Raw genomic sequence first — 56,426 nt, forward strand, 5'->3', positions numbered from 1 at the left:
TCAGCACCGCGTCGAAATTGTTGCGGATCGCCAGGTTGGCGGTCTCGCCGGACAGCAACATCAGCCGGCGCATGAACGGCCCGGCCACCGATACCACGTCGCGATCGTTCATGTAAGCGGAACCGACGGTGAACGACTGAATGCCGATATGCCACCAGCCCAGCTGTGGATCCTGAAAGACGAATTCCGATTTCTCCAGCACTTTCAACAATCTGAAGGTGGTGGACAGCGGCAACTCCAGCTTTTCGGACAGCACGGAAACCGACGAACTCCCCCCGGCGTTGGCCAGGTACTGGAGGATCTCCAGCCCACGATCCAACGCCTGCGCCCCTTTGGTGGCACCGGCTTCGGTGGCGGGTCGTCCTTTCCTGCGTAATTCGGTCATTCAAGCTTCCTTTATCAGTAACGGCATGGGTGACGCTATGATAAACGCCCTGCGCGGCGTGCGGCCAGCGCTATGCCAAAACTATGCGATACGGCTCCGGCAAGCGGCTGACCACGCAGTTGTCGGCACCCGCGCGATCGATAGTGAAAAAGTCGGTGACCTTCGCATAGGCAAACAGCGGGTGATGCCAGACGTTGCGATGATAGTTGATCCCCTGCTTGCCGTTGGTGATAAAGGCGCGCAGCGTGCCGACGGGGATGGTTTCGCCCGGTTCGGCGACGATCACCACGAAGCGTTCGCCGTTCATCGGCACAAAGGCCTGCGACGAGAGCGGATGCTTTTCCAACAGGGAAAAGGTCATCGGCAGCTCGCTGGGTTCCGCCCGGTTGATGCTGGCGAGCACCCGGTTGCCGTCGGACACCTCTATCTTGGCGAGATCGTGATAACGCTCGGTTTTCCCGTCATTGATATGAAAGAAACGCGAGCCCTCTATCTGCAATACATCGCCGTAAGGCGCAAAGGCCGCCGGCGTTAATTCTTCGATGACTAAATCCATGTGATTCTCCAAAACGCATGACCCAGACGACGATTGAACGGCAATATTTCACCCAACGACTTCACTCTAGACAGCGCGTGGTGAATTTGACAGCATTTTTTTGGAAAATTTTTCCACAATAAGATCACCCGCACACTTTACGATCGAATAACAATATTAGTTGCGTTAAATCAATGAATTAAAAAATCACCTGATTCATCATCGGGCAAAATGGGGCGGCGCATATTCATCGCTATCGGATGATTCTGTGACCGGGATCGTGGGGTTGGGCTTTGCCGCTGCCTATCGCGCCGCAACATCAGTAGATTCTTCTCACCGATAACCGAAAAGGCGGTGTCAGCCAAGGACCCCACATGCTGGATCACGAAACCATTCGTTCGTTTATCAAAGTTGCCGAGTGCCAAAGCTTCTCGCGCGCGGCAGAATTGCTGCATAAAACCACCGCCACCATCAGCTACCGCATCAAAACGCTGGAAGAGAGCATCGGCACGCAGCTGTTTATCCGCACCACCCGCACCGTCAACCTGACGCCGGCCGGAGAATATTTACTGGAGCGCTGCCGCCAGTGGCACACCTGGTTGGACGCCATGCCGGGCGAACTGCGGCAAATCAACGACGGCGTAGAGCATCAGGTGAATATCGTGATCAACAACCTGCTGTACGACGCCGCCGCCGTGGCCGGGCTGTTGGCCCACCTGCACGACAAATACCCGTTCACCCAATTCCACATTTCTCGCCAGGTGTACATGGGCGTGTGGGACGCGCTGCTGAATGAGGATTGCCATCTGGCGATCGGCGCGGCGGGCAACGAATCGCTGGAAAACAGCATCAAGGTACTGCCGCTGGGCAAGATCGATTGGGTGTTCGCCATCTCGCCGACGCACCCGCTGGCCGCCGCCGCCGATCCGCTGAACGAAACGCAGCTGCGCCCTTACGCCGCGATCAACGTCGAAGATACCGCACGCCATTTGGCCAAGCGCACCGCCTGGCTGCTGTCGGGCCAACAGGAGATCAAGGTGCCGGACCTGCGCACCAAGCTGGAGTGCCATCTGCGCGGCCTCGGGATCGGTTTCCTTCCGCGCCAGCTGTGCCAAACTTACCTTGATAGCGGCGAGTTGGTGGCTAAGCAGCTCAAATATCCGCGCCAACCCTCTCCCCTGTCGCTGGCCTGGTCCGACGCTCGCGGCGGTGAAGCGGTGCGCACCCTTATCAACCTGTTCCAGACGCGGGATCCGCTGATCGCGGGTTTGGTCGGCGCCCTGGATTAAGTCGCGGTAACGGTAGGCATTTTTCCGGCGCTGACGTAATATCTGTTTACATATGTCTGACAGGAGGTTTGCATGCTTACTTTTATTCCCATCGTGATCGTCGTCGCGCTGATTGTGGTGTTCGCCGGCGTCAAAATTGTGCCGCAGGGGTTCCAATGGACGGTAGAACGCTTCGGCCGCTACACCAAAACGCTGATGCCGGGCCTGAACCTGGTGGTGCCGTTCATGGATCGCATCGGCCGCAAAATCAACATGATGGAGCAGGTGCTGGACATCCCCTCGCAGGAGGTCATTTCCCGCGATAACGCCAACGTCGCCATCGACGCGGTGTGCTTTATCCAGGTGGTCGATCCGGCGCGCGCCGCCTACGAGGTCAGCAACCTCGAACAGGCGATCGTCAACCTGACCATGACCAACTTCCGTACCGTGCTCGGCTCAATGGAGCTGGACGAAATGCTGTCGCAACGCGACAGCATCAACAGCCGCCTGCTGCACATCGTCGATGAAGCGACCAATCCGTGGGGGGTGAAAATCACCCGTATCGAGATCCGCGACGTGCGGCCACCGGCGGAACTGATCGCCTCGATGAACGCCCAGATGAAAGCCGAACGTACCAAACGCGCCGACATCCTCGAGGCGGAAGGGGTGCGTCAGGCGGCCATTCTGCGTGCCGAAGGGGAGAAACAATCGCAGATCCTGAAGGCCGAGGGCGAACGCCAGTCGGCGTTCCTGCAGGCGGAAGCGCGTGAACGCGCCGCCGAGGCCGAGGCGCGCGCCACCCAGCTGGTGTCGGACGCCATCGCCAGCGGTAACATTCAGGCGGTGAACTACTTCGTGGCGCAGAAATACACCGACGCGCTGCAGAAGATCGGTTCCTCCAACAACAGCAAAGTGGTGATGATGCCGCTGGACGCCAGCAGCCTGCTCGGCTCGATCGGCGGCATTACCGAACTGCTGAAAGAAAGCAAAGGCAAATAATCATGCTCGAACTGATCGCGGCGAATCCGCTGTGGTTTTGGCTCTCCCTCGGGGGCGTATTGCTGGCGGCGGAAATGCTCGGCGCCGGCGGCTATCTGCTGTGGAGCGGCGTGGCGGCGCTGTTGGTCGGCGCTCTGATCTGGCTGCTGCCGCCGCTTTCCTGGGCGTGGCAGGGCATGATCTTCGCCGTCCTGACCGTCGTCGTCGCCTACCTGTGGTGGTACTGGCTGCGCCGGCGCCCGGCGGCCGCATCCGGCGGGTCGCCGGTGCTCAACCAGCGCAACCGCCAGCTGATCGGCACCCGCGCTACGCTGACGGAGCCGATGCACAACGGCATGGGGCGCATCAATATCGGCGACAGCAGTTGGCGCGCGCAAGCGGCAGAAGATCTGCCCGCCGGCACCGAAGTGGAAGTGGTGGCGGTGGAAGGCGTCACGCTGGTGATCCGCGCCATCAGCCGTTAATTCGAACGACAGCACCCCGCCAGGTTATTGATGATGGGGCACTCCGCCCCCTCGTCGCCCGGGCATTGGTCAGCCAGCGCCAGCAGGCGTTGGCGCATTTCGCCCAGTTCGCTGATGTGCCTTTCAATCTCCGCCACCTTCTGCAACGTGCGCGCCTTCACGTCGGCGCTGTGGCGGGCCGGATCGTTGAACAACGCCACCAGCTCGCGGCACTCGTCCAGGTTGAAGCCTACCTGCCGCGCCTGGCGCAGCAGCGTCAGCTCTTCGACGTGCCTGGCGGAATAGTGGCGATAACCGTTATCGCTGCGGATCGGGGCGGTAATCAGCGCTTTCTCTTCGTAAAAACGAATCGTCTTGCTGGTTAACCCGGTTTTTTTCGCGACGTCGCTAATATTCATTTTCCCTCCTTGACCTTACCCTTGCTGGAAGGTTTAAGCTCCATTCTTAGTGAAAACAGGTCAGGCGGTCAACCTTTAAACACCGCCTTCTACGCAAGGAGTCCAATCATGTCACACACCACTATGCTGGCGTTGCAGGGGCTGTCCTGCATGAACTGCGCGCAGCGGGTGAAAAAAGCCCTGGAAAGCCGCAGCGATGTCGAACAGGCGGACGTTAACGTACATTACGCCAAAGTGACCGGCGACGCGCCGGACAGCGCGCTGATCGACAGCGTGATTGCCGCCGGTTATCAGGCCGAGGTCGCGCCGCACGCCGATACCGAACTGCAACTGAGCGGCCTGAGCTGCATGCACTGCGTCGGCACCACCCGCAAAGCGCTGGAAGCGGTGCCGGGCGTGTTCGCCGCCGAGGTCGAGATCGACAGCGCGAAAGTGTACGGCGATGCCGATCCACAGGCGCTGATCGCCGCGGTGGAAGATGCCGGTTATCACGCCAGCGTAGCGGGCGCCGTCGCCCCAAAAACTGAGCCGTTGACTGACGCAACACCTTCGTTGCCGGACGTTCAGCCAGCGGCGCAATCTCCCCTTCCGGCAACCGACGGCGCGGACGACAGCGTACAGCTGCTGCTCAGCGGCATGACCTGCGCCAGCTGCGTCAATAAAGTGCAGCAGGCGCTGCAAAGCGTTCCCGGCGTAGAGCACGCGCGCGTCAACCTGGCGGAACGCAGCGCGCTGGTGACCGGCGCCGCCGATGCGCAGGCGCTGGTGGCGGCGGTGGAAAAAGCCGGCTACGGTGCCGAAATGATTCAGGACGAGACCGAACGCCGCGAGCGTCAGCAGCAGACCGCACGCACCAACATGAAGCGCTTTAGCTGGCAGGCGGCGCTGGGTCTGGCGTTGGGTATCCCGCTGATGGCCTGGGGGCTGTTCGGCGGCAGCATGACACTGACGCCGGAAACCCAGCGGCCCTGGCTGCTGGTCGGCGTTATCACCCTGGCGGTGATGGTGTTCGCCGGTGGGCACTTCTACCGCAACGCCTGGCGCGCGCTGATGAACGGCAGCGCCACCATGGATACCCTGGTGGCGCTCGGCACCGGCGCCGCCTGGCTCTATTCGATCGCCGTCAACATTTGGCCCGATTTCTTCCCGATGGCAGCGCGTCACCTCTATTACGAGGCCAGCGCGATGATCATCGGTTTGATCAACCTCGGCCATGCGCTGGAGCAACGCGCTCGTCAGCGTTCTTCGCAGGCGCTGGAGCGGTTGCTGGATCTGACGCCGCCTACCGCGCGCCTGGTAACCGACGACGGCGAGCGCGATATCCCGCTGGCGGAGGTGCAGCTCGGCATGACGCTGCGGCTGACCACCGGCGATCGCGTGCCGGTCGACGGTGACATCGTGCAGGGCGAAGTCTGGCTCGATGAAGCGATGCTGACCGGCGAAGCGGTGCCGCAGCAAAAAGGCCCCGGCGATACAGTGCATGCCGGGACGGTGGTCGACGACGGCAGCGTGCTGTTCCGCGCCGCCGCCATCGGCAGCCAAACCACGCTGGCGCGCATCATCAAACTGGTGCGTCAGGCGCAGAGCAGTAAACCGGCGATCGGCCAACTGGCCGACCGCGTCTCGGCGGTGTTCGTGCCGGCGGTGGTAGCGATCGCCCTGTTCAGCGCGGCGATGTGGTACTTCTTCGGCCCGCAGCCGCAGCTGGTCTACACGCTGGTGATCGCCACCACGGTGCTGATCATCGCCTGCCCGTGCGCCTTGGGCCTGGCGACACCGATGTCGATCATCTCCGGCGTCGGCCGCGCGGCGGAGTTCGGCGTGCTGGTACGCGACGCCGACGCCCTGCAGCAGGCCAGCCAGTTGGACACCCTGGTGTTCGACAAAACCGGCACCCTGACCGAAGGGAAACCGCAAGTGGTGGACATCCTCACTTTCAATCAGGTCAGCGAGCAGCAGGCGATCGGCTGGGCCGCCGCGCTGGAGCAAGGTTCCAACCACCCGCTGGCGCGCGCCATCATGGAACGCGCCAGCGGGCAAACCCTGCCGCAGGTCGCGCAGTTCCGCACCCTGCGCGGCGCCGGCGTCAGCGGGGAGATCGACGGCGTGCAGCTGCTGCTGGGCAACGCCGCGCTGCTGGAACAGCATCAGGTTGCGACCGCCGAACTGGAAGCGCCGATGCGCGCCCAGGCCGAACGCGGCGTGACGCCGGTGCTGCTGGCCGTTGACGGTAAACCGGCCGCGCTGTTCGCCATTCGCGATCCGCTGCGCGAGGACAGCGTCGCGGCGCTGCAGCGCCTGCACCAGCAGGGATATCAGTTGGTAATGCTGACCGGCGACAACCCGGTGACCGCCAACGCCATCGCCAAAGAGGCCGGTATCGATCGGGTGATTGCCGGAGTGCTGCCGGACGGCAAAGCGGCGGCGATCAAGCAGCTGCAGGCGCAGGGCCAGCGCGTGGCGATGGTCGGCGACGGCATCAACGACGCCCCGGCGCTGGCGCAGGCCGACGTGGGCATCGCGATGGGCGGCGGCAGCGACATCGCCATCGAGACCGCCGCCATCACCCTGATGCGCCACAGCCTGCACGGCGTGGCGGATGCGGTGGAACTGTCGAAGGCCACGCTGCGCAACATGAAGCAGAACCTGTTCGGCGCCTTTATCTACAATACGCTGGGCATCCCGATCGCCGCCGGCGTGCTTTACCCGCTGACCGGCACGCTGCTCAGCCCGGTGGTGGCGGGCGCGGCGATGGCGCTGTCGTCGATTACCGTCGTCAGCAATGCCAACCGGCTGCTGCGTTTTAAACCCAGGAAGTGATCGCCGGGGCGCCGTCATGGCGCCCCGCCGTTTTCCGGGCTTTCCTGCGCGGCGGATAGCGTTTAGCATGAATGATGATTTTCTCTCGCCTTTCATGCTGAAACGCGCACCCGTTATTCAGGAGCCACGCCGTATGGGTCAACTGTTACGCCGCCTCGCCGCCTTTCTCGGCCTGATCTCCCCCAAACGTTATGCTTATCCGGCGCTGGACATCACTCTGTCGGGCGATCGTCGGCTGCATCTGGTGGGCAGCATCCATATGGGCACCGTCGATATGTCGCCGTTGCCGCCCCGGCTGACCGCCCGGCTGCAACAGGCCGACGCGCTGATCGTCGAAGCCGATATCACCGGCGCCGCCTCCCCTTTCGACCACGCAGAACAGCAGCCGGCGCTGGAACAGCGTCTGTCCGCCGAAGAATTTCAACGGCTGCTGACGCTGTGCCACGAGTTGGGCACCGATCCGCACGCCTTCGCCACCCTGCCCGGCTGGCAGGTGGCGCTGATGATGCAGGCGCGCCAGGCTCAGCGTCTGGGGCTGCGGGCAGAGTACGGCGTGGACTATCAGCTGCTGCAGGCCGCCAGGGCGCAGGACAAACCGGTGATCGAACTGGAAGGGGCGCAGCAGCAGTTGGCGATGCTGGAACAGCTGCCGGAAGGCGGCATTGCGCTGCTGCGCGATACGCTGGAACACTGGCACACCAACGCGCGGCTGCTGCAAACCATGGTGAGCTGGTGGCTGGACGCCAAACCGCGCGGCACGCTGGACACCCTGCCCGCCACCTTCAGCGCCGGGCTGTACGACGTGCTGATGCATCAGCGCAATCGCGACTGGCGGCGTCAGCTGGAGGCGCTGCCGGCCGGGGACTATGTGGTGGCGGTTGGCGCATTGCACCTGTACGGCGAGGATAACCTGCCGGCGATGCTGCAGCCGCAGGGCTAAAAAAGAGGCCAATATCGCTATTGGCCAGTCAAAGAGGAATTTCTTGTATTCTAGTTATACGCATAGCAACCGTGTTAACGGTTACAACAAACAGGGTAGCAACCCGGTGAATATCTTGGCAACCCGCTTTATGTAACAGCCGCTCAGGTTGCCGGGCAGGTTGGATTTTTGTATTTTTAAGGCTGGTTATCACCCTTCCCCCGCAGGGGGCATTCTGGACAACACATCATGACGCCCGCAGTCGTTCTGCTTGAGAAACAAAAGGTCGCCTTTACCCTTCATCCGTATCACCACGACAGCGACGAAACTAATTTCGGCGACGAAGCGGTGAGAAAGCTGGGGCTGGATGCCGATCGGGTTTACAAAACCTTGCTGGTGGCGCTGAACGGCGACGCCAAACACCTGGCGGTGGCGGTCACGCCGGTCGCCACCCAGTTGGATCTGAAAAAGGTCGCCCGCGCGCTTGGCGCCAAAAAGGCCGAGATGGCCGATCCGCAGTTGGCGCAGCGCGTCACCGGGTATCTGGTGGGCGGCATCAGCCCGCTGGGGCAGAAAAAACGGCTGCCGACGGTGATCGACAGCCCGGCGCAAGCGTTCGCCACCATCTACGTTTCCGGCGGCAAACGCGGGCTGGACATCGAGCTGGCCGCCGCCGATCTGTGCCGCCTGCTGGCCGGCAGCTTCGCCGACATCGCCAAACGCGACTGACGCCGCGCGCTCAGCGGCACACCACCGTAGCGTCACAGGCCGCCAGCGTCTCGACCAGGCGGTCCTCCAGCGCCTTCACCTCCGCGCCGGGTACCAGATAGTTGTTGCTGATGATGGCGAACGCCAACGGCCGCCCGGCCGCCGAGTCGACATAGCCGCTGAGCGACGATACCCCGGTCATGGAACCGCTCTTGGCGTGGGCGCGGCCCGCCGCCGCGCTTTTTACCATACGGCTCTGCAGCGTGCCGCCCACCAGCAACCCCGGCTGGCCCGCGACGGGCAAGGCGCGATACCAGTCGGCGAACCACGGCTGTTTTCTGGCCGCCAACAGCAGCGTCGTTAGCTGCTGCGGCGTGATTTGGTTCATGCGCGACAGCCCGGAACCGTCCACCTGACGGTACGCGCCGGCCTCGATGCCCTGGCTTTGCACAAACCGGCTAATCGCCTGCAGGCCGGCGGCCCAATCCCCCTTGCCCTGCGTCTTGCGGCCCATCGCTTTGGTCAGTACCTCGCCGTAACCGTTGTTGGACACCTTCAGGAAGGTGACGGCCAGGCGGGAGAGCGGCGGCGAGGTTTTTTCGGCCAGCAGCCGGGCATCGGCAGGGGTCACGCCCTCTTCAGCGTTACCGCGCAGCGTGATGCCATGCGTGCGCAGGGCATTTTGCAATAAGGCGCCAACCACGCGGGCCGGTTGATCGACGGTGATCAATCGCGAGCGGGTCTCCGCCTGCGCGGCGATGGTGCCGCTGACCACGATTCGATTGCTGCCCGGCAGGCGATCGAACGTCAGTGCGGTGTCGCCGCCGGTGCTGGTGCGGTTGGCCAGCGTCACCGCGTCATTGGCGGGATAGAAGCTCACCCGTCCCGGCGCACCGGCGCGGGCACCCGCCTGCACCTCCACCCGCACCACGTTGATATCGCCGCCGGGGGTAAAGGCGTAGTTCAGCGCCGAGATCGGCGCGGCAAAGGCGAAGGGTTCGTCGTCCCAGCTCCAACCGGCGCCGAAGGGCGTTTGATCGAACGCGTTGGCGTCCAGGATCAGCCGCCCATGAATATGGCGAATGCCGCGCTGCGCCAGCGTGGCGGCGAAAGTGTCGAGATCGTCCGGATGCAACGTCGGATCGCCGCTGCCCTGCAGATAGAGATCCCCCCGCAAGGTGTCGCCGCGCTGCTCGCCGGTGGTCAGCAACCGGGTTTCAAACCGGTAATCCGCCCCCAGCACGCCGAATGCCGCCAGAGAAGTGAACATCTTCATGTTGGAAGCCGGCGCCAGGCGCTGCTCCGCGTGCGACTGATACAGCACGGTGCCGCTGTCGGCATCGCGCACCATCACGCCGCTCGACGCGCCAACCAGCGCCTTGTCCTGGCCGAGGGCCGCCAGCGCCTGGCTGAGCGTTTGCTCATGGCGTTGGCCGGATGACGAACACCCCGCCAGCGCCAGGATGGCGGGCAGCAGCCAGCCTGCGGTTTTCAACATGTCATCTCCCTGCTTGCGTTATCAAAACCAAATTGTTGCTCAGGCTATCATTGGAAGGCGGCGGCGGCGACTTTTGCGTGCATTTGAGGCAGGGTTTTCGGCGGGAAAACAGGCGGCCCGCCCATGAGGGGCTGGCCGCTGCGGTGGCGATTAGCGATAAACGATCTCGCCCTTCGGTTCGTAAGCCGCCGCATCCAGCGGCGAGTGTTTCTCGATGTACTGCTTGAGCACCTCGGCATCGATAAAGCCGGTGTTGACGTAGCTCGGCAGCCCGTCCAGCTTCGGATAGCCGTCGCCACCCAGCGCGTTGAAGTTCAGCGTCGCCATACGGTAGGTTTTATCCGCCTGCAACGGCTGGCCGTTGATCTTCACCTCGCTGACGCCCTTGCCGTCCGCCACCAGGCTGACGTTGGCGAACTGGGCGTAGGCGCCTGAATCCGGCTTCATGTTGGCCACCACCGCCAGGTATTGCTCAATCTCGCTGCCTGTCATATCGACATGCACCAGGGTGTTGCCGAACGGCTGTACCTTGAGCACGTTCTTGTAGGTGATATCACCGCTTTCAATCGAATCGCGCACCCCGCCGCCGCTCATCACAGCGAAGTCGGCATCGGCGCGCTCCCTCTGCGCGGCCAGCATCACCCGCGCCAGGTTGGTCTGCACGAAGCGTACCTTGCTGCGATCGCCCTCCAGCTTGCCGTTAACGCTGCCGATCTTCACGCCCAACTGCGCTTTGCCCTTCTCCTGGAACGGCGTCAGCAGCTTCATCATGGTCGAATCTTCCGCAATTTGCTGGGTGTAGTACACCCGCTCGCTGGTGCCGTCCGCCTTCTCCACCTTCTTCTTCAGGTTTACCGGGATCAGCTGATAATGCACCAGCTTCAGCTCGCCGTTGCGGAATTCGAAGTCGGCGCGACCCACGTATTTGCCCCACTCGTGCGCCTGCACGATCCAGGTGCCGTTCTGGCGATCCGGCGAGCACGGCGTGCCCGGCACATAATCCACCTGTTTGCGGTTGTCGCCGGCCATACACACCGGATCCTGCGAATGGCCGCCGACGATCATGTCGAGATATCCGGCCGGCAGGCTGCGCGCCATCTCCACGTCGCCCGGCGCGTTCGAGCCGTGTTCACCGTTGTCGTAGTGCCCCATGTGGGTAGCGGCGATAATCACGTCCGGCTTCTCGTCCTTACGCAGTTGCTCCACCACCTGCTTCGCTTCCTGCGCCGGCACGCGGAACTCCATGTCGGTGAAGTATTCCGGATTGCCAATCTTGGCGGTGTCGTCGGTCGTCAGACCGATAACGGCAATCTTGATGCCCTGCTTGTCGAACAAGGCGTAAGGCTTGAACAGGCGCTGGCCGGTGCTTTTCTGATAGATGTTGGCGGACAGCAGCGGGAAGGTTGCCCATTTTTCCTGCTGACGCAACACGCTCAGCGGGTTGTCGAATTCGTGGTTGCCGATCGCCATCGCGTCATAGCCCACCAGGTTCATGCCGCGGAAGTCCGGCTCGGCGTCCTGCAAGTCCGATTCCGGCACGCCGGTGTTGATATCACCGCCGGACAACAGCAGCAGGCTGCCGCCCTGCGCCGCCACGTCCTGACGAATGCCGTCCACCAGCGTTTTCTGCGCGCCCAGACCGTATTCGCCATGATCGTTCTGCCAGAAGTGACCGTGATGATCGTTGGTGTGCAGAATGGTAATGGCGTAGGTTTTATCCTTTTCCCAGGCACTGGCGCTCCCCGACAGCAACGTCAGGGAAACGGCCAACGCGCATGCGGTGGTTTTCAGCGAAAAACGCATGGCGGATCTCCGTGTATTCAATAGCTTTTATGATGAGGACGGAATTGTAGCGCGAATTAATGACAGCTGATTTCAAATTTTTGCGATGTGAGTCTGATTATTTCAGATATGGTAAAAATTGGGCGCCCTGCCTAAGATGTCATCTCTGTGCTCAACAACTTATCAGGCTAATAATAATATGACCGACAGTAGCCAAAGCGCGATGCCGCCCGCCAAGGGCAGTGCGGTGAAAGGCACCGCCTTCTCCATCCTCGGCGCCATCAGCGTGTCTCACCTGCTCAACGATATGATCCAGTCGCTGATCCTGGCGATTTACCCGATCCTGCAAGCCGATTTCCACCTCAGCTTCGTGCAGATCGGCATGATTACCCTGACCTATCAGCTGACGGCCTCGCTGCTGCAACCGCTGATCGGGTATTACACCGATAAACACCCGCAGCCTTACTCGTTGCCGATCGGCATGGGCTTTACCCTGTCCGGCCTGCTGCTGCTGTCGGTGGCGAGCACCTTCCCGCTGGTGCTGCTGGCGGCGGCGCTGGTGGGCACCGGCTCATCGGTGTTCCACCCGGAATCCTCGCGCGTGGCGCGCATGGCCTCCGGCGGGCGGCACGGCCTGGCGCAGTCGCTGTTCCAGGTCGGCGGCAACTTCGGCAGCTCGCTCGGCCCACTGCTGGCGGCGCTGATCATCGCGCCTTACGGCAAGGGCAACGTCGCCTGGTTCTCGCTGGCGGCGCTGCTGGCGATCGTGGTGTTGCTGCAGGTCAGCAAGTGGTATCAACATCAGCATCGGGCAACCAAAGGGCAGCCAAAAAGCCCGTCGCTGCTGAAACCGCTGCCAAAACGTACCGTAGCCTACTCGATGGGCATCCTGCTGGTGCTGATTTTCTCCAAATACTTCTATCTGGCCAGCATCAGCAGCTATTACACCTTTTATCTGATACATAAGTTTGGCGTTTCGGTGCAGAACGCGCAGATTCACCTGTTCGCCTTTCTGTTCGCGGTAGCGGCAGGCACCATTATCGGCGGGCCTCTCGGCGACAAGATAGGGCGTAAATATGTTATTTGGGGCTCCATTCTCGGTGCAGCGCCGTTTACCCTTGTTTTACCCTATGCATCGCTCTATTGGACCGGCATTTTAACGGTGATCATCGGGGTTATTCTCGCCTCGGCATTCTCCGCCATCCTGGTCTACGCACAGGAGCTGATCCCCGGTAAAGTCGGCATGGTTTCCGGCTTATTCTTCGGTTTTGCTTTCGGTATGGGCGGGTTAGGCGCGGCAGTTCTTGGTTATGTCGCCGATTTGACCAGTATCGAGCTGGTCTACCAAATCTGTGCTTTCCTGCCGCTGATCGGCATTATAACGGTGCTACTGCCCAATATGGAACATAAAGCGCAATAACCCCGCCGAATACCCGGATGAAATTATTTATTCATCCGGGTTATCCCACGGATAAACCAATGTTATTTGGCTTATCTGACACAAAATTGCCTCATTGCCGCACCTTAAGTAAAATCCTCCGCTTTTTTACAAAAAAGGCCAAATTAGCCAAGCAAGCCGCGAACAAATGCAATAAACTAAATGTATCTTTTCGTAACTTTGTTGCGTTTCTCCCGTGCCGCGATGCATAGCCAGAAGGAGTATGGATGCATAATTCAACACCGCTCATTACCACCATCGTCGGAGGGTTAGTACTCGCCTTCCTCCTCGGCATGCTGGCGAACCGCCTGCGCATCTCCCCTCTGGTGGGGTATCTGGCCGCAGGGGTGCTCGCCGGCCCGTTCACCCCCGGTTTCGTCGCGGATACCTCACTGGCGCCGGAACTGGCGGAAATCGGCGTTATCCTGTTGATGTTCGGTGTTGGCCTGCACTTCTCTTTGAAAGACCTCCTCGCAGTAAAATCTATCGCCATTCCCGGCGCCGTGGCGCAAATAGCCGTCGCCACCCTGCTCGGCATGGGGCTGTCCAAGCTGCTCGGCTGGGATCTGATCTCCGGGCTGGTGTTCGGCCTCTGCCTCTCCACCGCCAGCACCGTGGTGTTATTGCGCGCGCTGGAGGAACGGCAGCTGATCGACAGCCAGCGCGGGCAAATCGCCATCGGCTGGCTGATCGTCGAAGATTTGGCGATGGTGCTGACGCTGGTGTTACTGCCGGCCTTCGGCAACATGCTGGGCAACAACAACGCCAGCAGCGGCCAACTGCTGATGGAGCTGGCGCTGACCATCGGTAAGGTCATCGCCTTCATCGCGCTGATGATCGTGGTCGGCCGCCGTCTGGTGCCGTGGATCCTGTCGAAAACCGCCAGCACCGGCTCGCGCGAGCTGTTCACCCTGGCGGTATTGGCGCTGGCGCTCGGCATCGCCTACGGCGCGGTGAAGCTGTTCGACGTCTCCTTCGCGCTGGGCGCCTTCTTCGCCGGCATGGTGCTGAACGAGTCCGAGCTGAGCCACCGCGCGGCGCACGACACCCTGCCGCTGCGCGACGCGTTTGCGGTGCTGTTCTTCGTCTCGGTCGGCATGCTGTTCGATCCGATGATCGTGATTAACGAACCGCTGGCGGTGCTGGCGACGCTGGCGATCATCGTGTTCGGCAAATCCGCCGCCGCGTTCCTGCTGGTGAAAATGTTCGGTCACTCCAAGCGCACCGCGCTGACGATTTCCGCCAGCCTGGCGCAGATCGGCGAGTTCGCCTTTATTCTGGCGGGCCTCGGCATCGCGCTGGGCATGATGTCGGAACACGGGCGCAATCTGGTGCTGGCCGGTGCCATTCTGTCCATCATGCTCAACCCGCTGCTGTTCACCCTGCTGGAGCGCTATCTGGCCAAAACCGAAACCATCGAAGAGCAAATTCTCGAAGAGGCGGTGGAAGAAGAGAAGCAGATCCCGGTGGACATGTGCAACCACGCGCTGGTGGTCGGCTATGGCCGCGTCGGCAGCCTGCTGGGCGGCAAACTGGCCGAGGCGGGCATTCCGCTGGTGGTGATCGAGAACTCCCGCCCACGGGTGGAAGCGCTGCGCGAACAGGGCATCAAGACGGTGCTGGGCAACGCCGCCAATCCGGAAGTGATGGATCTGGCGCGGCTCGACTGCGCGCGCTGGCTGCTGCTGACCATCCCCAACGGCTATGAGGCCGGCGAGATCGTCGCCTCGGCGCGCGCCAAGCGGCCGAACATCGAGATCATCGCCCGCGCCCACTACGACGACGAAGTGGCCTACATCACCGATCGCGGCGCTAATCAGGTGGTGATGGGCGAACGGGAGATCGCCAACAGCATGCTGAACATCCTGCAGCTGGACACCCTGAGCGAAGAAGAAAAAATGGGCGGCTGCCCGATCTGAAGCGCCGCCGGCGCATAAAAAAAGGTCCGGCATGCCGGACCTTTTCTTTTTCAGCGGGTTAACGCTCCCAGTAGGACTCTTCCAGGCTGTCTTCCCGCTCCGGCAGGCCACGGGTGAGGCGCGGCGAATGCTGGTTCAACACCTGGTAGCTGACGCGGTTGGCGTATTTGCACACCTGCGCCAGGGAGGAATAAGTCAGGTAGCTGCGCACGTGCTTGCTGGAATTCGGCACGTTATGGCGGTGATAGCCGTTGGCGGCAATATCGTGCAGCAACGCCGACAGCGCGCCGTCGCCGGCGCCGTTGGTGTTCATGATCCTCTCCGGCCCGCCCATATACGGCGCGATGTGCGAATAAACGCGCAGCGGATTTTCACAGTGTTCACGGCGCATGGCGCGGCTGAATTCGTAGCGGTTGAACTCGGCGATATGCCCCGGCAGCAGCGGGTGCTGGGTCTGGCGCTTGTTGGCCTCTTCGGTGTAGCCCGCCATATACAGGCCGTTCGGCCCGGCGGTGCACAGCACCAGATCCACCCACTCCAGCGCCATGTCCGAGGCGGTCAACGGATCGCTCAGCCCGGTCAGCTCCAGCGCTTCGTCTTCGTTCATCGCCAGAATCGTCACGTTTTCCTTCAGGAAGTCGCGCCACCACTGCGGGTTGTCGGCAATGACGTACTTAGTGCCCAGCGTCAATACCACCGGCACGTCGTGTTTTTTGGCGTATTCGATCGCCTGCAGGGTGGCGGCCTTCATCGGCTCCCCTTCCTTGCAGCGCACCAGATAAGAGCTCAGCACCAGCGCCGACGCGCCGGCGATCACCTCTTCAGGAATGCTTTCCGGGCGCAGCTGGTTCATCTGGCCCGGGTTGATGGCGAAGGTGCGCTCGCCGCTTTCGCCAATCAGCGTGAAACAGCGGCCGATGGCGCCATCAACGCCCTGCAGATAGTTAAGATCGGTACGGCTGGAGGTATTGCACAGGTAACGGTAGGCATAGCTGCCGATTTTCACGTTGCTGCACATCACGCCGAGCAGCACCGAGCGATCGTCCGCCAGCACCGAATAGTTGTGCATGGTATTGCCGATGGTGCCGCCGGCGAACTGATGGGTAACCAGGTTGTTGTCATTCAGTTCCTGATACAGCGCCTCGGCGACGTCGTCTTCGATCACCAGAGAGTGGCCCAGGCTCAGGCCGTAGCGCTGGACAAAAGCGTCGTCCACTTTCGCCTCGATATCCACCAGCGTCTGATCGATGCCGACGATATACGAGGTGCTGATTTCACTTTCGGGCTGGGCCTGCTGCAGAAGCGGATCGCGGGCGCTCACCGGGAAATAGTGTTTGGACTTGCGTTTACCAGGAAATTTCATGTGATTGGCGGTGGTGACGGTTTAACAAGCGGAGAATGTTAACACATCCCCGCCCGATCACGATGCATCTAATATACAGATTATGGATGATTACAGGCGCTGCGCCACCAACTGCTGCATCATATCGATATGCGCCGGCTCGTCGTTCAACGCCGAGATATATTCAAACTTCTCGCCGCCGGCCTTGAGGAAGATCTCGCGGTTCTGTTCTTTGATCTCTTCCAGCGTTTCCAGGCAGTCCGCCGAGAAACCCGGGCAAATCAGCTGAATGTGCTTCACGCCCTGCGCCGGCAGCCCCTTCAGGGTCTCATCGGTGTATGGCGTCAGCCACGGCTCGCGGCCGAAGCGCGATTGGTACGTCATCATCACGCGTTCCGGCGCCAGCGGCAGCGTGGCGCTCAGCGCACGCAGGGTGTCCTCGCAGCGCTGCGGGTAGTCGTCACCCAGGCGCGCATAACGTTTGGGAATGCCGTGGAACGACAGCACCAGCCGATCCGGCTGGCCGTGCTCGGCGAACGAGCGCTCCACGCTTTGCTGCAGCGCGGCGATGTAGGCCGGATGTTCGGCGTAATCGCGGATGAAGGCCACAGAAGGCAAACGGCGATAGCCTTTCAGCACCCGCGCTACGCCATCCCATACCGCCGCGCTGGTGGAACAGGAATATTGCGGATAGAGCGGCAGCACCACCAGGTTGGTCACGCCCTGCGCCAACAGCTTGTCGATGGCTTCCGCCAGGCTCGGCGAACCGTAGCTCATGCCCAGCTCCACCGGCGTATTCGGCATGCGCGCCGCCAGCGCCCGCTGTTGGCGGCGGCTGTACACCAGCAGCGGCGAGCCCTCTTCCATCCACACCGACTGATACAGCTTCGCCACGCGCGGCGAACGGATCGGCAAGATCGCGCCGTTGAGGATCGGCCACCAGATCAGCGGCGCCGTATCGACCACGCGATCGTCACTGAGGAATTCCTTCAGATAGCGTTTGACCGCCGACGAGGTCGGCGCATCTGGTGTGCCCAGGTTCACCAGTAATACGCCGTGTTTCTCTTGCTTCATCTCAGTTCCCCTCATTTCCTTTCCGGCCGGCATTCCGTTCTGGGTCGGGATGTCAGCAGTCATTAATGCCGGCTATTGTAACGGAAAAGTCCTGCATCGAAACCGATAACAGCAACAGGCTATGCCTGTGGGCCTTCCCTTTGCGCCAGTTGCCACACCGCCGCCACATTGCGCGCCGTCACCTGCAGATTGCGATCGGCGTCCGCCAGCGCTTCTTCCAGCGTCACGATGCGATCGAGCACCGAAAACGCCGCGTCGATGCCGTGTTGATGCACCACCTGGTAATCCGGCGTCAGGCTGCCGGCGATGGCGATCACCGGCACCCCGTGGCGCTTGGCCACCCGCGCCACGCCGATCGGCGTTTTGCCGTGGATCGACTGGCTGTCCAGCCGCCCTTCGCCGGTGATCACCAGATCGGCATCGCGCACCGCCTCATCCAGACGCAGGGTTTCGGTGACGATCTCGATGCCCGGCCGCAAGCGCGCGCTGAGCATGCCGAGCAGCGCCGCCCCCATGCCGCCCGCCGCCCCCGCGCCCGGCCGGGTGAGCACGGCGCGGCCGGTTTCCCGTTCCAGCAGTTCGCCATAGTGATGCAGCGCCGCATCGAGCTGGACCACCATCTCCGGCGTCGCCCCCTTCTGCGGCCCAAACACCGCCGAGGCGCCCTTTTCGCCGCACAGCGGGTTATCGACGTCGCAGGCGGCGGTTACGCTCACCCATTGCCAACGCGCATCCAGCCCGGCGAGATCGAGGTGCGCCAGCTGCGCCAGGGCCGCCCCGCCCACCGGCAGCGGCCGGCGATCCTTATCCAACAATTTAACGCCCAGCGCCTGCATCATCCCGGCGCCGCCGTCGTTGGTGGCGCTGCCGCCGATGCCGAGAATGATCGCCTTCACGCCGCGCTCCAGCGCCGCCAGCATCAGTTCGCCGGTGCCGTAACTGGTGGTGATGCGCGGATCGCGCCGGCCGGGCGGCGCCAGGTGCAGCCCGGAAGCGGCGGCCATTTCAATCACTGCGGTTGCGCCGTCGCCCAGCAGGCCATAGAACCCCTGCACCGGCTCTCCCAGCGGCCCGGTGACCGTCACCTGGACGATTTCGCCGCCGGTGGCCGCCACCATCGACTCCACCGTGCCTTCGCCGCCGTCCGCCATCGGCAGCTTCACGTAGTGCGCCTGCGGATAAATTTGGCGGAATCCCCGCTCGATGGCGTCGGCAACGCCGAGCGCGCTCAGGCTCTCTTTGAAAGAATCCGGGGCAATAACCACTTTTTTCAGCGTTTTCATCACTGTTCCTTATCCCGCCAGGTTAAATACGCCAAACATCAGCGCCGAGATTGCCGCGATGGTGAATCCCACCAGCGTTTCATACGGCAACAGCTTCAGCCGCTCGTGCACCGCCATATTGACGCTGCCGCCGGTAGCGTGGAAGAAGCTGCCGTGCGGCAGGTGATCCAGCACCGTGGCGCCCGCATGGATCATCGCCGCGCCGGCCAGCCCGCTCACGCCCAGCTCGAGCAGCGTGGAGCTGAACACCCCGGAAGCCACGGCGGTGCCGGCGGTGGTCGACGCGGTCGCCATCGACATCAGCGCGCCGGACAGCGGCGCCAGCAGCCAGGCCGGCAGCCCGGTGTGCGTTAAGCCGTTAATCAAGACATCCTTCAGCGCCGAGTTGGCGATAATGCCCGCCAGCGTGCCGGTGCCGAGCAGCATGATCGCCACCGGCGCCATGCGCGACAGGCCGGAGACCATAAACTGATTGCACTGGCGGATGCGCCCCATCAGCAGCGCGCCCGCCAACCCGCCGGCCGGCAGCGCGATCAGCGGATCGACGGCGATACCGGCGATCGGCCGCAGCGACAGCAGCAGGATCGCCACCAACGGCGCGCTGATCGCCGCAGCGAAGCCCGGCCGCGCCCCTTCGGCATGCTGGGTCAGCTCTTCGGCCATCACTTTGCTGCCTTTATCGCTCAGGCGACGCGCCAGCAGATAGGCCACCACCAGGCCGCACAGCCCCGGCACGATGCCGGCCATCATCACCGAGGTGAGCGGCACGTGGAAGTTGTCCGCCGCCGCAATGGTGTTCGGATTAGGTGACATCACGTTGCCGGCCTTGCCACCGCCGATCATCGCCAGCAGGATCGCCGCGCGCGAAATGCCGGCCTTCTGGGCGATCGACAGCGCGATCGGCGCGACGGTGATCACCGCCACGTCGATAAATACCCCCACCGCCGTCAGGATCAGTGTAGCCACCGCCAGCGCCAGCAGCGCTCGGGTTTCACCCACCTTGCGCACGATGGTTTCGGCGATGGTGTGCGCCGCGCCGGATTCGATCAGCACTCCGGCCAGCACCCCCGCCGCCAGAATGCGCATCACGGCGTTGGTGATGCCCTGCGCCCCGCCGATCATCAGCGTTACGGTCTGCACCAGGTCGGCGCCGCCGCACAGCCCGCCCGCCAGCGCGCCGGCGATCATGCCGTAAGCCGGTGGCACCTTGCGTAGAATCAGGACGATGGCGACGGCTAACGCCACCAGCGCCCCCAGAGTGGATACGGTTGTCATTGTTGTTTTCTCCGTGGTTGATGTGCAGGCCAACATATCCCGCGCGCCCGGCGTTGGCCTGAGGGGAAACAACAAAAAATCGCCGGGTGAACGGCGTGGAATTTGTGGGTTGGCACAACTCAGTCGTGCATCAACATGCCGATATACAACCGCAGAGCGTCGGTTAATTGATTGATTTTCATGCCGGTTATCGCTTCGATGCGCTGCAGGCGATAGCGCAGGGTATTGACGTGGATATGCAGCTGCGCGGCGGTCTGCGTCTGATCACAATTCTGCGAAAAATAGTGGCGCAGCGTGCCGCGCAGCACGCCTTTTTCGTCCTGTTCGCCCAGCGTCCGCCAGGGGCGCCCCAGCTCCTGCGCGCGCCAGTCCTCCCCCAGATCGCACAGCAGCGACGGCAGCGGATAGTCGTGGTAGAACAGCGTGGCATGGCGCAGTTTCAGGCGCTGCGCCATCGCCTGGGTGGCGCGCGCCGTCAGGCTGGAACGGTAGGCGCTTTGCGGATCGTCATAAAAACCGCCGACGATCAAGCGCACCCGAAAGCGGTGTTTGAGCTGGTTTTGCAAACGCTGGGCCTGTTGGCGCTCCAGCTTCAGGCTCCATTCGCCCTGCGCCATACAGGCCGGGCGCAGCAGGGTCATTTCATTGAAGCCGGTAATGGCGATCAACGCGTCGCGCTGGGTGGCTTCCAGCTCCGCCAGCAACTCGCGCAGCAGGTGCGGCTGCGCCTCTTGCAGCTCGACGATCCACACGATGCGCGCCTGGCGCAGTTCCAATCCCAGATACGCCGCCATCGCCGCCAGCGACGCAGTGTTCGGCTGCGGTTGCAGCAGCTGATTCGCCAGCTCTTCCCGATAGCGTTTTTCCCACTGGTGCTGATCCAGCAGCGCCGCCTGCTCTACCATCATCTCCGCCGCCATCTTCACCAGCTCGGCGTAGGCACGCACCTCGGCCGGTTCACCGGAGATGCCGATCACCCCCACCCGCTGGTTGCGAAAGCTGAACGGCAGGTTGATGCCGGGCCGCACGCCCTTCAGGTGTTCGGCGGTGACACGGTCGATTTCCACCACCCGGTTCTCCGCCAGCGCCAGCACCGCGCCTTCGTGGCGCTGGAACAGGCGCTGCGGGTTGCCGGAGGCGATGATCACACCGTTGCTGTCCATCACGTTGACGGAATGGCTGATGATACCCATCGCACGCTGGACGATCTGGCGCGCGGTGGCTTCCGCCAGAAGATTGGTCTGTCTGAACATGCCCGCTCCCTGCTGAGGGTGAAAACGCAGCCCTGTTATACGCCATTTGGCGTAAGCGATTAACGGGCACGGCCGCAACAAGCTGCCGCGATCACAATTTGGCGGGAAAACGGCAAAAAAAAACGCCGGGCCACGGGCCCGGCGTCATGCACAATGCGCTTGCGATCAACCGAGGATGGTCGCCAGCTCTGCGCTCACTTCGGCGACCTTGCGGGTGCCGTCGATTTTGCGGTATTGGGTGTTGCCCGCTGCCGCTTCTTTGCTGTAGTAAGAGATCAGCGGCGCGGTCATCTGATGGTATTCCACCAGGCGCTTGCGCACGGTCTCTTCCTGATCGTCCTTGCGCGTGGTCAGCTCTTCGCCGGTCACGTCGTCTTTACCTTCCACCTGCGGCGGATTGAACTTCACGTGGTATACGCGGCCGGACGGCGCGTGCACGCGGCGGCCAACGATGCGGTCAACGATCAGCTCGTCCGGCACGTCGAACTCCAGCACGAAGTCCACGTTGATGCCGGCTTCTTTCATCGCGTCAGCCTGCGGAATGGTGCGTGGGAAACCGTCCAACAGGAAGCCCTTGCGGCAATCTTCCTGAGCGATGCGCTCTTTGACCAGCGCGATCACCAGCTCATCGGTCACCAGCTTGCCGGCGTCCATGATCTCTTTCGCCTGCTTGCCCAGTTCACTGCCGGCCTTCACGGCTGCGCGCAACATATCACCGGTGGAGATTTGCGGAATGCCGTATTTCTCCATGATGAATTGAGCCTGAGTACCTTTACCAGCGCCCGGAGCGCCCAGCAGAATGATACGCATTGCGTAAATCCCCTTGCTATGTAGTTTTTATAAAATTGCGAAAACGCTCAACGATACCATTTCAGGGGGGGCAGGCTCAAGGCGCGCGAAGGAAATCGATTGCGGAATGTGCAAAAAAGCGGACAAGCAAAAGGCGAGAAAAAGCGGGGAAAAATCGGCAATGCGCCCCTAACGGTGCCGTTAAGGGCGCATACCTTCAGCTTTAGGCGGACAGTAACTTATTCATGCGACGGATGAACAGGTTCGGATCCTCCAGCGTGCCGCGTTCAGCCAGCAGCGCCTGATCCAATAACAGGTCGATCCATTCGGCGAAATGTTCGTTATCGCCCACGTCAGATGCGCGTTTGACCAACGCATGCTCAGGATTAAGCTCGAAAATGTACTTCACTTCCGGCGCCTGCTGGCCGGCGGCGGCGAACAGCTTGGCCATCTGGGTGCTCATTTCGTCGGCGTCGGTCACCACGATCGCCGGCGTATCGGTCAGGCGGTGCGTCAGGCGCACATCCTTCACGCGCTCGCCCAGCAGGGTTTTCACGCGTTCGATGAACGGTTCCAGCTGCTTCTCGGCGGCCTTCTGCTCTTCGGTTTCATCCGCCAGTTTATCCAGCGCTTCATCCGCTTTGCTGACCGACTGGAACGGCTTGCCGTCGAACTCGGTCAGGTAGCTCATCATCCACTCGTCGATGCGATCGGACAGCAGCAACACTTCGATGCCTTTCTTGCGGAACAGCTCCAGGTGCGGGCTGCTCTTGGCGGCGGCGTAGCTGTCGGCGGTGATGTAATAAATCTTCTCCTGCCCTTCCGCCATGCGGCCGACGTACTCTTCCAGCGACACGGTCTGCGCCGAACTGTCGCCGTGGGTGGAGGCAAAGCGCAGCAATTTGGCGATCGCTTCCTGGTTGCCGTTGTCTTCCGCCGGACCCTCTTTCAGCACCAGACCGAACTGCTGCCAGAATTTCTGGTAGCCTTCGGCGTCGTCTTTGGCCAGCTTATCCAGCATCTGCAGCACGCGCTTGGTCAGCGCGCCGCGCAGGTTTTGCGTCACGCGGCTGTCTTGCAGGATCTCGCGCGACACGTTCAGCGGCAGATCGTTGGAATCGATCAACCCGCGCACGAAGCGCAGGTAGTTCGGCATGAATTGCTCGGCGTCGTCCATGATGAACACGCGCTGCACATACAGCTTCAGGCCGTGCTTGTGATCGCGGTTCCACATGTCCCACGGCGCCTGTGCCGGGATATACAGCAGGCTGGTGTACTCCTGCTTGCCTTCCACCCGGTTGTGGCTCCAGCTCAGCGGATCGGTGAAGTCGTGGGCAATGTGCTTGTAGAACTCTTTGTACTCTTCGTCGGTCACGTCCGCCTTGCTGCGGGTCCACAGGGCCTGCGCCTTGTTGATCTTCTCCCAGGTGACGGTATCGTCTTCTTCGTTTTTGCTTTCGATCTCTACCGGCAAGGCGATGTGATCGGAATATTTGCCGATCACCGAGCGCAGGCGCCAGGCGTCGAGGTACTCATCTTCGCCTTCGCGCAGATGCAGGGTGATTTCGGTGCCGCGGGTCTCTTTGGTGATATCGGCGATGGTGTAGTCGCCTTCGCCGGCAGACTCCCAGAACACGCCTTCGTCATCGGCGGCACCGGCGGCGCGGGTGCGCACGGTCACTTTGTCCGCCACGATGAACGCCGAGTAGAAACCGACGCCGAACTGGCCGATCAGCTGGCTGTCTTTCGCCTGATCGGAACCGATGGATTCCAGGAACGCTTTGGTGCCGGACTTGGCGATGGTGCCGAGGTTTTCGATCACTTCTTCGCGGCGCATGCCGATGCCGTTGTCGGCGATGGTCAGGGTGCGCTGCTCTTTATCGAAGGACAAACGTACGCGCAGCTCGCCGTCGCCGGCGTACAGCTCTGGCGCGGACAGGGCGCGGAAGCGCAGCTTGTCGGCGGCGTCAGAGGCGTTGGAAATCAGCTCGCGCAGGAAAATTTCTTTGTTGGAGTACAGCGAATGGATCATCAAATGAAGCAGCTGTTTTACTTCAGACTGGAACCCGCGGGTTTCTTGACCTTTCATACTCATTGATTACCTCAAAAGACAATGGCTACCAAAATCGAACAATGAGGATCAGATGAGGGTCAGGGTCTTGTTTTTCAAGCGGACGGCGGGAGATTTTTGGCAAAAAAATGACGGGGCCGAACGGCCCCATCCGGGAAAACATCAGAACTTGATGGCGTGACGCCCGGCCAGCGAATGCGACAGCGTGGTGCCATCGACCATTTCCAGCTCGCCGCCCACCGGCACGCCGTGGGCGATACGGCTGGCGAGCACGCCATACTGGCCGCACATCTCAGCGATGTAGTTGGCGGTCGCTTCCCCTTCCACCGTCGGGTTGGTGGCGAGGATCACTTCGGTGATGCTTTCCTTTTCCAGCCGTTGCTCCAGGCGATCCAGACCGATATCGCCCGGCCCGATGCCGTCCAGCGGCGACAGATGCCCCATCAACACAAAGTAGCGCCCGGCGAACTGGCCGGTCTGCTCGATGGCGTGGATATCCGCCGGGCTTTCCACCACGCAAATCTGGCCGTTTTGCTGACGGCGCGGGTTGGCGCAGATGGTGCAGACGTCCTGTTCGGTGAAGGTGCGGCAATCGGCGCAGTGGCCGATCTCCGACATCGCGCGCGTCAACGCCTGCGCCAGGCGCATACCACCGCTGCGATCGCGCTGCAGCAGCTGAAACGCCATGCGCTGCGCCGATTTCGGGCCAACGCCCGGCAGGCAACGCAGCGCCTCCATCAGGGATTCAAGGAGCGGGCTGGTTTGCATCAGAACGGCATCTTGAAGCCAGGCGGCAACTGCATGCCGCTGGAAACGGAGGCCATTTTCTCTTTCTGGGTCTCTTCGATACGGCGCGCGGCGTCGTTAAACGCGGCGGCGATCAGATCTTCCAGCATGTCTTTGTCGTCTTCCATCAGGCTAGGATCGATCTCCACGCGGCGGCAGTTGTGCGCGCCGTTGATGGTGACCTTCACCAGGCCCGCGCCAGACTCGCCGGTTACTTCCAATTTGGCGACTTCTTCCTGCATCTGCTGCATTTTTTCTTGCATTTGCTGGGCTTGCTTCATCAGGTTGCCCAGACCGCCTTTACCAAACATAGTCGTCTCTCGTCGCTAGGGCCGCGCACCTCGCGCGGCGTTTAAAGGGGGCGGATACTCTCTTCATCCAGATCCGCGTCGAAGAACCGGCACAGCGTCTGAATATGGGTATCCGCAACGATGGACTGGCGCGCCTGCGCCAGCTTTTCTTCATAGATGGCTTGTCGCCACTCCAGCGGGGTGCGCTCCGCCGGATTATCGTCCTCTATCACGGTCAGCTCGATCGGGCTGCCGTACAGCTCACCGAGCGCTTCGGCCAACGTCTTCTGCGCCGAAGGCGAATTCAGATGACGCTGCGAAGACCGCAGATGGAGGCAAATCTTGCCCGCTTCCGGCTGCTGCTTGAAGGCGTTCAACGCCAGCTGCTGCACCAGTTTCGGGATCTTCAGCTTGTCGATTTCCGCCGCCCAGGCGTCGCGCTCCAGCGACTCCACCACCAGCTTGGCGGCCAGCTCCGGCGTTTTCTCGTGCTCCAACGCCGTGCGCAGCGCTTTCGGCGTCGCCAGCGGTTCCGGCGCCGCTTCCGGCTCGGTCTGCGCGCGCCAGCGATAGGCTTCCGGCTTGGCCGGTTTTTCCGGCACCTTCTTCTCCGCCAGGCGCTGCTGGCTACGCTCGGTCACGGAAGCCAAACGCCCCAGTGCCGAGTTTGCCGGCCGCGCTATTCCTGGCGCCGCCGGCTCATTCTTTTTTGGTGTGGATGCTCCCTGCTGCCGTTGCAGCTGGGACCGCGCTTTCAACAGCTGGGCGGTGGCATCCGGTAATGGGGTCGATGATTGTCGCTGTGGCGCGGCCGGCTGCCCTAACGGCGGCGGCGCGTCCTGAAACTGCGGCGGCTGTTGCGCTGCGGCCGCCTGCGGCTGCGCCATCGGCGCCGGCGCGGTCTGCACCAACGCCACCGGCTCCGGGATCACCGCTTTCGGGTGAAACGCCAGCGCGCGCAGCAGGGTCATCTCAACCCCCATGCGGCGATCCGGCGCATAGGCCAGCTCTTTGCGGCCCACCAACAGCGTCTGGTAGTAAAGTTGCACATCGGCCGGCGGCAGGGTGCGCGCCAGCTCGCGCAGCCGTTGTTCCACGGCGGCGTAGTGGTTGTCGAGCATCGAAGGCAGCAGCTGCACCATCGCAATGCGGTGCAGCAGCGCCAGCGTCTCCACCAGCAGGTTTTCCCAGTCCACGCCGCGCGAAGCGGCCTGCGCGACCTGCGCCATCACCTTTTCGCCGTCGGCGCTGACCAGCGCTTCGAGGATCGCCAGCGGCTGCTCATCATCGAGCGTGCCGAGCATCTGGCTGACGGTGGCGGCGGTCACCTGCCCCTGCCCCATGGCGATCGCCTGATCGGTCAGGCTCAGCGCATCGCGCATGCTGCCGTCGGCGGCGCGCGCCAGCAGCTGCAGCGCGCGGGCGTCGCTGGTGATCTGTTCCGCCGTCAGCACCGTTTCCAGCTGCTGGCGGATCTGATCGACGTCCAGCGCCTTGAGGTGGAACTGCAGACAGCGCGAGAGAATGGTCACCGGCAGCTTTTGCGGATCGGTAGTGGCCAACAGGAATTTGACGTGCGGCGGCGGCTCTTCCAGCGTCTTCAGCAACGCGTTGAAGCTGTGGCGCGAGAGCATGTGCACTTCGTCGATCAGGTAGACCTTGAAGCGGCCGCGCGCCGGCGCGTACTGGACGTTGTCCAGCAGATCGCGGGTATCTTCCACCTTGGTTCGGGAAGCGGCGTCGATCTCGATCAAATCGACGAAGCGCCCCTGCTCGATCTCGCGGCAGTTGTCGCATTGACCGCACGGCGTGGCGGTGATGCCGGTTTCACAGTTCAGGCCTTTGGCCAGCAGGCGCGCGATAGTGGTTTTCCCCACGCCGCGGGTGCCCGAGAACAGATAGGCGTGATGGATCCGCCCCAGCGAGAGGCCGTTGGCCAGCGCGGTCAGGACATGTTCCTGGCCGACCACGTCTGCGAACGTTTGAGGGCGCCACTTACGGGCGAGAACCTGATAGCTCATTAATACCGGAGAAGTCGAGGAATCTGGAGGGTCATGCTAACACAGCCCCGCGGCGATCCGCGAGGCCGTTGTGCCCAAGGGGCGTTGCCGCATCAATGGCCGGCGAAGTCCACCAGGCAGTAGCAGTCGATGCCCAGCTTGTTCAGACGCGCTTCCCCGCCCAAATCCGGCAGGTTGATGATGAACGCGGCGTCTTTCACTTCACCGCCCAGGCGGCGGATCAGTTTGGTGGTCGCTTCGATGGTGCCGCCGGTCGCCAGCAGATCGTCCACCACCAGCACTTTGTCACCCGCGGTGATGGCGTCGGTGTGGATCTCCAGCTTGTCGGTGCCGTACTCCAGCTCATAGCTTTCGCTGAGCGTGGCGCGCGGCAGTTTGCCCGGTTTGCGCACCGGCACGAAACCGACGCCCAATGCCAGCGCGACGGGCGCGCCGAACAGGAAACCACGCGCTTCGGTACCCACCACCTTGGTCACGCCCGCTTCGCGATAGCGCTCAACCAGCAGCTCGATGCTGGCGGCGTAGGCCAACGGGTGTTCCAGCAGGCTGGTCACGTCGCGGAACAGGATGCCCGGCTTCGGATAATCCGGGATGGTTTTGATACTGTCTTTAATAAACTGAAGCTGCTGCGCAGTAGCGGTCATAATTGTTGCCTGATAAAACTGCCTGAAAACCGGCGCGCCGCTCACCCACCGCCCCCGGGTGAAACACACCGGAGAAGAAATGGCAGGCGATCCGCGCACGAAAACGCCCAAATCTATGCAAACTGGCGGACAAATGCAACTCTCCCCTGCATCTTTCAGCCCGCAGCGTTGCTGACCGCACGCATTCCCCCCCGGTCACTCACCTAAGTCAGCTCTTGGAGATGCCTGCGTTTGTCGCCTGGCTGCGGCTTGAAAGCTATTGGGGAGTTTAAGGGACAATCAGCGCTGTTTTTGTTGCGGCAGATCAATAACCGGCAGGCGCAGCATAAAGGTCAGCAAAATAGCCAGCATCAGCAGCAACAGCCCGCGCACCCACCAGATTTTCACCAGCCACAGCGAACAGGCGAAGGTGAGCACGATCACCAGCACAGCCTTCCACTTCGCCCCCGGCGGCAGCGCGCGATGCTGCTGCCAGTGGCGCAGATAGGGGCCGAACCAGGAACGGTGCAGCAGCCAGTGATGAAAGCGCGGCGAAGAGCGGGCGAAGCACCAGGCGGCCAACAGCAGGAACGGCGTGGTCGGCAGCAGCGGCAGCACCACGCCCAACGTCGCCAGCACCACCGCCAGCCAGCCTAAAATGATCAATAACCCACGCGCCATGCGGCTCTTCGCTCCTCAATCGGTTGCCGCCTACTGTAGCATCGGCGCCGCGCAGGTGGAATATGCGTGCGGCGCTTGTTTCACGGCAGGATCGCGGGCAAGCTTACGCCAGTTGAAATCAAGAGGGAGCTTATGTGAGCACTCAGCGTCTATTACAGGTGTTGGCACAGCAGATCGCGGCGCTGGCGGCCGAAGTGACCCCGCGCGGCGACGCCCCGATCCCGCAGGCACGCTTCGACGCTGCCCTGTTCGCCAACCGCGGCACGCGGCTGCGCGACTATTTGGCCGAAGTGGAGAAGAATTTCGCCCAGTTGCAAAGCGCCGCCAACGACAGCCGCACCAGCCAGGTGGCCTTTCTGGCCGAAAAACTGGTGGCTCAGACCGCCGCCCTGCAGCGCGAGCTGGCAACCCAGGCGCTGCGGCGCAAGAACCAGCCGAAAGAAGCCCCCGAGGCCGATCTGTACCACAAGCTGGCCGAGCATCAGGACTACGAACGCCGGCTGATCGCCATGATTCAGGATCGGGAAAGCCTGCTCGGCCGCCAAACCACGCTGGCGGCGCAGCAGAAGCTGCAGCACGAGCTGGCGGCGTTGGAGGGGCGCCTGATGCGCTGCCGCCAAGCGCTGGCGCGCATCGAGCGCAATATCGAGCGCAAAGAAAACGGTTTTTGAAGATTTATCACAATATTTTAATGATTATTCCCGGTTGCGCGCCGAGTTCACTATACTCTGCCGGTACGCGAGTGATTCATCCCATTAATTAATATAAGCGCAGGTGCTATGTCTCTGGAAAACGCCTCACCCGAACTGCAGCTGGCGGTAGACTTGATTTACCTGCTGGAGTGCAACGAGATCGATCCGGCCACCGCGCTGGCGGCGCTGGATATTGTCAAACGGGATTATCAGGAAAAACTGCAGCGCGCCGGCGTCACCTCTCCCTATCTGCCTGCCGGACAGTAATCAGGGACAGCGACGCTGTCCCTTTCGTCTTTCAACGCTTATCAGCCCGCCGTCTGGCCGCCTTCATCCGGCGACAGCGTTCTTTTCACTTCCTGCACTTCGTTGCCCTGCTGGTTATGCAGATAGACCTCCAGCTGGTTGAAGGCGATGTCGATGTCGTTCTCCCGACACAAACGATCGATTGAGCGGTTCAGCTCGTCGACGGTGTAGCTGCGATCGCGCAGTTCGCGCACATACAGCCGCAGCTCATGATCCAGCGTGCTGGCGCCGAAATTGAGGAAGAACACCTGCGGTTCGGGATCGGTCATCACCCGCGGGTTGTCGTGCGCCGCCTGCAGCAGCACCTTTTTCACCTTGTCGAGATCGGAACCGTAGGCCACGCCCACCTTGATCAGCACGCGGGTGATGGTGTCCGACAGTGACCAGTTGATCAACCGCTCGGTGACGAACGCCTTGTTCGGAATGATCACCTCTTTGCGATCGAAGTCGGTAATGGTGGTGGCGCGAATGCGGATCTTGCTGACCGAACCGGAGAAGGTGCCGATGGTGATGGTATCGCCGATGCGGATCGGGCGTTCGAACAGAATGATCAGGCCGGAGACGAAGTTGGCGAAGATCTCCTGCAGGCCAAAGCCCAGCCCGACCGTCAGACCGGCGGCCAGCCATTGCAGTTTGTCCCAGGAAACGCCCAGCGATCCCAATGCGACCACTGCGCCCACGGCGGTGATCAGGTAAGTGAGCACGGTGGTGATGGCATAGGACGCACCCTGCCGCAGCTGCAGCCGCGACAGCACCACCACCTCCAGCAGACCGGGCAGGTTGCGGGTGAGCACATAGGCGACGATCACCGCGGCGAACGCCACCATCATGTTGCCCAACGTCACCGCCTGCGACACGCTGCTGCCCGCCACGGTGCTGGTGTAATGCCACAGCGTGATGCTGTCCAGGTAGGCGATGACCGTCACCAGATCCGACCAAATGGCGTAGAAGGCGCTGGCGAAGATAGCAAACAGCACCAGGGTGGTCAGGCGCAGCGACTGCTGGTTGATCTGATCGAGCGCCAGCGGCGGCTCTTCCACCACCGGCTCGCCGCCTTCGGCCCCCTCCTTCGCCACGTTTTGCCGCCGCGCCAACGCGCGCCGGTAGGCCAGGCGCCGCGCCGCCACGCTCAAGCCGCGCAGCGCGGTCAGGTACACGATATTCCACAGGAAGAACAGATACAGGCTGTCTATCCAGCGGCTCGCCAGCCGCAGCGTGGTATAGAAGTAGCCGGCAAACATCAGCCCCAGCAGGATCAGCGGCGTGGCGGCGAGCGCGGTGACCACCACCAGCCGCACGGCGTGCGAGCCTTTTTCACGCCAGCTGTCGCGGCACAGCGGGAACACCAGCACCGTGAGCAGCGCCAGCGTCAACATCACCACGATCTGGCCGATGACGTCTTCCACCAGGCGCAGCGGCGCTTTTTCGCCCAAGACCGACCAGAAGATCAGCGGCTGCAGCGCCAGCCCCAGCCGCAGCGTCTGGCGGCGGTAATGCGCGCACAGGTTGGCGCCGAAGTTGAAATGCCGCTCGGCGATGCCGCCCGGTTTCAGCATGCGGTAGCTGAAGCCGAACACCAGCCACGACAACGCCAGCTGCTGCGACAGCGCCCAAATAAAGTCGCTGATGCCGAAATCCGCGCGATACATCCAGAAACCGACGCCGAGCAGCAGCGCGGCGCCGGGCAACACCTTCAGCAAGGTCAGCGCGATGGCCTTCGGCGTATGCAGTTGGCCGTCGCGTTTAAGCTGCCCCACGTCGTTGGCCAATTTTTGCAGATGGCCGTCGATCAGCCGATAGCGCCAGCGCAATAGCCCGATCGCCAGCAGCATCGGGATCAGGAACACCAGCGCATTCAAGCCGCCCTGCAATAGCTTGCCGCCGTCGAATTTGATATCGAGCCCGGCGAGCTGATCGCGCACCGCCTCCGGCATCGCCTTCAGCCACGCCAGATCGACCGGCTTGTTGCTGTTGACCCAGAAAATCTGCTGGGTCAGCGTATCCTGCAACGAACCGTAGACGCTGGTGAGCTGCTGCTGGTTGATCTGCAGGTTGATCGATAACGACAGCTGGTTGCTGAGCTGCTTGTTCAGCTGATCCAGCAGCTCGCGGCGCATGTCGATAATTTCCTTCAGCGCGTCGATCACTTCCGGGCCGGCCTTTTCCTTGCTTTCGGCCACCAGTTGGTTGATGTAATCCTCTCCCTTGAACAGATCGTCGCGTTGCTGATTGATATCGAACTGCTCCAGCCGCAGATCGGCGATGCGCGTGTCTATGTCCGCCAGCAGCGTGCCCTGCGGCAGGCTCTGCTGCTGCTGATACAGGATGCGCGACAGCACCAGGCTGCCCTTCAGCACCTGGATCTGCTCTTTCAGGTTACGTTCCGCCTGCAGACCGCGATCGAGCCAGTTTTTGACCCGAATATTCTGCTGGAACAGGGTGTTGCTCTCTTCGGTGGCGGCGATCAACTGCTGACTCAACTGGCGGTTGACGTCCAGCTGCTTGCTGACCAACTGATCGTGCTGGATATCGGTGGCGTCTTCCGGGTTCTGCGCCTCTTTGGCGGTTTTTTCAGACAGCGTCAGGCGCTTACTGTTGACGAGCTCCTGCAGCAGCTGCACCGACCGATCCAGCGCGTCGATATGCGCCGTGGTGTAATCGCGCTGTTTTTGCAGCAGATCTTGTAGCGTGGTGTTGGCTTCCAGACTCTTGCGCTGCAGCTCCAGCTGCGCGTTGAGCAGCGCCTGTTCGGTGTTCAGCATCACCTGCTGGCTGTTGCGCAGCGAATCTTGCCCCGGCGTCTGGCCGCTGAGCTGGCTGCGGATCTCCTGCAGGCGCTGCGAAGCGGCGTACATGGTGCTTTGCACCCGCTCGGGCTGGGTTTGCAGCGACACCAGTTGGCTGTTGTAAGTGGAGAGGCTCTCCTGCGCGCTTTGCAGCTCGTCGAGCGTTTGATACAGCCGGCTTTCCAGCTGGCGCAGCGACAGCGGCAGCAGCGCGGCGCGCGCCGCCGCATTATCCACCGGCTGCTTCAGCGCATCCAGTTCGGCGGTGACCTGATTGAGCTTCGCCGGCGCCTGCTGCACCTGCTGTTTAAGCTGTGCGGTGTCCTGCCGGTTGCGCTCGATGGCGTCCAGCAGCTCCAGCGTGCGGGTCAAATCCTGCTGGGAGAGTTTTTCGACCGGCGTCAGGGCTTTTTGCTTGTTCAGCGTTTCCAGCTGGCTTTGCACGTCGCTGCGCTGCGGCAGATCGCCGTTCAGCGCCGCCTGCGCCGGCAAGCTGAGCGCGCAAATCAGGAAAAGGAGTGTCGCGGCGGCGATACGCCGCCGGCATGCGCCGACAAACGTGAGCGGCGCCAGAAAAGGCAGAGTCAACCAGCGATGCATGATTTAGCTTCGGATCGGTTAAGAAGCCTGAAGATTATCACGATCGCCGGCGGGCAACGAACAACAAAAGCGTTGCCGGTGATGTCCCGTTGTCGCGAAATCAGAAAGTCAGCACTTTCTCCGCCGCCAGCGTCCATTGCGCCAGCTCGACCAGCGTGCCGATCGCCACGCCGTCCGCCAGCGGCAAGCGGCTGACGCCGCGCGCGTCGGCGCAGGTCTTGCACAGCTTGATCGGCACCTGCTGCGCGGTGAGGATCTCCAGCATCTGCTGCAGGTGATACCCTTCGTGCGGCTGCTGCCCGGCCAGCCCGGCCACCACCGCATCGGACATCAGAAACAGCCGCAGATCGAGGCTGCTCTGCTGCTCTTTCAGCGCAATGGCCAGCCGCAGCGCATTGAACAAGGATTCATGGCCATAGGCGGCGCCATTGGCGATGAGAACGATGGATGACATGAAATTTCTCCTTATAAAGGAAGGCGGTCGGCGCCAGGCGTCGCCGCGTCGGGTTTGAGGCGCAAGGTGGGGCAAAACTGCAGCATCTCCAAAAACGCGTCCACCAGCGCTTCGGCTTCGGCCCGCAGATCGAAACTTTCCGGCATAAACAGCCAGTTTTCCATCAGGCCGGTGATATAACCGCGCAGGATGATCGCCGCACGGCGGGTATGTAAATCGGCGGGCAATTGCTCGTGGTGAATGCAGTTATACAGTACCGCTTCAATGCGTTCGTAGCCGGCGAGGTACAGCACCTTGCGCGAATCCAGCAGCGGCATCATTTCACCGACAAACTCGCATTTGTGGAATATAATTTCCATCAACGCCCGCCTACGGCCGTCTTCAACCGTAGACGTCAGAATGTAAATCAGAATTTCTCGGATAACCCGCAGTGGATTATCGGGAAACTTTGCCTGATACTCTGTTTCGAGCTGGTCAATTTTCGGCTCGGTAGATTCCCAAACTTCATTAAACAGGTCTACCTTATTCTTGAAGTGCCAGTAGATGGCTCCACGCGTAACCCCGGCAGCGGTGGCAATATCTGTCAGTGACGTTGCAGCAACGCCACGTTCAGAGAACTCTCTCACCGCAGCATCAAGGATTTGCTGTCGGGTTTCTTGCGCCTGCTGTTTGGTTTTTCGTGCCATGGCATTGTTATTTAGGGGGAGTGTGATTTACATACATTCGCGAATGTATGTACCATAGCACGCACATATAATTAACGCAGCAATGGGTTTTAAAGCTTGTGATCCATTGATCATTTTGAAATCGGACACTTGAGGTTTTTCTATGAACAAAAACAGAGGGTTAACGCCTCTGGCGGCCGTTCTGATGCTTTCAGGCAGCTTAGTGCTAACAGGATGTAACGATAAAGAAACCCAACAGCAAGGCGCCCAACAACAGGCTCCTGAAGTGGGCGTAGTCACCTTGAAGGCCGAGCCTCTCAACATCACTACCGATCTTCCTGGCCGCACCGCTGCGTATCGTATCGCCGAAGTTCGCCCTCAGGTCAGCGGCATCATCCTGAAGCGCAACTTCGTTGAAGGCAGCGATATCAAGGCCGGGACGTCTCTGTACCAAATCGATCCCGCCACTTATCAAGCCAGCTACGACAGCGCGAAAGGCGATTTGGCCAAAGCACAGGCCAGCGCTTCCATCGCACGCGTGACGGTAAACCGCTACAAGCCATTGCTGGGCACGAGCTACATCAGTAAACAGGACTACGACAACGCCGTCTCCACGCTGCAGCAGGCGGACGCCGCCGTGGTGGCCGCCAAGGCCGCCGTGGAAACCGCGCGCATCAACCTGGCGTACACCAAGGTGACCTCCCCGATCTCCGGCCGCATCGGCAAGTCCGCCGTGACCGAAGGCGCACTGGTCAGCAACGGCCAGGCAACCGCACTGTCTACCGTGCAGCAGCTGGATCCGATGTATGTCGACGTCACCCAGTCGAGCACCGACTTCCTGCGCCTGAAGCAAGAACTGGCCAGCGGCGCGCTGAAGCAGGAAAACGGCAAGGCCAAAGTGAAACTGATGCTGGAAAACGGCACCGAATACGCGCAGGAAGGCACGCTGGAGTTCTCCGATGTCACCGTCGATGAGACCACCGGCTCCATCACCATTCGCGCTTTGTTCCCTAACCCGAACGATACGCTGTTGCCGGGCATGTTCGTACGCGCCCGTCTGGACGAAGGCGTGCGCAGCGATGCGCTGCTGGTACCTCAGCAAGGCGTTACCCGCAACCCGCGTGGCGACGCGACGGCGTTGGTGGTAGGGGCAGACGACAAAGTTGAGCTGCGCACGCTGAAGGCAGACCAGGCGATTGGCGACAAATGGCTGGTTACCGATGGCCTGAAAGCCGGCGATCGCGTGATCGTCACCGGCCTGATGAAAGTGCATCCGGGCGCGCAGGTAAAAGTGCAGGAAGTTGACACTCAGGCGCAAAAACAGCCGCAGTCTGAAGCGCAGAAGTCATAAAAAGGAGCCTGTAATACATGGCTAAGTTCTTTATAGACCGCCCAATTTTCGCCTGGGTAATCGCCATCATCGTCATGTTGGCGGGGGTGCTTGCAATAATGAAACTGCCTATCGCGCAGTATCCCACTATTGCACCGCCGGCGGTGAGTATTTCCGCCAACTACCCGGGCGCAGATGCCAAAACGGTGCAGGATACCGTCACGCAGATTATCGAACAGAACATGAACGGTATCGATAACCTGATGTACATGTCCTCCACCAGTGATTCCTCTGGTAGCGTCACCATTACCCTGACGTTTGATTCCGGCACCGATCCTGACATCGCGCAGGTTCAGGTCCAGAACAAACTGTCGTTGGCCACCCCGTTGCTGCCGCAAGAAGTTCAGCAACAGGGCCTGAAAGTAGAAAAATCCAGCAGCAGCTTCCTGATGGTGGCCGGCTTCGTTTCCGACGATCCGAACATGACTCAGGACGATATTGCGGACTACGTGGCGTCCAACATCAAGGACCCGATCAGCCGTTCGTCCGGCGTGGGTGAAGTGCAGCTGTTCGGTGCCCAGTACGCGATGCGTATCTGGCTGGATCCGAACAAGCTGAACAACTACCAGCTGACGACTACGGACGTGACCTCCGCCATCACCGAGCAGAACAACCAGATCGCCGCAGGCCAGCTGGGCGGCCTGCCGCCGGTGCCGGGGCAACAGTTGAACGCCTCGATCATCGCGCAGACCCGTCTGACTTCGCCGGAAGAGTTCGGCAAGATCCTGCTGAAGGTGAATACCGACGGTTCCCAGGTGCGCCTGCGCGACGTCGCTCACATCGAGCGCGGCGCGGAAAGCTACGCGGTTACGGCTCGCTATAACGGTAAGCCTGCCGCCGGTCTGGGTATCAAACTGGCTACCGGTGCCAACGCACTGAACACCGCCAAAGGTGTGAAAGACGAGTTGGCCAAGATGGCGCCATTCTTCCCGCAAGGGATGAAAGTGGTTTATCCGTACGACACCACCCCGTTCGTTAAAATCTCCATCAACGAAGTGGTGAAAACGCTGATCGAAGCCATCATCCTGGTATTCCTGGTGATGTATCTGTTCCTGCAGAACTTCCGCGCGACGCTGATCCCAACCATCGCGGTGCCGGTGGTACTGCTGGGGACCTTTGCGATCCTTGCGGCGTTCGGCTTCTCGATAAACACCCTGACGATGTTCGGCATGGTGTTGGCGATCGGCCTGCTGGTGGATGACGCCATCGTGGTGGTGGAAAACGTCGAGCGCGTCATGTCCGAAGAGGGGCTGCCGCCGAAAGAAGCGACCCGTAAATCGATGGGCCAGATCCAGGGCGCGTTGGTGGGTATCGCCATGGTGCTGTCGGCGGTATTCGTGCCGATGGCGTTCTTCGGCGGTTCAACCGGTGCCATCTATCGCCAGTTCTCGATCACCATCGTGTCCGCGATGGCGCTGTCGGTGCTGGTGGCCTTGATCCTGACGCCGGCGCTGTGCGCCACCATGCTCAAACCGATCCCGAAAGGCGATCACGGGGTTAAAACAGGCTTCTTCGGCTGGTTTAACCGCATGTTCGAGAAGAGCACGCATCACTATACCGACAGCGTGGGCAACATCCTGCGCAGCACCGGTCGCTACCTGATCATCTACCTGCTGATCGTGGTTGGCATGGGCCTGCTGTTCCTGCGCCTGCCTTCCTCGTTCCTGCCGGACGAAGATCAGGGCATCCTGTTGACCATGGTGCAGTTGCCTGCCGGCGCCACCGAATCCCGTACCAACAAAGTGCTGGAAGAAGTCTCCGACTACTTCCTGAACAAGGAAAAGGACAACGTGGTTTCGGTGTTTACCGTCGCGGGCTTCGGCTTCAACGGTAACGGCCAGAACAACGGCCTGGCATTCGTCAGCCTGAAAGACTGGGGTGAGCGCCCAGGGGCCGGGAACAAGGTCGAGGCGATCGCAGGCCGTGCCATGGGCGCGTTCTCGCAGATTAAAGAAGGCCTGGTGTTCCCGTTCAACCTGCCGGCGATTATCGAACTCGGTACCGCAACCGGCTTCGACTTCGAGCTGATTGACCAGGGCGGCCTGGGGCACGAGAAACTGACCGAAGCGCGTAACCAGCTGTTGGGCATGGTTGCTCAGCACCCGGACGTGCTGGTGGGCGTGCGCCCGAACGGCCTGGAAGATACGCCGCAGTTCAAACTGATCGTCGATCAGGAGAAAGCCAAGGCGTTGGGCGTCAGCATCACTACCATCAACAGCACGCTGAGCACCGCACTGGGTGGCTCGTACGTCAACGACTTCATCGACCGCGGTCGTGTGAAGAAGGTGTACGTACAGGCCGAGGCGCCGTTCCGTATGCTGCCGGAAGACATCAACAAGTGGTACGTGCGCGGTACCAGCGGCCAGATGGTGCCATTCTCCGCCTTCTCTTCGGCGAAGTGGGAATACGGCTCACCGCGTCTGGAACGCTATAACGGCTTGCCGTCGATGGAAATTCTGGGCCAGGCCGCACCGGGCAAGAGTACCGGTGAAGCGATGAACCTGATGGAACAGCTGGCGTCCAAACTGCCAAGCGGCATCGGTTACGACTGGACCGGCATGTCCTATCAGGAACGTCTGTCGGGCAACCAGGCGCCGGCGCTGTATGCCATCTCGATTCTGGTGGTGTTCCTGTGTCTGGCGGCACTGTATGAAAGCTGGTCTGTGCCGTTCTCGGTCATGCTGGTATTGCCGCTGGGGGTTATCGGTGCGTTGCTGGCCGCGACGATGCGCGGCATGAACAACGACGTGTACTTCCAGGTGGGGCTGCTGACCACCATAGGTCTGTCGGCGAAGAACGCCATCCTGATCGTGGAATTCGCCAAAGACCTGATGGAGAAAGAAGGCAAAGGCCTGATCGAAGCGACGTTGGAAGCGGTGCGTATGCGTCTGCGTCCAATCCTCATGACGTCTCTGGCCTTCATCCTCGGGGTTCTGCCGCTGGTTATCAGCAGCGGTGCGGGCTCCGGCGCACAGAACGCGGTAGGTACCGGCGTAATGGGCGGGATGATCACCGCCACCGTCTTGGCGATCTTCTTCGTACCGGTGTTCTTCGTGGTGGTTCGCCGCCGCTTCAGCAAGAAGAACGAGGACCTGGAACACAGCCATCCGGTAGAGCACCACTGATCGCTCAGTGATATGAGCTCCACCCGATAATCGAAAGGCCGCGCATGCGGCCTTTTTCTTTTGCTTCAGCTGCTTAATGCAAACCGTTCTCATTAATTCACTCTTGTGTGCAATTTGCGCTTGATCGCGATGCCAGGTCGGCGCATAATTAATGTTATAGTATAACATTACATGAGAGGGCCATTATGAAACCCGGCATCCATCCCGATTACCGCACCGTGGTGTTCCACGACGTCAGCGCCAACGCCTACTTCAAAGTGGGATCGACCATCAAAACCGATCGCACCATCGAGCTGGACGGCGAAAGCTGGCCGTATGTCACCCTTGACGTCTCTTCCGCTTCGCATCCGTATTACACCGGCAAGCAGAAAGACTATTCCAAAGAAGGCAGCACGGCGCGCTTCCAGCAGCGCTTTGGCCGCTTTATCGGCAATAAGTAACAAGGAAATCCCATGCAGGTATTGAGTTCATTGCGTTCGGCGAAAAATCGCCACCCGGATTGCAAAGTCGTGCGTCGTCGTGGCCGCATCTATGTGATCTGTAAAAGCAATCCGCGATTCAAAGCGGTACAGGGACGTAAGAAAAAGCGTTAACTCCCCAGTGTCATCTGTCGCCAAGCCCCGTTGCTGCTCAACGGGGCTTTTTTTATGGCGAGAAAGTGCCTGCAAGCCGTCCCCCGCCGGCAGGCGGGGGCGGAGATTACTTCATGCTGCTCAGCAGCGCGTCGACATTGTGCTTGAACGCCTGCTCATAGGTGGCCGCCGGGCCGCCCGCGCGGGAGAGCGCTTCAGGGTACAGCTCGCCGCCCGCCTTGGCGCCGGTGGCGGCGGCAATCTGTTTCACCAGCCGCGGATCGGTCTGATTTTCGATAAAGTAAGCGTTAACCTTTTCCTGTTTGATCTGCTTGATCAGGCCCGCCACGTCGCTGGCGCTGGCTTCAGCCTCGGTGGAAAATCCGACCGGGGCAAGGAAGGTGACGCCATACTCTTGCCCAAAGTAGCCAAAAGCGTCATGGCTGGTCAGCACCTTACGTTTCTGTGGCGGCACTGCGGCGAACTGGGTTTTGGCCCACAGGTCCAGCTTTTGCAACTGCTGAATGTATTCGGCTCCGCGCTGGCGAAAATAGTTGGCATCCTCGGGATCGGCGGCAATCAGGGCGTTCATCACGTTGGTGGCGTACTGCACGCCGTTTTTCATGCTGTTCCAGGCGTGGGGATCGGTAATCGGTTTGCCGTCCTCCTCCATCTGGCGGGTGCTGATCCCCTGTGAAGCGGTGATTACCTGCCCTTTATAACCCGAAGCGCTGACCAGGCGATCGATCCACCCTTCCAGCCCCAGGCCGCTGACGAACACCACATCAGCCTGAGCCAGCTTCTTGCCGTCCTGCGGCGAAGGTTCGAAACTGTGCGGATCGCCATCCGGCCCCACCAGCGTGCTGACCTTGACGTGATCGCCACCCACCTGTTTGACGATATCGCCCAGAATGGAAAAGCTGGCGACGGCGTCGACGGTCTTCGCCATCGCCCATGGGCTGGCCAGCAGAGCAGCAACCGCCAGCGATATAGGTAAACGTTTCATACTTTCTCCTTGCAAATGGCACTTCTCAACGGCGCGCGAAGGCGCAAATGCCTCCGCGCGTTCCAAACAGGATCGAGACGAAAAAGATGACGCTGGCGCTGAGCACGATCGCCGGGCCGGCAGGCAGCGACGCATAATAGGACCACACCAGCCCAATCAGGCTGGAAAGCGCGCCGATGCCCATCGCCACCGCCAGCGTCTGCGGCAGATTGCGCGCCCAGAAGCGCGCGCTGGCGGCGGGCAGCATCATCAGCCCCACCGACATCAGGGTGCCGAGGATCTGGAATCCCGCCACCAGATTGACCACCACCAGCGACAGAAACAGGCCGTGGATCAGCGCCAACCGGCGTGGGGCGTTGACGCGCAGAAAAGTCACGTCGAAGGATTCGATCACTAACGCGCGGTACAGCGCCGCCAGCGCCAGCAGCGAAACCGAGGCGATCGCACCGACCATCAGCATCGCCTGGGCATCCACCGCCAGGATCGAACCGAACAGCACGTGCAGCAGATCTACGCTGGAGCCACGCAGCGAGACCAGCGTGACCCCCAGCGCCAGTGAGCCCAGATAGAACCCGGCGAAGCTGGCATCCTCTTTCAGCGGCGTGCGGCGGCTCACCAGGCCGGACAGCATCGCCACCGCCAGTCCGGCGATAAAGCCGCCCACGCCCATCGCCACCAGCGACATGCCGGAGATCAGATAGCCGATCGCCGCGCCCGGCAACACCGCGTGGGATAACGCATCCCCCACCAGGCTCATGCGGCGCAACAACAGAAACACGCCCAGCGGGGCGGCGCTGAGCGACAATGCCAGGCACGCCATGAGCGCGCGGCGCATAAAACCGAAAGAGAGAAAAGGATCGATAAGCCCATGCCACAGCATCATGGCGCCACCGCCCGCAGATCCGGCTGCCGTTCGGCGACACGATACCTCGGCACCTGTTCCAGCACCCGCTCGGCCGCGCCCCAATGGCAAGCCTGTGGCGTCAGCAACAGCGCCTGTGGAAAATGCTCGGCAACCATCGACATATCGTGCAGCACGGCGATCACCGTTCTCCCCTGCCGATGCAGTTGCGCGATCGCCTGCAGCAAAATCTGCGTGGTGGCGCTGTCGATGCCGGTAAAAGGCTCATCCAGCAAAATCAGCGGCGCCTGTTGGACCAGCAGGCGCGCAAACAACACCCGCTGCAGCTGGCCGCCGGACAGTTCGCCCACCGGGCTACGCGCCAGCGCGCTCATGCCAACGTTCGCCAGCGCCTCATTGACCTGGCTCGCCGCACGCTTGTTCATGCCGCCGAACATGCCGCTTTGTGGCCAACAGCCCATCGCCACCAGATCGCTCACCGCGATGGGGAACTGCCGATCCAGCTCCGCCTGCTGCGGCAAATAAGCTCTGCGCGGTAGCTTTCCGCCGCTAAAACTCAGGCAGCCCCCCAACGGCGGCAACAATCCGGCGAAGGTTTTCAACAGCGTCGACTTACCTGCCCCGTTGACGCCCACCACTGCGGTTAACGATCCGGCGGTAAACTGCCCGCTCAGCGGCGGGAAAAGTGGCTTGGCCCCATAGCCTATCGCCAGCTGACGCAAGGTAATCATGGCAGTGACACCGCCCAGAAGATGCCGAGCCACAGCAGGGCCAGCAGCATAACGGCACCTGCGCAACGCGCGGCAGCGGAGGTGGTGAACAACGAATTCAGTGACGGCGCGGCGTCATGTTGCGAAGTGGGGGTCAATGTCGTGGCCAAAATGGTGAGTTAATAGTTATAATATAACATCACAACAACTACCGTATCTCAAGCTATGGCGCGACAATAATGCAACGGAACGTAACAGTCCCTCGCGCAGCGGATCTTCCCCCCATAACCCTCCCTTACCAAACCCAGGGATATTTCCGTTCGGTTGGAATGTTGGCGTAAGGTAAAGAACAGCGGTAAATCGAAAAATTTACCGACGAGGCCGGAAAAGGAGTAAGATAAGTAGATAACATTGTTGTTGGCCGAGATTAATGCTTGTTACCCTTGCCTGTAACCTGGAAGTCAACGCACTTTCTGTTAAAGAATTAAAGAAAGTGATTAATGACAATATAGCGGAGTTAGTGCCAGCGCTGACCAGCGGACTCAGCTTTTATTCTGAAAGCGCACGCTATGTCGAGGATTCATTAGAAATACTTGATATAGTGCAACAAGGTGACGGCGATTATTCAATGAGTTATCGCTATAAGTGGGGCATTTTTAATGCCTGCCTGGATATCAACAGCGAAGATATCATCAACGACAGCGTCCGGTTTCGAGTGACGGCGCGGGGTTTAATCTTCGATATCATTGATAACTCACGCCCATCAACTGCGGATGAATTGTAAGTTTACGTAATAACTACAGGCCAAACGCGAAAAAATGATTTATATTCATTTTACGGGAAGTTTATTTAACCACCGTTAAGCTGCCTCCGTTCATGATGTAAATCAGCTTACTCACATAGTGTTATCACACCGCAATTAAGACTTACGGAGGGGATGATATGGATGAGTATTCGCCTAAGCGACACGACATTGCTCAGCTCAAATTCTTGTGCGAAAATTTGTATGATGAAGGTATCGCCACCCTGGGAGACAGCCATCATGGGTGGGTCAACGATCCGACGTCCTCCGTCAACCTGCAGCTTAATGAGTTGATCGAACATATCGCTTCGTTTGTGATGAGCTATAAAATTAAATACATGGACGAATCTGACCTGTCGGAGTTAGTCGAAGAATATCTCGACGATACCTATACGCTGTTCAGCAGCTACGGTATCAATGATTCCGACCTGCGCCGCTGGCAAAAAACCAAGGCGAGATTATTCAGAATGTTCTCAGGAGAGGACATCTGTACGACAATGAAAACTTAGGGGATAATTATTCCCGAGCTATTTTACGGTTATTAAACTAAAGGCCACCATGACTAAAACCGACTATCTGATGCGTTTACGTAAATGCACCACGATTGATACTCTCGAACGTGTTATTGAGAAAAATAAGTACGAGCTGTCCGATGATGAACTGGAGCTGTTTTACTCAGCGGCCGATCACCGTCTGGCCGAGCTCACCATGAACAAACTGTATGACAAAATCCCCACCTCCGTTTGGAAATATGTCAGATAATCAGCCCCCCGACGCGTTGAGCCGATGCTTTTATCGGCTTCAATGGCCACGTTGAATGCGTACTTTTCCTATTGACAGTAAAACTTCATTTACGCTCCCTCTTTCGAAAATAATATTGCCCGGAAACAATTTTCTTTTTTAATCGAGGCAGGTTACCTCATCGCCCACCTCACTATGCCCGCTCCCCAGAACCGCTAATTCATTATCCAAAAGAATTGAGGGCGGGAAGAAATGAAATGCGTGTCGCTCTGCCTGATGGCAGAAATGGATAATAGATACGTGGAAGAGAGGTAACAAAAACGCGGATTGGCGAAGCCCAAATGGGTGGGGACCCTGCCAGCTACATCCCGGCACACACGTCACCTGCTGCGGCTGCTTCCTTCCGGACCTGACCGAGTTCACAAGTTAGTGTTGCGGGAGAACCAACAGGGCCCCCATTGACGGCTTCTGTACTCCGAAGCGGTGGGCATTATCGGCGATACCCTATCAAATAGCAAGCCAACCGGGACCAACCGCTGTTTTCTTACCCACCTGCGCTGTGGCACACTCTCCGCCTGGGTTTTGACTCGCGCAGGAACAGCAATATGCAACCAGAAGACGCCTCTTTCAGCCAGCGGGTATTCCACGTCGTGGCCGCCATTCCTTACGGCAAAGTCACCACCTACGGCGAAGTCGCCCGGCTGGCCGGCTCGCCGCGCGCCGCGCGTCAGGTCGGCGGCGTGCTGCGGCGTTTGCCGGAAGGCAGCACGCTGCCCTGGCACCGGGTGATCAACCGCCACGGACAGATATCGCAGCAGGGGGAGGATTTTCAACGGCAACGGCAGGCATTGCTGGCGGAGGGGATTATTTTCGGCCCGCACAGCACGGTCGATTTCGATCGCTACGGCTGGCGCTGGTAAAACAAAACAGCCTTTGGCCGAAGCGCAAAGGCTGTTGATTTCATCTTGCTGTACCGCAGTAAGATTACTGCATGGCGGTTGGCGCAGCCTGAATCGGCACACCCTGAACCGGAACCAGCAGCAGATCGGCACGGGTGCCGTTGCGGTTAACCACTTCCTGGATGGTGTCGGTAATAAACATCAGTCGCCCGTTGACCGTCACCGCCGCGCTCAGAATGATACGCGCATTCGGTTGGATGTCGGACGGGTTATACGGCAGCGTAAAGTTGAACGGCGCCTGTTGCCCTTCAGTGCGTACCGCGCGCTGTGCAATCACTTTGGACGGCGCATCCGCCAGCGAGGCGTCAGAGAGGGTGACCGTCAGCACGGCGTCCGGCGGCAGCGCAATGCGCTGACGTATATTAACCGAACCTGTCACCGCCGGGCCCTGAATCTGCGTTTGCGCAGCCGCCGGGTTACCGGCCGCCTGTGTAGGCACATCAGCACTCTTTTGCGCGCATCCTGCCAGCGTGATCGTCAGTGCCGCGGCACCGCCTACGATTTGCCAGAGTTTCATGGATCGGTCTCCTTTTTTATTATCAACATGTTGGTGGCTTTCACCACCTCACCTATTAAACCTAGCACAAAACACTGATAAATCCACTTTGCCCCGCCTATTAATCACTTAAACAGGCCAAGGCGCCCAGGATTAAGAGCATTCTCATCGGCCCTTTAACGCAAAATGTTGACGCCGCGCCGTGATATTCCGCACACTGCGCAAAATGATTATTAGAAAGGTAACAATTTTATGAGCCAGGCATTGCAAAACCTCCTCGATCTGCTGGATCTGGAGAAAATCGAAGAAGGGCTGTTCCGCGGCCAGAGTGAAGATCTGGGGCTGCGCCAGGTGTTCGGCGGACAGGTGGTCGGCCAGGCGCTGTACGCCGCCAAGCAGACGGTGCCTGACGAGCGCAGCGTGCATTCGTTCCACAGCTACTTCCTGCGCCCAGGCGACAGCAGCAAGCCTATCGTTTACGACGTGGAAACCCTGCGCGACGGCAACAGCTTCAGCGCACGCCGCGTCAGCGCCATCCAGCACGGCAAACCTATCTTCTATATGACCGCCTCCTTCCAGAGCCCGGAGGCAGGTTTCGAGCACCAGAACCTGATGCCGGACGTGCCGCCGCCGGAAGGGCTGTTGTCTGAATCAGAGATCGCCCAGAAGCTGGCGCATATGCTGCCGGAAAAAGTGCGCGAAAAATTTATCGGCCAGAAGCCGATCGAAATGCGCCCGGTGAAATTCCACAATCCGTTGAAAGGCAGCGTGGAAGAACCCCATCGCTACGTGTGGTTCCGCGCCAACGGCAGCATGCCGGACGATCAACGCATCCACCAATACCTGCTGGGCTACGCGTCGGACTTTAACTTCCTGCCGACCGCGCTGCAGCCGCACGGCGTCGGCTTCCTCGAGCCGGGCATGCAGGTGGCCACCATTGACCACTCCATGTGGTTCCACCGTCCGTTCCGCATGGATGACTGGCTGCTGTATGCGGTGGAGAGCTCCTCCGCCTCCGGCGCACGGGGCTTTGTACGCGGCCAGATCTATACCCGCGACGGCGTACTGGTCGCCACCACCGTGCAGGAAGGGGTGATTCGCCAGCGCGACGCCTGATCCGCAGCATAAAGAAAGGGGCGATGTTTCCATCGCCCCTTTTGGCTTCATCATTATTTTAGTCTTTAGCGCACTGCCCTGCTTCGAGTCTTATTGGTTGTAGGCGCTCTCGCCGTGACTGTTGACGTCCAGCCCCTCGCGTTCCTGCTCTTCCGGCACTCTCAGACCCACCATCGCTCCCGCGATCTTGAAGGCGATAAAGGCGACGACGCTCGACCATACCAGCGTGATCAGCACGCTCACCAGCTGGATCCAGACCTGATGGCCCATCGTCACCCCTTCGGCATAGCCGGTGCCGCCCAGTGAAGAGGCGGTGAACACCCCGGTCAGCAGACAGCCGACGATGCCGCACACCCCGTGTACGCCGAACACGTCGCAGGTGTCGTCCACTTTCAGCCATTTCTTCAGCGTCACTACGCCCCACAGGCCGGCGACGCCGCCCACCAGGCCGATGATCAACGCCCCGCCCACGCCCACGGTGCCCGCCGCCGGCGTCACCGCAACCAGCCCGGCGATCATGCCGGAGCAGGCGCCCAGCAGCGAAGGCTTGCCGCGCAGCACCCACTCGGCGAAGGTCCAGGAGAGAATGGCGCCCGCAGTGGCGACCACGGTATTGAGGAATGCCAGGGCCGCAATGCCGTTGGCCGCGCTGGCGGAGCCGGCGTTGAAACCGAACCAGCCGATATACAGGATGGACGCCCCGGTAAACACCATCGGCAGGTTGTGCGGTTTGAACGCCTCTTTACCGAAGCCGGCGCGCTTGCCGATCAGGTAGGCACCGATCAACCCGGCGCTGGCGGCGTTGATGTGCACCACGGTGCCGCCGGCGAAGTCCAATGCGCCGTCGGCGGCCAGGTAGCCGCCGCCCCACACCATGTGCGCAATCGGCAGATAAGACAGGGTGAACCATACGATCGCGAAGATCAGCACCGCCGAGAAGCGAATGCGTTCGGCGAAGCCCCCCACCACCAGCGCCACGGTAATGCAGGCGAAGGACGCCTGGAAGGCGACGTGGATCATCTGGCTGATGCTGCCGGTGACGCTGTCGATGCCGATGCCTTTCAGCATCGCCGTTTCGAACCCGCCAAACACCGCATTGCCCTCGCTGAACGCCAGGCTGTAGCCATACAACACCCACAGTACGCAGACCAGCGCGAAGGTGACGGTGACCTGCGTCAGCATCGACAGCACGTTTTTGCCGCGCAGCAGGCCACCATAAAACAACGCGATGCCCGGCAGCGTCATGAACAGCACCAACGCGGTGCAGATCATCATAAAGGCGTTGTCGGGCTTATCGGCGACCGCCGGGGCGGCCAGGGCCAAAGAAGGAACCAGGGTTACCGAACTCAGGCCCAACATGGATAACAGTCTTTTCATTATCAATCCATCCCCATCACTTAACTGAGTTCGCGGTTACAGTGCCGATTCGTCGGTTTCGCCGGTGCGAATGCGGATCACGCGTTGCAACTCGGCAACGAAAATTTTGCCGTCGCCGATTTTGCCGGTGTAGGCGGCTTTGCTAATCACATCAACCACTTCATCCAACTGATCGTCGGCAATGGCGATATCGATTTTAACCTTGGGCAGGAAGTTGACGTTATACTCGGCGCCGCGATACAGCTCGGCATGCCCCTTCTGGCGGCCAAAGCCCTTCACTTCGGTTACGGTCAACCCCTGAATGCCCACGGAGGACAGAGCCTCGCGCACGTCCTCCAGCTTGAACGGTTTGATTACCACGGTCACCAGCTTCATATTGCCCCTCCACGAATTAAGCCCAAACTCACCCCTGGTACGCGTCATATGTAGCAAGGGCTGTGCCATATTTAATTTTGCATGGTGATTCAGTGGATTAGCGGGTACGCGGGCACCATCAGGCCCCGTCGCCGTACCGATACCTTAAATTGATTAAATATCGCGCACTAATTTGGTGCGCATCGCGTCGAAAAAGTGCAGAAAGGGGGCGTGATGCAGGCGGGTTGCCTGCTTGTGGTGCGAGGGAAAGAAAGAAGGGCCGCGATCGCGGCCCATGTTCAGGCGGGTTGGCTCTCTTCGCGCACCGCTTCCGCCAGCTGCTCGCCCGCCAGCTGCAGCTGGTACATCTGGTAGTAGCGCCCCTGCTGCGCCAGCAGCTGCTGATGGTTACCCTGCTCTACCGCCTGGCCGCGATGCAGCACCAGGATGGAATCGGCATCGACGATGGTCGACAGCCGGTGGGCGATCACCACCAGCGTGGTGTGCTCGCGGATCGCACGCAACGCGCGCTGGATCGCCTGTTCGGTGCCCGAGTCGATGTTGGCGGTCGCCTCGTCGAGGATCAGGATCTGCGGCGCCTGCACCAAGACCCGCGCCATCGCCAGCAGCTGTTTCTGCCCGACCGACAGGTTATTGCCCTGCTCCCCCAGCCGGGTGTGAATACCCTGCGGGAAGCCGCGCACCAGATCCGCCAGCTGCACCGTTTCCAGCGCCCGCCACACGGCGTCTTCCTCGATGTTGCGCCCCAACGTGACGTTGGCCAGCACCGAATCGGCGATCACCACCGGATCCTGCTGCACCATCGCCACGCCCTGGCGCAGCGTGCGGTGCGACAGGCTGGATAGCGGGCGGCCATCGAGGCGCACTTCCCCTTCGCTGACCGGGTAATAGCCCATCAGCAGGTTGGCTAAGGTGCTCTTGCCGCTGCCGGTATGCCCAACCAGCGCCACGAAGCCGCGCGAAGGCACCGCCAGCGAAATGTGCTGCAGCACCTTTTTGTCCGCGCGGTAAGCGAAGCTCAGATCGGTGATGTCGATGCGGCCACCGGCCAACGGACGATCGTCGGCGCCGTAACTCTGCTGGCTGCGATCCATCAGCTCGAAAATGCGTTCGCCGGCCACTACCGCCTGCTGCAGGATCGATTGCTGCGACGTGAGCTCGATCAGCGGTTCGTTCAGGCGCCCCAGGTAGTTGATGAAGGCGTAGAGCACGCCGACGCCAATCACCCCCTCGCCGCTGAAGCCGAACAGCATCAGCAATCCGCACAGCACCAGCGCCGAAAACAGGCTGAGCAGCGGCCGCAGCAGGAAACCGTCGAGCCGCAGGGTCTGCATGCGCGCCAGATAGTGCGACTGGCTGGCGGCGCTCATGCGTTCGCCGAAGCGCACCTGCTGGCGGAACTGCTGAATCACGCCCATGCCGTTGATCACTTCGTTGAAGCCGTCGTTGATGTCCGCCAGATAGCTGCGCACCCGTCGCACGATCGGTGTGCTGTAGTATTGATAGATGCCCATCACCACGAACACCGCCGGGAAGATGCAGACCGCCACCAGCGCCATGCGCCAGTCGAGGCTGAACATCGCCACCAGCATGGTGCCGATCAGCGCGGCGCTTTTCAGCACCGTGGAGACCACCATCACGTACAGATCCTTGATCACCTCGGTGTCGTTGGTGACGCGCGAGATCAATTGCCCGACCGGCTGCGTATCGAAGGCGCTGAGCGGCTGGCGCAGCGCGGCGTCCATCACGTCGGTGCGCAGCCGCTGCACCACGCCCACCGCCGCCTGGTTGAACAGCAGCGCCTGAAAGTAGTGCAGCGCCGCCGCCAGCAGCTCCAGCAGAATGTAAGCCGCCGCCAGCCCGCCGACGATCATCAGCGGCAGTTGTCCTTTGGCGACGTAGTTATCGATAAAATAGCTCACCAGGATCGGCCCGGCGACTTCCGCCGCCGCCGCTATCCACAGCATCAACACCGCCAGCCCCAGCGGTTTGCGGTACGGCGAGCCGTAGGCCAGCAGCCGCTTCAGCGTCGGCCACAGCTTTTGCACTTTATTCATCGGCCAACGCCTCCTCGCCGTTTTCCGGCGCTTCGTCCAGCGCCGCTTCCAGCTGCTGATAACGGTACATATCGCGATACCAGCCCGGCTGCGCCGCCAGCGCAGCCGGATCGCCGCGCTGGGCAACGCCACCGTGCTGCATCACCAGGATCTCGCTGGCTTCAGTCAATGCCGACAGCCGGTGCGCGCTGATGATCACCGTGCGATCTTGCCCCCAGCTGCGCAGGTTATGCAGGATCTGGTGTTCGGTACGGCCGTCCACCGCCGACAACGCGTCGTCGAGGATCAGGATCTCCGCATCCAGCAGCAGCGCACGCGCAATGGAGATACGCTGTTTCTGCCCACCCGACAGCATCACGCCGCGCTCGCCCACCTCGGTGTCATAGCCCTGCGGCAGCCGCAGAATGTCCTCATGAACGCTGGCCAACCGCGCCGCCTGTTCGATCTGCGCCTGCGTCGCGCCCGGATGGCCCAACGCGATGTTGTTCGCCACGGTATCGGAGAACAGGAACGGCGTTTGGCTCACCACCGACAGCCGCGAACGCCAGTCGTCGAGTTTGACCTGCGGCAACGGCAGGCCGTGATAGCGGATCTGCCCTTCGTTGACATCGAACTGGCGCTGAATTAGCGACAGTAATGTCGATTTACCGGCCCCGGTCGGCCCGCACAGCCCCAGCATTTGCCCCGGCTTTAGCGTCAGCGTCACGTCATGCAGCGCCGGGCGCGGGTTTTCCGGGTAGTGGAACGCGCGGATATCCACGTCCAGCACGCCGCGCCCGGCCGGCAGCGCCTGCGGGCCGTCCTGCACCGCCGGAGCCTCGTCGAGCAGGCTGCGGATGCGGCTGTAGGCCGCGCTGCCGCGCTCGACGATGTTGAACATCCAGGCCAGCGCCAGCATCGGCCAGATCATCAGGCCGAGATACATCACAAAGCTGGTCAGTTGCCCGAGCGTCAGCGAACCGTTCACCACCATCCAGCTGCCACCGCCGATGGCCAGCAGGTTAGAGGCGCCGATGGCGATATAAATGGTCGGATCGAAGCGTGCATCCACCCGCGCCACGTGCATGTTCTTGGCGCCGGTCTGCGCCGCGACTTCGGCGAAGCGGTTGGATTGGTGATCTTCCAGCCCGAAAGCCTTGATCATGCGGATGCTGGTCATGCTTTCCTGCGCCTGATCGTTCAGGCTGGAAAACGCCGCCTGCGCCGATTTAAAGCGCTGGTGCAGCTGGTCGCCGTAATATTTGATGGCGATCGCCATCAGCGGCATCGGGATCAATGCCAGCACCGTCAGCTGCCAGCTGATTTGGGTGCTCATCACCACCAGCACCACCAACCCCATCACCAGCGAATCCACCAGCGTCAGCACGCCTTCACCGGCGGCGAACACCACGCGGTCCACGTCGTTGGTGGCACGCGCCATCAGATCGCCGGTGCGGTGGCGCAGGTAGAACGCCGGGTTTTGCCGGCTGAGCTGGCGGTAAAAGTTTTCGCGCAGCTCGACCGCCAGCTGATAGGACGCGCCGAACAGCAACACCCGCCACACATAGCGCAGCAGGTAAACGACGATCGCGGTGCCGATCATCAGCCCGAGCCAGGCCATCAGCACGCCGGTAGACATTTGTTTTTCGGTGACGCCGTCCACGATGATGCCGACCAGCTTAGGCGGCAGCAGTTGCAGGATGGCGATGACGATCAGCAGCACCACCGCCCCGAGGTAGCGGCGCCACTCCCGGCGGAAGTACCAGCCGATTTGAGCAAATAATCTCACGCAGTTTGATTCCAGGGTTTTATGGGATTTGTCTCTTTTTCTGCTTCAGCAGAGCAGGATACCACCGTTGAGCCGCCCGTCCGGTGAACTTTTCACTCCGGCACCGGCAGCGCGGTGGTGTATTTGATTTTTTCCATGGCAAAGCTCGAGGTGACGTCGATGAGGCCCGGTACGCCGTTCACCAGGCGCTTGTAAAAACCGTCGTAGCTTTTCATGTCCGCCACTTCGACCTGCATCAGGTAGTCGTACTCCCCCGCCATGCGGTAGAACGCCAGCACCTCGGGCATCTGGCTGGTCAGCTGCACAAACGCCTGATACCACTCGCTGCTGTGCTGCTGGGTCTTGATCAGCACGAACGCCGTCAGCCCCAGGCCGAGCTTTTCGTTATCCAGCAAGGCCACCCGGCCGCGGATATAACCCTCGTCTTCCAGGCGCTTCAGCCGTTTCCAGCACGGCGTCGAGGTCAAATTGACCGCATCGGCCAGCGCCTGCAGCGACTGGGTGCAGTCTTGCTGCAGCATGCACAGCAGCTTACGGTCTGTTTTATCTAACATAGCGGCAACCAGGAGAAAAATTTTCTCTCATTAGGCGATTAAACAGGGAAAATAGCAATCCTTTTTTCCTGCCGACAGGCTATGCTACGCCATAAACCTGCCCCCTATTCTGAGGCCAAATCATGACAAACTCTTGGGTAAAATATGCTATCGGTGAAATAGAAGCGGATTTTCAGCGCTCCGCCGATACGCACCTGATTCGCCTGAACCTACCGGCATTTCCCGGCATTTGCCTGTATCTGAAGGATGAGAGCACCCACCCGACCGGCAGCCTGAAACACCGTCTGGCGCGCTCGCTGTTCCTTTACGGCCTGTGCAACGGCTGGATCACCGAGAACACCACCATCATCGAGGCCTCTTCCGGCAGCACCGCGGTGTCCGAAGCCTACTTCGCTCGTCTGATCGGCCTGCCGTTCATCGCAGTGATGCCGTCCTGCACCGCACGCCGCAAGGTGGAGCAGATCGCCTTTTACGGCGGCCGCTGTCACTTCGTCGATCACGCCGCCCAGATCTACGCCGCCTCCGAACAGCTGGCGAAAGAGCTGAACGGCCACTATATGGATCAGTTCACCTACGCCGAGCGCGCCACCGACTGGCGCGGCAACAACAACATCGCCGACAGCATCTTCCGCCAGATGGCGCGCGAACCCTTCCCGGTGCCGAAACACATCGTGATGAGCGCCGGCACCGGCGGCACCTCCGCCACGCTGGGGCGCTACATCCGCTATCAGGGGCACGACACCCAATTGACAGTGGTCGATCCGGAAAACTCAGTGTTCTATGACTGCTTCCACCACGGCGATCGCACCCTGATCGGCAGCTGCGGCAGCCGTATCGAAGGCATTGGCCGCCCGCGCGCCGAGCCGTCGTTCATCCCGTCGGTGGTCGACAACATGCTGCGGGTGCCGGATGCCGCCAGCGTCGCCACCATTCACTGGCTGGAAGGCGTGCTCGGCCGCAAGGTTGGCGCCTCCACCGGCACCAACGTCTGGGGTGCGCTGCAGTTGGCGAAACAGATGCGGGAAAACGGCGAGCAAGGATCGATCGTCACCCTGCTGTGCGACAGCGGCGAGCGTTATCTGGATACCTATTACAACCCGGAATGGGTCAGCAATAACATCGGCGATTTGCAGCCGTATCTGGCGCAGCTGGCGGATTTATAACGTCAAGCTCCGGATAAAAAAAAGCCGGGTAGTCATACCCGGCCGGCTGTAAGGAGAACCTCATTCTTCGGGGGAATAGGTGAGGCAAGGTGAACGCAGCCAATGTTGTAAATAGTGGGCCACCGCCTGCTGTTGGCAATGGCCGATAACCGGTAGTTGCGGCAGCAGGGATTTCAGCTGCGGCAGGGCGTTGCCCATCACCACGCCGTGCCCCACCGCCCCCAGCATCTCTTTGTCGTTCATCGCGTCGCCGAACGCCATGCAGTCGGCCATCGTCAACCCCAGATGGCGGCTCAGCCGGTCCAGCGCCGTGCCCTTGTTGCAACCGAGCGGCAGCACCTCCAGGCAGTCGTAGGCGGAAAAGCACAGGTCTGCCTCGTCACCCAGCTGCGCCCGCAGCTGCACTTGCAACGCCAGCAGCTCCTCGTGGGGCGCGACAAAGCACACTTTGCTGTTGCCGAACGCCGGCAGGCGGCGTACGTCGGCCAGCTGAAAACGAAAGCCGCTCAGGTGGTGCGCCCGCAGCATCTCTTCCGGCACGGGAAACTCGGTCAGCCAACCTTCGTCGCGGAACACATGCATGCTGGCGCGGGTGTGCCAATGATGATGCAGCACCTCTTCGGCGACCGCCGCCGGCAAATCGGTGGCGTGCAGCTGTTGGCCACGGTTGTCATACACTCGCGTGCCATTGCCGGTGATCAGGTAACCCTGCAGCCCCAGTTGCGCCATGATCGGTTGCGCGTCGAGGTAGTGCCGCCCAGTGGCGAACGTCACCACCATCTCCCGTTCCACCAACTGGTTCAGCACCGCCAGCGTTTCCGGGCCAACCCGGTGATCCGGCATCAACAGCGTGCCGTCCATATCGAAAGCTGCCAGGCGATACATAAAGACCTCTTGAATGTGAACGCGATTACAATCAATGCAGTATGGGATGGTATTTACGGAAGTAATAGTGAACAATTTGAGAAAACTGTTCCGGATTTCTGCCCATGCGCCTGGTTCACCGTCTCAGCCAATATCAACGCCTGTACCAACAGCTCGGCAGCGCGCCGGTCGCCGTGACCATCGGCGAGCTGGCGGCGATGTTCTACTGCAGCGAACGGCACGCCCGCACGCTGGTGCAACAGCTGCAGGATCAGGGCTGGCTGAGCTGGCATTCGCAACCCGGACGCGGCAAACGCGCCCGCCTGCACTGCCTGAAAACCCCGGATGAACTGCGCGCGCAGCTGCTGCAACAGCTGCTGCAACAGGGCAACCATCAAGGGGCGCTGGAGATGGCGCAGCTCGATCCGCAGCACCTGCAGGATCTGCTCAGCCCGCACCTCGGCGGGCAATGGCAGGCCGGCAGCCCGACGCTACGCATTCCCTATTACCGCACGCTGGAAACGCTCGACCCGCTCACGCTGACCGGCCGCGCCGAGCAACATCTGGTATCGACCCTGCACGCCGGGCTGACACGCCTGATGACCGGTAACCCGGAACCGCAGCCCGATCTGGCGCACCACTGGCAGATTGGCGAGCACGGCCTGCGCTGGCGCTTCTTTCTACGCAGCCAGCTGCGCTGGCACAACGGTGAATCGCTGACCGGCCAACAGCTGCTGCAAACGCTGGAAAAACTGCAGCGCCACCCGCGCAGCCAACCCAGCCTGGCCAACGTCGCGCACATCAGCCTGCCGCATCCGCTGTGCATCCAGTTCGATCTGCACCTGCCGGACTACTGGTTGGCCCACCGGCTGGCGGAGCTGCCTTGCCTGATGACCCACCCGGAGCTGCCGGCCATCGGCGCCGGCCCGTTCAAGCTGACGTTGAATGAGCCGCAGTTGGTGCGGCTGGAACAGCACGCCGGTTACCACCTGCAGCATCCGTATCTGGACACCATCGAATACTGGATCACCTCCGACCTGCACATCGCCGGCGCCGACACCAGTTGCCAGCATCCAGTGCGCATCACCATCGGTCAGCAAGACGATTTGGCGCAGGCCCGGCCGGTGCAGCGCAGCATGAGCCTGGGCTGGTGTTATCTGGCGCTGAACCTGCGCCACGGCGTGCTGAGCGAGGCCCAGGGGCAAAAGCTGCTGATGCTGATCCAGCAGTCCGGCCTGCTAAGCCATCTGCCAATCCCCAACAGCGTGATCACCCCCAGCCATGAAATGCTGCCCGGCTGGCGTATTCCCAGCCAACGGATTGAGGAGGACGTCACTCTGCCCGCCCGGCTGACGCTGCTGTATCGGCCGCCGGTCGAGTTGGAAACGGTGACGGTCGCACTGCAGCGGTTGCTCGCACAGCACGGCTGCGAGCTGGAGGTGCGCTACTATGCCGGCAAGCGCTGGCAAAGCGAAGCGCAGATCGCCCAGGCCGACCTGCTGCTGGCGGACAACCTGATCGGCGAGGCGCCGGAGGCGACGCTGGAGAGCTGGCTGCGGCAGGATACGCTGTGGCGCGGCATCCTGACGGAAAGCCGCTGGCAGCAGCAACAGGAGACGCTGCGGCAGATCCAGCAGCTGCAGGCGCAGCAACCGCGCTTCGAGCGGCTGCAGGCCTATTATCAACGGCTGATGGCCGCCGCCATCATCACGCCGCTGTTTCACTACCAGTATCAGATCAGCGCGCCGCCGCGCATGCATGGCGTGACGCTGACCGCCCACGGCTGGTTCGATTTTTGCCAAGCGTGGCTGCCGCCGCCGGTGGACGATGCCCCGGCCTGAGCCGAACCGCCCTGCGCCTGACGGCCCTTTCTGCTACTATTGTCGCCGCAACGCAATTTTATCCTGCCGCCCGAATGTGTATCGGGAGAGGCCAAAGCCCAAAAAGGTGATTTTATGAAGCGCGCGGTTGTCGTTTTCAGCGGTGGACAAGACTCCACGACCTGCTTGATCCAGGCATTGCAACAGTATGATGAAGTTCACTGCGTCACGTTCGATTACGGCCAGCGCCATCGCGCCGAGATTGAAGTGGCTCAGGAGCTGTCGGTGGCCCTCGGCGCCAAGGCGCACAAGGTGCTGGACGTAACGCTGCTCAATGAACTGGCCGTCAGCAGCCTGACGCGCGACAATATTCCGGTTCCCGCTTACGATCCTAATCAGAAAAATGCGCTGCCGAGCACCTTCGTGCCGGGCCGCAACATCCTGTTCCTGACGCTGGCGGCGATCTACGCCTACCAGGTGGAAGCGGAAGCGGTGATCACCGGCGTGTGTGAAACCGATTTCTCCGGCTATCCGGATTGCCGCGA

52 protein-coding genes, 1 other RNA gene and 1 other annotated feature (2 of these 54 running past the window's edge) are annotated in these 56,426 nt (G+C 61.0%); of the genes, 22 read left to right on the forward strand and 31 right to left on the reverse strand.

The window, feature by feature from the left end; translation table 11 throughout:
• Together allR and ACYF6X_RS15095 are read right to left on the reverse strand one after the other, a co-directional pair.
• Nucleotides 1-385, reverse strand: partial view of an HTH-type transcriptional repressor AllR gene (gene allR, locus ACYF6X_RS15090; protein WP_063991005.1) — the 5' portion only. It extends 431 nt beyond the left edge of the window; only the first 385 of its 816 coding nucleotides appear in the window; the start codon lies at nucleotides 383-385; its stop codon lies off the left edge, out of view.
• Nucleotides 386-455: 70 nt separating this feature from the next.
• A complete protein-coding gene (locus ACYF6X_RS15095; RefSeq protein WP_063991004.1) occupies nucleotides 456-941 on the reverse strand; it encodes an ureidoglycolate lyase in 486 nt (161 codons plus the stop codon).
• A 353-nt stretch (nucleotides 942-1,294) separates the two neighbouring features.
• On the opposite strand from ACYF6X_RS15095, the gene allS reads away from it, so the two are divergent.
• From allS to ACYF6X_RS15110, 3 genes are all read left to right on the forward strand, one after another.
• On the forward strand, nucleotides 1,295-2,209 hold the full coding sequence (gene allS / locus ACYF6X_RS15100) for an HTH-type transcriptional activator AllS (RefSeq protein ID WP_063991003.1): 915 nt from the start codon (nucleotides 1,295-1,297) through the stop codon (nucleotides 2,207-2,209).
• Nucleotides 2,210-2,281: 72 nt separating this feature from the next.
• Entirely contained in the window at nucleotides 2,282-3,187 is a 906-nt protein-coding gene (locus ACYF6X_RS15105; RefSeq protein ID WP_004940203.1) for an SPFH domain-containing protein, read from the forward strand.
• A gap of 2 nt (nucleotides 3,188-3,189) precedes the next feature.
• Nucleotides 3,190-3,651, forward strand: a complete 462-nt coding sequence (locus ACYF6X_RS15110; protein WP_025301808.1) for an NfeD family protein — start codon at nucleotides 3,190-3,192, stop codon at nucleotides 3,649-3,651.
• Here ACYF6X_RS15110 and cueR read toward each other — a convergent pair.
• On the reverse strand, nucleotides 3,648-4,049 hold the full coding sequence (gene cueR, locus ACYF6X_RS15115; protein ID WP_047728634.1) for a Cu(I)-responsive transcriptional regulator: 402 nt from the start codon (nucleotides 4,047-4,049) through the stop codon (nucleotides 3,648-3,650). The genes ACYF6X_RS15110 and cueR overlap by 4 nt on opposite strands.
• Nucleotides 4,050-4,157: 108 nt before the next feature.
• On the opposite strand from cueR, the gene copA reads away from it, so the two are divergent.
• From copA to ybaK, 3 genes are all read left to right on the forward strand, one after another.
• The gene (copA, locus tag ACYF6X_RS15120) at nucleotides 4,158-6,869 is read left to right on the forward strand and encodes a copper-exporting P-type ATPase CopA (RefSeq protein ID WP_130017552.1); all 2,712 of its coding nucleotides are present in this window, start codon (nucleotides 4,158-4,160) and stop codon (nucleotides 6,867-6,869) included.
• 133 nt (nucleotides 6,870-7,002) lie between these two features.
• Entirely contained in the window at nucleotides 7,003-7,809 is an 807-nt protein-coding gene (locus ACYF6X_RS15125) for a TraB/GumN family protein (RefSeq protein ID WP_130017551.1), read from the forward strand.
• A 228-nt stretch (nucleotides 7,810-8,037) separates the two neighbouring features.
• Entirely contained in the window at nucleotides 8,038-8,517 is a 480-nt protein-coding gene (gene ybaK, locus ACYF6X_RS15130; RefSeq protein WP_004940240.1) for a Cys-tRNA(Pro)/Cys-tRNA(Cys) deacylase YbaK, read from the forward strand.
• Nucleotides 8,518-8,527: 10 nt separating this feature from the next.
• Here the strand turns inward: ybaK and dacB are convergent, their stop codons facing one another.
• Together dacB and ushA are read right to left on the reverse strand one after the other, a co-directional pair.
• Complete coding sequence (dacB, locus tag ACYF6X_RS15135; protein WP_130017550.1) at nucleotides 8,528-9,994, reverse strand: D-alanyl-D-alanine carboxypeptidase/D-alanyl-D-alanine endopeptidase; 1,467 nt, start codon at nucleotides 9,992-9,994, stop codon at nucleotides 8,528-8,530.
• A 150-nt stretch (nucleotides 9,995-10,144) separates the two neighbouring features.
• The gene (gene ushA / locus ACYF6X_RS15140; RefSeq protein ID WP_130017549.1) at nucleotides 10,145-11,797 is read right to left on the reverse strand and encodes a bifunctional UDP-sugar hydrolase/5'-nucleotidase UshA; all 1,653 of its coding nucleotides are present in this window, start codon (nucleotides 11,795-11,797) and stop codon (nucleotides 10,145-10,147) included.
• A 178-nt stretch (nucleotides 11,798-11,975) separates the two neighbouring features.
• Here ushA and ACYF6X_RS15145 point away from each other — a divergent pair, with 178 nt between their 5' ends.
• Together ACYF6X_RS15145 and ybaL are read left to right on the forward strand one after the other, a co-directional pair.
• Nucleotides 11,976-13,196, forward strand: a complete 1,221-nt coding sequence (locus ACYF6X_RS15145) for an MFS transporter (RefSeq protein WP_130017548.1) — start codon at nucleotides 11,976-11,978, stop codon at nucleotides 13,194-13,196.
• Nucleotides 13,197-13,441: 245 nt separating this feature from the next.
• Entirely contained in the window at nucleotides 13,442-15,133 is a 1,692-nt protein-coding gene (gene ybaL / locus ACYF6X_RS15150) for a YbaL family putative K(+) efflux transporter (RefSeq protein ID WP_130017547.1), read from the forward strand.
• A gap of 58 nt (nucleotides 15,134-15,191) precedes the next feature.
• Here ybaL and ACYF6X_RS15155 read toward each other — a convergent pair whose 3' ends face one another.
• The 12 genes from ACYF6X_RS15155 to ACYF6X_RS15210 all read right to left on the reverse strand — a co-directional run bounded on the left by ACYF6X_RS15155 (nucleotide 15,192) and on the right by ACYF6X_RS15210 (nucleotide 28,621).
• Nucleotides 15,192-16,496, reverse strand: a complete 1,305-nt coding sequence (locus ACYF6X_RS15155) for an inosine/guanosine kinase (RefSeq protein ID WP_049199930.1) — start codon at nucleotides 16,494-16,496, stop codon at nucleotides 15,192-15,194.
• 90 nt (nucleotides 16,497-16,586) lie between these two features.
• Nucleotides 16,587-17,549, reverse strand: coding sequence for a ferrochelatase (hemH, locus tag ACYF6X_RS15160; protein ID WP_004940253.1), 963 nt, complete (start codon nucleotides 17,547-17,549; stop codon nucleotides 16,587-16,589).
• 119 nt (nucleotides 17,550-17,668) lie between these two features.
• Nucleotides 17,669-18,832, reverse strand: a complete 1,164-nt coding sequence (locus ACYF6X_RS15165; protein WP_406880109.1) for a glycerate kinase — start codon at nucleotides 18,830-18,832, stop codon at nucleotides 17,669-17,671.
• A gap of 9 nt (nucleotides 18,833-18,841) precedes the next feature.
• On the reverse strand, nucleotides 18,842-20,107 hold the full coding sequence (locus ACYF6X_RS15170; RefSeq protein ID WP_015376868.1) for a GntP family permease: 1,266 nt from the start codon (nucleotides 20,105-20,107) through the stop codon (nucleotides 18,842-18,844).
• A 119-nt stretch (nucleotides 20,108-20,226) separates the two neighbouring features.
• Nucleotides 20,227-21,360 (reverse strand): sugar diacid recognition domain-containing protein, encoded by a 1,134-nt coding sequence (locus ACYF6X_RS15175; RefSeq protein WP_063990993.1) that lies wholly within the window; start codon nucleotides 21,358-21,360, stop codon nucleotides 20,227-20,229.
• 165 nt (nucleotides 21,361-21,525) lie between these two features.
• Nucleotides 21,526-22,170, reverse strand: coding sequence for an adenylate kinase (adk, locus tag ACYF6X_RS15180; RefSeq protein WP_004940261.1), 645 nt, complete (start codon nucleotides 22,168-22,170; stop codon nucleotides 21,526-21,528).
• Between the two features lie 202 nt (nucleotides 22,171-22,372).
• Nucleotides 22,373-24,238, reverse strand: coding sequence for a molecular chaperone HtpG (gene htpG, locus ACYF6X_RS15185; RefSeq protein WP_165384402.1), 1,866 nt, complete (start codon nucleotides 24,236-24,238; stop codon nucleotides 22,373-22,375).
• A gap of 144 nt (nucleotides 24,239-24,382) precedes the next feature.
• Nucleotides 24,383-24,988: a recombination mediator RecR gene (gene recR / locus ACYF6X_RS15190; protein WP_004940263.1), complete on the reverse strand. Its 606-nt coding sequence runs from the start codon at nucleotides 24,986-24,988 to the stop codon at nucleotides 24,383-24,385.
• A complete protein-coding gene (locus ACYF6X_RS15195) occupies nucleotides 24,988-25,317 on the reverse strand; it encodes a YbaB/EbfC family nucleoid-associated protein (RefSeq protein WP_025301790.1) in 330 nt (109 codons plus the stop codon). Before ACYF6X_RS15195 ends, recR begins: the two co-directional genes overlap by 1 nt.
• A gap of 41 nt (nucleotides 25,318-25,358) precedes the next feature.
• A complete protein-coding gene (dnaX, locus tag ACYF6X_RS15200) occupies nucleotides 25,359-27,317 on the reverse strand; it encodes a DNA polymerase III subunit gamma/tau (RefSeq protein WP_107227191.1) in 1,959 nt (652 codons plus the stop codon).
• Nucleotides 25,962-26,026, reverse strand: a sequence feature (DnaX frameshifting element). (Overlaps the previous gene by 65 nt.)
• Nucleotides 27,318-27,409: 92 nt before the next feature.
• Nucleotides 27,410-27,961: an adenine phosphoribosyltransferase gene (gene apt, locus ACYF6X_RS15205; protein ID WP_063991172.1), complete on the reverse strand. Its 552-nt coding sequence runs from the start codon at nucleotides 27,959-27,961 to the stop codon at nucleotides 27,410-27,412.
• A gap of 279 nt (nucleotides 27,962-28,240) precedes the next feature.
• On the reverse strand, nucleotides 28,241-28,621 hold the full coding sequence (locus tag ACYF6X_RS15210) for a DUF454 family protein (protein ID WP_063990990.1): 381 nt from the start codon (nucleotides 28,619-28,621) through the stop codon (nucleotides 28,241-28,243).
• A 134-nt stretch (nucleotides 28,622-28,755) separates the two neighbouring features.
• On the opposite strand from ACYF6X_RS15210, the gene priC reads away from it, so the two are divergent.
• The gene (gene priC, locus ACYF6X_RS15215) at nucleotides 28,756-29,292 is read left to right on the forward strand and encodes a primosomal replication protein PriC (RefSeq protein WP_130018521.1); all 537 of its coding nucleotides are present in this window, start codon (nucleotides 28,756-28,758) and stop codon (nucleotides 29,290-29,292) included.
• A gap of 108 nt (nucleotides 29,293-29,400) precedes the next feature.
• Entirely contained in the window at nucleotides 29,401-29,580 is a 180-nt protein-coding gene (gene rsmS / locus ACYF6X_RS15220; RefSeq protein ID WP_016928837.1) for a pleiotropic regulatory protein RsmS, read from the forward strand.
• 41 nt (nucleotides 29,581-29,621) lie between these two features.
• On the opposite strand, the gene mscK is transcribed toward rsmS, so the two are convergent.
• The 3 genes from mscK to acrR all read right to left on the reverse strand — a co-directional run bounded on the left by mscK (nucleotide 29,622) and on the right by acrR (nucleotide 34,145).
• Nucleotides 29,622-33,005: a mechanosensitive channel MscK gene (gene mscK / locus ACYF6X_RS15225; protein WP_107227190.1), complete on the reverse strand. Its 3,384-nt coding sequence runs from the start codon at nucleotides 33,003-33,005 to the stop codon at nucleotides 29,622-29,624.
• 100 nt (nucleotides 33,006-33,105) lie between these two features.
• On the reverse strand, nucleotides 33,106-33,459 hold the full coding sequence (locus ACYF6X_RS15230; protein ID WP_063990988.1) for a DsrE/DsrF/TusD sulfur relay family protein: 354 nt from the start codon (nucleotides 33,457-33,459) through the stop codon (nucleotides 33,106-33,108).
• Between the two features lie 11 nt (nucleotides 33,460-33,470).
• A complete protein-coding gene (acrR, locus tag ACYF6X_RS15235) occupies nucleotides 33,471-34,145 on the reverse strand; it encodes a multidrug efflux transporter transcriptional repressor AcrR (RefSeq protein ID WP_063990987.1) in 675 nt (224 codons plus the stop codon).
• Nucleotides 34,146-34,287: 142 nt separating this feature from the next.
• Between acrR and sdeX the strand changes: the two genes are divergently transcribed.
• From sdeX to ykgO, 4 genes are all read left to right on the forward strand, one after another.
• The gene (gene sdeX, locus ACYF6X_RS15240; RefSeq protein WP_063990986.1) at nucleotides 34,288-35,475 is read left to right on the forward strand and encodes a multidrug efflux RND transporter periplasmic adaptor subunit SdeX; all 1,188 of its coding nucleotides are present in this window, start codon (nucleotides 34,288-34,290) and stop codon (nucleotides 35,473-35,475) included.
• Between the two features lie 17 nt (nucleotides 35,476-35,492).
• Entirely contained in the window at nucleotides 35,493-38,639 is a 3,147-nt protein-coding gene (gene sdeY / locus ACYF6X_RS15245; protein ID WP_060423439.1) for a multidrug efflux RND transporter permease subunit SdeY, read from the forward strand.
• 185 nt (nucleotides 38,640-38,824) lie between these two features.
• Nucleotides 38,825-39,079, forward strand: a complete 255-nt coding sequence (locus ACYF6X_RS15250; protein WP_004940303.1) for a type B 50S ribosomal protein L31 — start codon at nucleotides 38,825-38,827, stop codon at nucleotides 39,077-39,079.
• A gap of 12 nt (nucleotides 39,080-39,091) precedes the next feature.
• Nucleotides 39,092-39,232, forward strand: coding sequence for a type B 50S ribosomal protein L36 (gene ykgO, locus ACYF6X_RS15255; protein ID WP_004940304.1), 141 nt, complete (start codon nucleotides 39,092-39,094; stop codon nucleotides 39,230-39,232).
• Between the two features lie 106 nt (nucleotides 39,233-39,338).
• Here the strand turns inward: ykgO and ACYF6X_RS15260 are convergent, their stop codons facing one another.
• Genes ACYF6X_RS15260 through ACYF6X_RS15270 form a run of 3 tightly spaced genes read right to left on the reverse strand, consistent with a single transcriptional unit; the run spans nucleotide 39,339 to nucleotide 41,810 of the window.
• Nucleotides 39,339-40,217: a metal ABC transporter substrate-binding protein gene (locus tag ACYF6X_RS15260; protein WP_049199910.1), complete on the reverse strand. Its 879-nt coding sequence runs from the start codon at nucleotides 40,215-40,217 to the stop codon at nucleotides 39,339-39,341.
• A gap of 25 nt (nucleotides 40,218-40,242) precedes the next feature.
• Nucleotides 40,243-41,100: a metal ABC transporter permease gene (locus ACYF6X_RS15265; protein WP_063990984.1), complete on the reverse strand. Its 858-nt coding sequence runs from the start codon at nucleotides 41,098-41,100 to the stop codon at nucleotides 40,243-40,245.
• Complete coding sequence (locus ACYF6X_RS15270; RefSeq protein WP_149559388.1) at nucleotides 41,097-41,810, reverse strand: metal ABC transporter ATP-binding protein; 714 nt, start codon at nucleotides 41,808-41,810, stop codon at nucleotides 41,097-41,099. The genes ACYF6X_RS15265 and ACYF6X_RS15270 overlap by 4 nt, the downstream gene beginning before the upstream one ends.
• A gap of 409 nt (nucleotides 41,811-42,219) precedes the next feature.
• Between ACYF6X_RS15270 and ACYF6X_RS15275 the strand changes: the two genes are divergently transcribed.
• The 3 genes from ACYF6X_RS15275 to ACYF6X_RS15285 all read left to right on the forward strand — a co-directional run bounded on the left by ACYF6X_RS15275 (nucleotide 42,220) and on the right by ACYF6X_RS15285 (nucleotide 43,353).
• Nucleotides 42,220-42,573: a hypothetical protein gene (locus ACYF6X_RS15275; protein WP_063990982.1), complete on the forward strand. Its 354-nt coding sequence runs from the start codon at nucleotides 42,220-42,222 to the stop codon at nucleotides 42,571-42,573.
• 158 nt (nucleotides 42,574-42,731) lie between these two features.
• Nucleotides 42,732-43,100: an Hha toxicity modulator TomB gene (gene tomB / locus ACYF6X_RS15280; protein ID WP_004940312.1), complete on the forward strand. Its 369-nt coding sequence runs from the start codon at nucleotides 42,732-42,734 to the stop codon at nucleotides 43,098-43,100.
• A gap of 49 nt (nucleotides 43,101-43,149) precedes the next feature.
• On the forward strand, nucleotides 43,150-43,353 hold the full coding sequence (locus ACYF6X_RS15285; protein ID WP_004940313.1) for an HHA domain-containing protein: 204 nt from the start codon (nucleotides 43,150-43,152) through the stop codon (nucleotides 43,351-43,353).
• Between the two features lie 331 nt (nucleotides 43,354-43,684).
• On the opposite strand, the gene ffs is transcribed toward ACYF6X_RS15285, so the two are convergent.
• An RNA gene (gene ffs, locus ACYF6X_RS15290) (signal recognition particle sRNA small type) lies at nucleotides 43,685-43,781 on the reverse strand.
• Nucleotides 43,782-43,937: 156 nt separating this feature from the next.
• Between ffs and ACYF6X_RS15295 the strand changes: the two genes are divergently transcribed.
• Nucleotides 43,938-44,252 (forward strand): MGMT family protein, encoded by a 315-nt coding sequence (locus ACYF6X_RS15295; protein WP_019454177.1) that lies wholly within the window; start codon nucleotides 43,938-43,940, stop codon nucleotides 44,250-44,252.
• Between the two features lie 64 nt (nucleotides 44,253-44,316).
• Here ACYF6X_RS15295 and ACYF6X_RS15300 read toward each other — a convergent pair whose 3' ends face one another.
• Entirely contained in the window at nucleotides 44,317-44,808 is a 492-nt protein-coding gene (locus ACYF6X_RS15300) for a YbaY family lipoprotein (RefSeq protein ID WP_060426627.1), read from the reverse strand.
• A gap of 231 nt (nucleotides 44,809-45,039) precedes the next feature.
• On the opposite strand from ACYF6X_RS15300, the gene tesB reads away from it, so the two are divergent.
• The gene (gene tesB, locus ACYF6X_RS15305) at nucleotides 45,040-45,903 is read left to right on the forward strand and encodes an acyl-CoA thioesterase II (protein ID WP_004940320.1); all 864 of its coding nucleotides are present in this window, start codon (nucleotides 45,040-45,042) and stop codon (nucleotides 45,901-45,903) included.
• 90 nt (nucleotides 45,904-45,993) lie between these two features.
• Here tesB and amtB read toward each other — a convergent pair whose 3' ends face one another.
• The 5 genes from amtB to ACYF6X_RS15330 form a co-directional block, all read right to left on the reverse strand.
• Complete coding sequence (amtB, locus tag ACYF6X_RS15310) at nucleotides 45,994-47,280, reverse strand: ammonium transporter AmtB (RefSeq protein WP_406880112.1); 1,287 nt, start codon at nucleotides 47,278-47,280, stop codon at nucleotides 45,994-45,996.
• Between the two features lie 36 nt (nucleotides 47,281-47,316).
• A complete protein-coding gene (glnK, locus tag ACYF6X_RS15315; protein WP_004940327.1) occupies nucleotides 47,317-47,655 on the reverse strand; it encodes a P-II family nitrogen regulator in 339 nt (112 codons plus the stop codon).
• 278 nt (nucleotides 47,656-47,933) lie between these two features.
• On the reverse strand, nucleotides 47,934-49,712 hold the full coding sequence (gene smdB, locus ACYF6X_RS15320; RefSeq protein ID WP_063990980.1) for a multidrug efflux ABC transporter permease/ATP-binding subunit SmdB: 1,779 nt from the start codon (nucleotides 49,710-49,712) through the stop codon (nucleotides 47,934-47,936).
• The gene (gene smdA, locus ACYF6X_RS15325) at nucleotides 49,705-51,480 is read right to left on the reverse strand and encodes a multidrug efflux ABC transporter permease/ATP-binding subunit SmdA (RefSeq protein ID WP_063990979.1); all 1,776 of its coding nucleotides are present in this window, start codon (nucleotides 51,478-51,480) and stop codon (nucleotides 49,705-49,707) included. Before smdA ends, smdB begins: the two co-directional genes overlap by 8 nt.
• Before the next feature lie 92 nt (nucleotides 51,481-51,572).
• Nucleotides 51,573-52,034, reverse strand: a complete 462-nt coding sequence (locus ACYF6X_RS15330; RefSeq protein ID WP_004940330.1) for an Lrp/AsnC family transcriptional regulator — start codon at nucleotides 52,032-52,034, stop codon at nucleotides 51,573-51,575.
• Nucleotides 52,035-52,156: 122 nt separating this feature from the next.
• On the opposite strand from ACYF6X_RS15330, the gene ACYF6X_RS15335 reads away from it, so the two are divergent.
• Nucleotides 52,157-53,197: a PLP-dependent cysteine synthase family protein gene (locus ACYF6X_RS15335; RefSeq protein WP_015376851.1), complete on the forward strand. Its 1,041-nt coding sequence runs from the start codon at nucleotides 52,157-52,159 to the stop codon at nucleotides 53,195-53,197.
• Between the two features lie 60 nt (nucleotides 53,198-53,257).
• Here the strand turns inward: ACYF6X_RS15335 and cof are convergent, their stop codons facing one another.
• Nucleotides 53,258-54,082, reverse strand: a complete 825-nt coding sequence (cof, locus tag ACYF6X_RS15340; protein WP_107227185.1) for an HMP-PP phosphatase — start codon at nucleotides 54,080-54,082, stop codon at nucleotides 53,258-53,260.
• Nucleotides 54,083-54,186: 104 nt separating this feature from the next.
• Here cof and ACYF6X_RS15345 point away from each other — a divergent pair, with 104 nt between their 5' ends.
• Both ACYF6X_RS15345 and queC read left to right on the forward strand, forming a co-directional pair.
• Nucleotides 54,187-55,902: an SgrR family transcriptional regulator gene (locus ACYF6X_RS15345; RefSeq protein WP_130018524.1), complete on the forward strand. Its 1,716-nt coding sequence runs from the start codon at nucleotides 54,187-54,189 to the stop codon at nucleotides 55,900-55,902.
• A gap of 114 nt (nucleotides 55,903-56,016) precedes the next feature.
• Nucleotides 56,017-56,426: the 5' portion of a 7-cyano-7-deazaguanine synthase QueC gene (gene queC, locus ACYF6X_RS15350; protein ID WP_130018525.1), read on the forward strand. Its footprint extends 289 nt past the window's final position; the window shows 410 of its 699 coding nt (coding positions 1-410); its start codon is at nucleotides 56,017-56,019; its stop codon lies beyond the right edge, outside the window.

This window comes from Serratia sp. ID 25-353, from assembly GCF_054792795.1.

Coding starts and splice junctions, on each gene's coding strand:
- ACYF6X_RS15095 (WP_063991004.1), bottom strand. CDS start 941: ATGGATTTAGTCATCGAAGAATTAACGCCGGCGGCCTTTGCGCCTTAC.
- allS (WP_063991003.1), top strand. CDS start 1,295: ATGCTGGATCACGAAACCATTCGTTCGTTTATCAAAGTTGCCGAGTGC.
- ACYF6X_RS15105 (WP_004940203.1), top strand. CDS start 2,282: ATGCTTACTTTTATTCCCATCGTGATCGTCGTCGCGCTGATTGTGGTG.
- ACYF6X_RS15110 (WP_025301808.1), top strand. CDS start 3,190: ATGCTCGAACTGATCGCGGCGAATCCGCTGTGGTTTTGGCTCTCCCTC.
- cueR (WP_047728634.1), bottom strand. CDS start 4,049: ATGAATATTAGCGACGTCGCGAAAAAAACCGGGTTAACCAGCAAGACG.
- copA (WP_130017552.1), top strand. CDS start 4,158: ATGTCACACACCACTATGCTGGCGTTGCAGGGGCTGTCCTGCATGAAC.
- ACYF6X_RS15125 (WP_130017551.1), top strand. CDS start 7,003: ATGGGTCAACTGTTACGCCGCCTCGCCGCCTTTCTCGGCCTGATCTCC.
- ybaK (WP_004940240.1), top strand. CDS start 8,038: ATGACGCCCGCAGTCGTTCTGCTTGAGAAACAAAAGGTCGCCTTTACC.
- dacB (WP_130017550.1), bottom strand. CDS start 9,994: ATGTTGAAAACCGCAGGCTGGCTGCTGCCCGCCATCCTGGCGCTGGCG.
- ushA (WP_130017549.1), bottom strand. CDS start 11,797: ATGCGTTTTTCGCTGAAAACCACCGCATGCGCGTTGGCCGTTTCCCTG.
- ACYF6X_RS15145 (WP_130017548.1), top strand. CDS start 11,976: ATGACCGACAGTAGCCAAAGCGCGATGCCGCCCGCCAAGGGCAGTGCG.
- ybaL (WP_130017547.1), top strand. CDS start 13,442: ATGCATAATTCAACACCGCTCATTACCACCATCGTCGGAGGGTTAGTA.
- ACYF6X_RS15155 (WP_049199930.1), bottom strand. CDS start 16,496: ATGAAATTTCCTGGTAAACGCAAGTCCAAACACTATTTCCCGGTGAGC.
- hemH (WP_004940253.1), bottom strand. CDS start 17,549: ATGAAGCAAGAGAAACACGGCGTATTACTGGTGAACCTGGGCACACCA.
- ACYF6X_RS15165 (WP_406880109.1), bottom strand. CDS start 18,832: ATGAAAACGCTGAAAAAAGTGGTTATTGCCCCGGATTCTTTCAAAGAG.
- ACYF6X_RS15170 (WP_015376868.1), bottom strand. CDS start 20,107: ATGACAACCGTATCCACTCTGGGGGCGCTGGTGGCGTTAGCCGTCGCC.
- ACYF6X_RS15175 (WP_063990993.1), bottom strand. CDS start 21,360: ATGTTCAGACAGACCAATCTTCTGGCGGAAGCCACCGCGCGCCAGATC.
- adk (WP_004940261.1), bottom strand. CDS start 22,170: ATGCGTATCATTCTGCTGGGCGCTCCGGGCGCTGGTAAAGGTACTCAG.
- htpG (WP_165384402.1), bottom strand. CDS start 24,238: ATGAAAGGTCAAGAAACCCGCGGGTTCCAGTCTGAAGTAAAACAGCTG.
- recR (WP_004940263.1), bottom strand. CDS start 24,988: ATGCAAACCAGCCCGCTCCTTGAATCCCTGATGGAGGCGCTGCGTTGC.
- ACYF6X_RS15195 (WP_025301790.1), bottom strand. CDS start 25,317: ATGTTTGGTAAAGGCGGTCTGGGCAACCTGATGAAGCAAGCCCAGCAA.
- dnaX (WP_107227191.1), bottom strand. CDS start 27,317: ATGAGCTATCAGGTTCTCGCCCGTAAGTGGCGCCCTCAAACGTTCGCA.
- apt (WP_063991172.1), bottom strand. CDS start 27,961: ATGACCGCTACTGCGCAGCAGCTTCAGTTTATTAAAGACAGTATCAAA.
- ACYF6X_RS15210 (WP_063990990.1), bottom strand. CDS start 28,621: ATGGCGCGTGGGTTATTGATCATTTTAGGCTGGCTGGCGGTGGTGCTG.
- rsmS (WP_016928837.1), top strand. CDS start 29,401: ATGTCTCTGGAAAACGCCTCACCCGAACTGCAGCTGGCGGTAGACTTG.
- mscK (WP_107227190.1), bottom strand. CDS start 33,005: ATGCATCGCTGGTTGACTCTGCCTTTTCTGGCGCCGCTCACGTTTGTC.
- ACYF6X_RS15230 (WP_063990988.1), bottom strand. CDS start 33,459: ATGTCATCCATCGTTCTCATCGCCAATGGCGCCGCCTATGGCCATGAA.
- acrR (WP_063990987.1), bottom strand. CDS start 34,145: ATGGCACGAAAAACCAAACAGCAGGCGCAAGAAACCCGACAGCAAATC.
- sdeX (WP_063990986.1), top strand. CDS start 34,288: ATGAACAAAAACAGAGGGTTAACGCCTCTGGCGGCCGTTCTGATGCTT.
- sdeY (WP_060423439.1), top strand. CDS start 35,493: ATGGCTAAGTTCTTTATAGACCGCCCAATTTTCGCCTGGGTAATCGCC.
- ACYF6X_RS15250 (WP_004940303.1), top strand. CDS start 38,825: ATGAAACCCGGCATCCATCCCGATTACCGCACCGTGGTGTTCCACGAC.
- ykgO (WP_004940304.1), top strand. CDS start 39,092: ATGCAGGTATTGAGTTCATTGCGTTCGGCGAAAAATCGCCACCCGGAT.
- ACYF6X_RS15260 (WP_049199910.1), bottom strand. CDS start 40,217: ATGAAACGTTTACCTATATCGCTGGCGGTTGCTGCTCTGCTGGCCAGC.
- ACYF6X_RS15265 (WP_063990984.1), bottom strand. CDS start 41,100: ATGATGCTGTGGCATGGGCTTATCGATCCTTTTCTCTCTTTCGGTTTT.
- ACYF6X_RS15270 (WP_149559388.1), bottom strand. CDS start 41,810: ATGATTACCTTGCGTCAGCTGGCGATAGGCTATGGGGCCAAGCCACTT.
- ACYF6X_RS15275 (WP_063990982.1), top strand. CDS start 42,220: ATGCTTGTTACCCTTGCCTGTAACCTGGAAGTCAACGCACTTTCTGTT.
- tomB (WP_004940312.1), top strand. CDS start 42,732: ATGGATGAGTATTCGCCTAAGCGACACGACATTGCTCAGCTCAAATTC.
- ACYF6X_RS15285 (WP_004940313.1), top strand. CDS start 43,150: ATGACTAAAACCGACTATCTGATGCGTTTACGTAAATGCACCACGATT.
- ACYF6X_RS15295 (WP_019454177.1), top strand. CDS start 43,938: ATGCAACCAGAAGACGCCTCTTTCAGCCAGCGGGTATTCCACGTCGTG.
- ACYF6X_RS15300 (WP_060426627.1), bottom strand. CDS start 44,808: ATGAAACTCTGGCAAATCGTAGGCGGTGCCGCGGCACTGACGATCACG.
- tesB (WP_004940320.1), top strand. CDS start 45,040: ATGAGCCAGGCATTGCAAAACCTCCTCGATCTGCTGGATCTGGAGAAA.
- amtB (WP_406880112.1), bottom strand. CDS start 47,280: ATGAAAAGACTGTTATCCATGTTGGGCCTGAGTTCGGTAACCCTGGTT.
- glnK (WP_004940327.1), bottom strand. CDS start 47,655: ATGAAGCTGGTGACCGTGGTAATCAAACCGTTCAAGCTGGAGGACGTG.
- smdB (WP_063990980.1), bottom strand. CDS start 49,712: ATGAATAAAGTGCAAAAGCTGTGGCCGACGCTGAAGCGGCTGCTGGCC.
- ACYF6X_RS15330 (WP_004940330.1), bottom strand. CDS start 52,034: ATGTTAGATAAAACAGACCGTAAGCTGCTGTGCATGCTGCAGCAAGAC.
- ACYF6X_RS15335 (WP_015376851.1), top strand. CDS start 52,157: ATGACAAACTCTTGGGTAAAATATGCTATCGGTGAAATAGAAGCGGAT.
- cof (WP_107227185.1), bottom strand. CDS start 54,082: ATGTATCGCCTGGCAGCTTTCGATATGGACGGCACGCTGTTGATGCCG.
- ACYF6X_RS15345 (WP_130018524.1), top strand. CDS start 54,187: ATGCGCCTGGTTCACCGTCTCAGCCAATATCAACGCCTGTACCAACAG.